We start from the raw sequence: 57671 nt of genomic DNA on the forward strand, positions 1-57671 counted from the left end.
ATAAGAGTTGGCGCGGCCGAACCCGAGGATCTCCAGTTTCCCGAATTCGTTCTTGCGTCCGGCTATGGCCGCGATCTTTGTAGTGCCGATATCGAGGCCTACGATGATGGGTGCTTCTTTGCTCATGGTATGTTTGTTTAGTTGTGTCATTGGTGTTTAATTCCGTTCCGGTCCTTTATAGACGGCCTTGGGTCTTCTTGTCTGCGTTTTTTCCGAAGAGCGCTTTACGCTGCGGCTTTCCCGTTTTTCAGAAACCGTATTTTTCAGCACCGGGGCTTTTTCAGCCGGCTTTATCCTTCGCTGCGGCGCTTCCTCCGCGCTGTCTCTTTCCCCTTTGGGCAGGCTGTTGCGGAGATCGGCATCTGCCGGCACGGGCACCGGCGATGTGGAGCCTTTGAGGGAGCCTACTACCTCGTCCTCATACCGGATGTCCAGCGTATCGTAAGACCTCCACCCCAATGTTCCCAGTCCTTTTTTGTAAAAGAGCATCAGCTTGGTGAATTTTTCGGGAATACGGTCACCGGAGCCGAAGAGGATAAGCTGGTTCCCTATTTTGGGGATAAGCTCAAATTCACCGGAGGCGTTTACGTTGATCTGCTCTACCTGCGCCATCCAGAAAGAGTCGCTGCTGAGGAAGCGGCTCAGGGCGGTGGCCCGGGCAAAGAGCAGGCTGTCTGCACGGGTCTTTATACTGTCGGAAGGGTAGTTGGTAAATACCGGTACCCTTGCGGTAAACCTGGATACCACGGGTACGGAGCCGCCCTCCCGGTCGATATAAAAACTGCTGCCGCTCCGGGTAAATACCCGGGCCAGGGGTTGTTTCTGGGTAATACGGATATGCAGCTGGCCGTCATTGTCCGTATAGAGCTCAGCGGCATTGACCCAGGGATTGGCGGTTACCGTACGCTCCAGCCGGCGCATGTCCACATCATCCAGGTCCTTTCCGACGGGGTTCAGGTTCTTATCCTGAAGAATGAGGTTGCGGATACCGGATTTCTCGACGAATACGGGCACGCCGTCGTTATTGACGATATCGATCAGCAGGCCCCTGCATTGCTGCTGGTGCCGGATACGCATGGCGGCTACTACACCCACTCCCAGGCCTGCGGCCAGCAGCACCCAGAGCAGGCGGGAGAAGAAGGTTCCGATATGTTTCTTTTTCAAGGCAGCCATGTCACTCAGTTATCTAAAAAGTCTTTTATCGGTTGTACCAGCTGGTCGATGTCGCCGGCGCCGGCCGTGATCAGCAGCTCCGGCCGCTGTTCCTGCAGCAGGTTCAGACAGCCGGCCTTGTCCATGACCTTTGCACGGTCTCCTTTTATCTTTTCTGCGATCAGCTCGCTTTGTATGCCGGGTATGGGAAGCTCACGCGCCGGATAGATGGGCAGCAAGATCACCTCGTCGGCCAGCGAGAGGCTTTCTGCAAATCCGTCTGCCAGATCGCGGGTGCGTGTATACAGATGCGGCTGGAAGACAACGGTGCATTGTTTATCCGGGAACAGGCTGCGCGCGCTTTGTATCAGCGCCCGCAGCTCTTCCGGGTGATGGGCATAGTCGTCGATATAAACGGTATGGACGTTCCGTACAATGTATTCGAAACGTCTTTTTACGCCTTTAAAGGCCGCTACGGCCGCTCGTATCTGCTCATTCCCGATGCCGAGATGGTGAGCCACGGCCACGGCAGCCACGGTATTCTCCACATTGTGCATGCCGCCGATGTTCAGCTGCAGGTTGTCGATCATCCAGTCTTTCCGGCAGATGCTGAAGATATATCCCCCGTTATCCAGGCGTATGTTTTCGGCATAGATATCGGCCGCATTGTTTTCCAGGCTGTAGCTGATGCGCTTTGCCCCCTTCAGCTCCCTGCTCCGGGCCAGACCGTGCTTGTATACCAGCAGACCTTCGGATCCCAGCTGCGCGGTATACTGGATAAAGGCTTCTTCCAGCGCTTCGGGCGTGCCGTAGATATCGAGGTGATCGGGATCCATGGCGGTGAGCACGGCAATATCGGGATGCAGCTTCAGGAAGGAACGGTCGTACTCATCGGCTTCGATAACCGCAGTTTCACGCGCGTTGCTCCAGAAATTAGTGTGGTAATTGACCGTGATGCCGCCCAGGAAGGCATTGCAGCCATAGCCGCTATGACGCAGGATGTGGGCGATAAAGGAAGAGATGGTTGTTTTACCGTGCGTGCCGGCCACCGTGATGCTGAACAGGGTGCGGGTAATGGCTTCCAGCACATCGCTTCTTTTCCATACGGGGAAGCCCTGTTCGCGGTAATAAGCCAGCTCGCGATGGGAGGAGGGTACTGCGGGCGTATATACCACCAGGCCGGCGGCTTTGTCGGCCAGGGCGGGATCATCTTCATAATGTATGGCCATGCCGGCGGCTTCCAGCTGCCGGGTCAGCGGAGTGGGGGTACGGTCGTACCCGCTGACCTTCACGCCCCGTTCCCCGAAATAACGGGCCAGGGCGCTCATGCCGATGCCGCCGATACCGATGAAATAAACGCTTTTTATGTTATCCAGCTCAATCATAAAATCAATACGTACTTGTTCAGAGCAACCTGAATATCTCCCTGGCAATCCGTTCGTCTGCGTTGGAGATACCCAGCGGAGTAATATTATCGATCAGTTGTTGCCGTTTGTTGTCGTGGCGGATCAGCTCGAGGGCGGTATGCACCAGCTGCTCGCCTGCCGCCTGGTCGGCCACCATCAGGGCGGCCTGCTTCCGTACCAACGCCATGGCGTTGCGCGTCTGGTGATCCTCTGCCGCATAGGGGTAGGGAACAAACACCACCGGCTTGCCCGCCACGCACAGCTCCGATATGGTGAGGGCGCCGGCTCTTGAGATCACCACATCTGCGGCGGCATAGGCATGTTCCATGTGCTCTACGAACTCCATCACCCTGACCTGCTGCTCATAAGGCTTTACGATCTCCCGCGCCCTTTCTATAAAAGGAGCGCCCGTCTGCCAGATCAGCTGCACATCCTGCTGGATGAAATGGATCAGGCCCTGCTCCAGCGCCAGGTTGATCGACCGGGCGCCCTGGCTGCCCCCCACGGCAAAGACCGTTTTTTTGCCGGGCGTCAATCCCCAGTGCCGGAGCGCTTCCTCCCGGGTCACGGTGGCACGGGAGATATTTTCGCGCACGGGATTGCCCGTATAGATGATCCGGTCTGCGGGAAAGAACTTCTGCATGTCCTCATAGGCCACGCAGATGCTGCGGGCTTTTTTGCCCAGTATCTTGTTCGACTTCCCCGCCTCGGAATTTTGCTCCTGGATAACGGTGGGGATGCCTCTGCGCTGCGCCTTGTACAGCACCGGGAAGCTGGCGTATCCGCCCACGCCCACCACGGCATGCGGTTGGTACCGCTTAAGGATGCGTCCGGCCTGCTGTATGCTGTCCATCAGCTTAAAAGGCAGCAGGAGGTTTTTCAGCAGGCTGCCCCGGTTCATCCCGGCAATTTTCAATCCCTCGATGGGATAGCCGGCCTGGGGTATCTTTTCCATCTCCATCTTGCCCAGGGCGCCGACAAAGAGGATATCCGTCTGGGCGTACAGGCGTTGCAGCGCGCGCGCGATGGCGATGGCCGGGAAGATATGTCCTCCCGTTCCTCCCCCGGTCATGATGATCCGCTTTGCCGATGACGCCTGTTGCATGGTATGGATGCTGTTTTTTTATAGCTATCGCGTTGCCGTTTTCTCACTTTTTCAGGCTACTGCTTCCGCAGGCGCCGGGGAAAAGGCATCGCTGGTATTTACTGTTGTTTTATCTGCTGTGATCTGCCGTCCCTCTGTTTCTTCCACATTACGGCTTACGCTCAGGATAATACCGATCGCCAGGCTGGTAAACCATATGGAGGTGCCGCCCATGCTGACCAGGGGCAGGGTTACGCCGGTTACCGGGAAAAGGTTGACGTTTACCGCCATGTTGGCAAAGGCCTGGATCACCAGGGTAAAGCTCAGCCCTACCGCCAGGAAAGCCCCGAAGGCGTAAGGACATCGCCTGAAGATGCGTATGCTGCGGAACAGGAAGATCATATAGAAAGCGATCATCAGAAAGCCGCCGGCCAGACCGTACTCTTCAATGATGATGGCATAGATAAAATCCGAATAGGGGTGGGGCAGAAAGTTGCGCTGCTCGCTGTTGCCCGGTCCCCGGCCGAAGGTGCCGCCGTTGGCAACGGCGATCTTGGCCTGCTGTACCTGGTAGGGCGCGTCTGTCTTTTCAGTCTGTTTGAAATGAGCAATACGGTTTTTCCAGGTTTCGGCCCGCCCGCCGCCCACGCCGGTAGCCAGTACTATGGTCACTACCAGCGCGATGCCGAGTATGCCGATGCCGGCCATGGCCAGCAGGTATTTGATGTTGACCCGCCCGATAAAGCAAAGGAGCATGCAGCTGGCGCCCAGCAGCAGCGCGGTGGACATGTTTGCCGGCATGATCAGGCCGCAGATGATGCAGACGGGTACGATAATAGGGAGGAAGCCCTTTTTGAAATCCTTGATGACGTTCTGCTTCCGGGAAAGCTGCCGGGAGATATACATGAACAGGGCCAGCTTGGCCATGTCGGAAGTCTGGAAGGTGAGGTTGATCACCGGCAGCTTGATCCATCGGTTGGCTTCGTTGATATTGGAACCGAAGAAAAGGGTATAGATCAGCAGGGGAATGGAGATCAGGAACAGCACCACCGCTATGCGGGAATATACCGTATAGTTAACGCGGTGCGAGAAGTAGATGATCAGTATTCCCAGGGCCAGCTCGGCAAACTGTTTAAAAAGATAATATTCCGTATGTCCTTTCTGCATCCGGTAAGCCAGGGTACCGGTGGAGCTGTATACGGCCAGTACGCTTACCAGCGAAAGGATCACCACGATCGCCCAGATCACTTTGTCGCCCTGTGTTTTTCCAAACAGTTTATTCATAACCTCTTGTTGCTGACCTGCAATAGCTGTTGCCGGTTATTATGGTTATAATGCGTGAACCTCCTGCTTGAACTGCCGTCCCCGGTCCTCGTAATTCTTAAACAGGTCGAAGCTCGAGCAGGCGGGTGACAGCAGCACCACATCTCCTTTCTGTGACAGGAAGAAGGAGGCATGCACCGCATCGTGCATGCTTTCGGTATTGACGATCACCGGTACATGTTGGGCTAAGGCATCGTGGATAAGATGATTGTCCTTACCCAGGCATACGATGGCCTTTACCTTCTCCTTCACCAGGCCGGCAATGATGGAATAGTCGTTGCCTTTGTCGATCCCCCCCATGATGAGGACCACCGGCTGGTGCATGCTTTCCAGCGCAAACCATACCGAGTTGATGTTGGTGGCCTTGCTGTCGTTGATAAAGTCTATTCCGCGTACCGAGGCCACATACTCCAGACGGTGCTCCAGGCTCCTGAAGGAGGTGAGGCTTGCGCGGATATGTTCGTTCCGGATGTCCATCGTGCGTGCTGCGATACCTGCTGCCATCGAGTTGTAAAGATTATGTCGTCCTTGTAATGCCAGGTCGTATATCGATACAACGAGGTCTTCTTCCTCTCCGACGCGGAGGTTCAGCTCTTTATTGGCGATAAATCCGCCTTCTTTTAGTGGTTCCATGGTCGTAAACGGTAAAATTTTAGATTGAACAGGTAAGTTTTTCAAATATTGGTTGATCCCCGGATCGTCCAGGCAGTAAATAAAATAGTCCTCCGGACCCTGGTTTTCCACGATGCGGAGCTTGGCGGCCGCATACTGCTCCATTTTATGATCATAGCGGTCGAGGTGGTCCGGGGTAATGTTGAGCAGCACTGCTACCTCGGGCCGGAACTGCTGTATGTCGTCCAGCTGGAAGCTGCTGATCTCCACGATATAGTAATCTGCCGGCGCCAGGGCCACCTGCCGGGCAAAGCTGTTCCCGATGTTGCCGACACAGGCGGCGTTCAGACCGGCCTTCTTAAAAATATCATAGGTAAGGGCGGTGGTGGTGGTCTTGCCGTTGCTGCCGGTGATGGCAATGATCTTTTTCCCTTTGGCGAACCGGTAGGCCAGCTCTATCTCCGAGATCACCGGTATGCCGGCCTCGCGGATCTTTTTCATGATGGACGCCTTCTCGGGGATACCCGGGCTTTTGACCACCTCATCCGCTTTCAGCACCAGGGCCTCGGTATGCCCGCCCTGTTCGTAGCGGATATTGTTCTCTTCCAGCTCCCGGACAAAGGCAGCGGCGATCGGGCCGCCGTCGGACACAAAAACGTCATACTCCTGCTGCTGTGCCAGCAGGGCCGCCCCGGCGCCGCTTTCTCCGGCGCCCAGGATGACGATATGTTTTTTGTGTTTGTCCATGACGTATTACCGCATTTTCAGCGTGGCTATGGCGAATACCGAGCAGATGATGGCAACGATCCAGAAGCGCACCGCTATTTTACTTTCGTGATAGCCCAGTTTCTGATAATGATGATGGAGGGGCGACATTCTGAATATCCGCCGGCCTTCTCCGTATTTTCTTTTTGTGTATTTGAAATAAGAGACCTGCATCATCACCGACAGGCTTTCTATCAGGAACACACCGCAGAAGATAGGGATCAGCAGCTCTTTCCGGACGATGATGGCCAGGGAGGCGATAATGCCGCCGAGGGCGAGGCTTCCCGTATCCCCCATGAACACCTGCGCAGGGTAAGCATTGTACCAGAGGAAGCCGATGCAGGCGCCTACGAATGCGCCGATGAATATGGTGACTTCCCCGAGGTTGGGGATGTGCATGATGTTGAGGTATTCGGCAAACTTGATGTTGCCGGATACATAGGCAAAGATGCCGAGGCACACGCCTATTACGGCCGACACACCGGTGGCCAGCCCGTCCAGTCCGTCAGTGATGTTGGCGCCGTTGGATACGGCGGTAATGATAAAGATGACGACGGCAATATACAGCAGCCAGGTGTACCGCTTGGCATGGTCGCCCATCCAGGAGATCAGCCGGGCATAGTTGAACTCATGGCTTTTTACAAAGGGAATGGTGGTGATGGGGGTTTTTACATTTACAAAACGATGCTGGATGCCCTCTATATCGCTGGTGGCGTTTGTGGCATTGCCGGAATTTACCATGGTTTCATAGGCCGGCAGCTTCTCGCTGCCTACCAGCTCCCGCTGGACCACCACTTCCGGACTGAAATACAGCGTACAGCCGACGATCAGTCCCAGTCCGACCTGGCCCATGATCTTGAACTTACCGGCCAGCCCCGCCTTGTTTTTCCGGAAGACCTTAATATAGTCGTCCAGGAAACCGATCAGGCCGAGCCATACCGTACAGATGATCATGAGGATGATATAGATGTTCAGCACCCGGGTAAACAGCAGGGTAGGGATCAGTATGGCGGCCAGGATGATCAATCCTCCCATGGTGGGCGTACCTTTTTTGGCCTGCTCTCCTTCCAGACCCAGGTCCCGTATGGTTTCCCCGATCTGCTTCCGTTCCAGGAACCTCACGATCCGCTTGCCCAGCAGCATGGAGATCACCAGCGACAGGATAACGGACATGGACACACGAAAGGTGATGTACTGGAAGATGCCCGTACCGCTGAGGTTGAACTCCGTTTTCAGATAATTAAACAAATAATACAACATGCTGCTATGGCGGCATTTATTTTTCCAACAAATCAAACATTTCTTTCAGCACGGCCTTATCATCAAAGGGGTGCTTTTCGCCTTTTATCTCCTGGTATTTCTCGTGGCCTTTTCCGGCAACCAGCACGATATCCTCTTTTCCCGCCAGGCTGCAGGCGGTTTTTATGGCTTCCCGCCGGTCGGCGATGGACAGTGTTTTCCGCCGCCGGTGCACCGGCACCCCGGCTTCGATTTCATGAATGATGGCTGCAGGATCTTCACTGCGGGGATTGTCAGAGGTGAAGATGGCCTTGTCGCTGTGCTCCGCGGCAATCAGTCCCATCTCCGGGCGCTTGGTCTTGTCCCGGTCGCCTCCGCAGCCGATCACGGTGATGATCTGCTCATGACCCTGGCGCAGCTTTTTGAGCGTAGCCAGCACGTTCAGCAACGCATCCGGCGTATGGGCATAGTCGACGATGCCCAGTATCCTTTCCTTTGCCGACACCTGATAGTCGAACCGGCCTTCGGCGCCGGTGAGGTTGCTCAGATGTCGCAGCACATCCTGCCTGTCCTGGTCAAGCAGCAGGGCAGCGCCGTAGACGGCCAGCAGGTTGTAGGCATTGAAGATGCCGATGAGGCGGAAATGCACTTCCTGCCCGTCTATGTCCATGACCAGGCCGCTCAGGTTGTTTTCCTGTATCTTCCCCTTGAATCCTGCGGCGCGATACAGGCCGTAGGTGGCTTTCCGGGCGGCGGTATTCTGCAGCATCACGGCGCCTCTTTTATCGTCTGCATTGCTCAGGGCGAACGCGGTTGCGGGCAGATGATCGAAGAACGACTTCTTTACCCGGATGTATTCGTCAAATGTTTTGTGATAGTCGAGATGATCATGGGTGATGTTGCTGAAGATTCCTCCCGTAAATTTTATCCCGCTGATACGCTGCTGGTGGATAGCATGCGAGCTTACTTCCATAAAAGCGTATTCGCAGCCGCTTTTTACCATCCGCGCCAGCAGCTCCTGCAGCCGGACGGCATCCGGCGTAGTATGGGTGGCGGGAAGTATTTCGGTGCCCACCTGGTTTTGTATGGTGGACAGCAGTCCGCAACGGTGCCCCAGGCTGCTGAACAGCTTGAACAGGAGGGTGGCGATGGTGGTCTTACCGTTGGTACCGGTGATGCCTACCACCTTCAGCTGTTCCGACGGGTTGCCGAAAAAGTTGGCGGCAAAGATGCCGCAGGCGGCGGCGCTGTCCTGTACGGTGAGGTAGGTAATCCCCTCCGTTAACTGTTCGGGGACGGCTTCGGCGACTATGGCGACAGCCCCGCGGCTGATGGCATCGCTGATAAAACGGTGGCCGTCGGCCTGAACGCCCCTGACGGCTATAAAAAGATTTCCCGGCTTCACGGCACGCGAGTCCATGCTCAGGCCGGTGATCTCCAGCTCCGTACTACCCCGCAGCGCCAGCGTTTTTACCTTATATAATATGTCCTGTAATGTGGCCATTAACCCAATGCTATGGTGATCCGGCTGCCGGTATTGATCCGGGCGCCGGGTTCTATGGACTGATGCAATACTTTTCCCATTCCTTCTATCTGTACCTGCAGCCCTGCGCTTTCCAGCAGGTACAGGGCATCTTTCAGACCCATGCCCGTAACGTCGGGCACGGTTCCCTGGCGGATGACGAGCGGTTGCAGCTGCACATTTTTGGCCGCTGTGGCGGCGCGGGACCATACGGGGTTTTTACCCGCAACGGCAAAGGGCAGGTTCAGCTTTTCCAGTATGTTTTCCAGGTCACGCGTATAGCCGTATTTTACCGGCATCAGGCTGTCGAAATGCGGCTGCAGCGGCATCGGCTGGTGGTGCTCGATGTCCATGGCATACAGCTTATCGGCCACCTCCTTGAAGACGGGGGCCGCCACGGATGCGCCGTAGTATCTTGCCGCATGCGGTTTGTTCTTGATCACCACGATGCAGGAATATACCGGGTGTTCCGCAGGGAAGTAGCCTACAAAGGTGGACTGGTAGATATGATCGGCATAACCGCGCCTGCCGTTGGCGACGAGGGCGGTGCCGGTTTTGCCGGCCAGCGTATAGGGAGCATCCTTGAAGGTGCTGTGTGCGGTACCTTCGGTGACCACGCTGCGGACCACGTCCTGTACCTGGTGCAGGATGGTATCGGAGCATATCTTTTCCACTACGGTAGGATGAAATTCCTTGATCACTTTCCCGTATTCGCTGATGGTATTGACGAGATAAGGCTTCATCAGCTTGCCGTCGTTGGCTACGGCATTGTAGAGGGTAAGCACGCGCAGGGGACTCACCAGCACTTCATAGCCGAAGCCCATCCAGGGCAGGGAGGTGGCGCTCCAGGTGGAGGAGGCCGGCGTTTTGATGACGGGTCGCCCTTCTCCGTGCAGATCGATGCCCGTGCGTTTGTCCAGCTGCAGGCGGCGCAGGTGGGTGACAAACTTCATGGGGTCGCTTTTGTAGAGATAGGCCAGCTGGGCAAAGCCGACATTCGAGCTGAGGGCAAACGCCTTCTTGACGCTTACCCATGTTTTGCCGTGATGTTCGGAATCATAGACCGTTCTTTTTCCAAAGCGCAGGGCGCCGAGGTGAAGGTTGATCTGCGTTTCCGGCGTTACGAGGTGATCTTCCAGCACGGAGATGAGCGTGGCCAGCTTGAAGGTGGAGCCGGGCTCTGTGGTCATGAGGGCGTAGTTATAATCCTCCCAGTAGCTGCCGTCGCGCTGGCGGCCGAGATTGGCGATGGCCTTTATCTTACCGGTCTTTACTTCCATGACAATGCAGGTGCCGTGTTCGGCTTCGTTGCCGCTGACCATATTATAGAGCGCGTTTTCTGCAATGTCCTGTATGTTTACATCGAGTGTGGTATAGATGTCTTTGCCGTCTTCGGGTTCTATCTCATAGCCCTCGATGGGGATATAGGTGCCTCCGGCAATGCGGCGCATCAGCCGTTTCCCGCTTCTTCCCTTGAGGTATGCGTTATAGGTAGCTTCCAGTCCCACGTTCTGGGCATTTTCGCGCCAGAGGCCTACGGTACGGTTGGCCAGGAGCCGGAAGGGGTTGATGCGTTTGTTTTTTGTTTCTGCGATCATGCCGCTTTTGTTGCGTCCGAGCCTGAAGAGCGGAAACTCGCGAAGCTGCGCATATTCCCCGAAGGTGATTTCTTTTTTCAGCAGAAAATAACGGTCTTTTTTCCGGTAGGCCTGCTGCAGTATCTTTTTATAGGCGGCAGAGCTTTTGTCTTTGAACAACCCCGAGAGGGAGATGCTGAGCGAGTCGATGTTGTCTTTAAAGCGCTGGCCGTTCTTTTCGACCAGCCCGTCTGCCTGCATGTCAAGCCGTATGTCGAAATAGGGGATAGAGGTAGAGAGCATACGCCCGTCGTCCGAGAAGATGGTACCCCGATCAGCTTCGGTGTTGACATAGCGGTCGTGCAGGCTGTCTGCCATGCTCCTCCAGTAATCGCCTTCCACGTGCTGGATGGTAAATATCTTCACCAGGATCAGGGCAGCAAACACCAGCATGCCGATATAGCACAGGTACACACGCCATAATATGTCTTTTTTTACATCCATCCGACGATAGTCGTTTCTGATTTCTGGTTTCTGGTTTCTGGTTTGAGGTTTCTGATTTCTGGTTTCCCGTTTGAAGTTTCTGGTTTCTGTTCACAAAGTTTTTTAGCGGTCTCCGTGAAGGCTGCGCCTTTCTGGTTTCCGGGTCTAAGGTCCAAGGTTTAACGTCTAAAGTTGATCTGCCTGGAATGGGACCTTAAACGTTAGACTTTAGACCTTAAACTTCAATATGATTTTTTCATTATCAAATCATCAAATCAGCGCATCATCAAATCATCCTTTATTGTTCATTCTTGATTATTTTCTGCGGCGGCGCGTTGAGCTCTTTCAGCCCCAGCGGCGTCACCACCCGGGATACTTCGCTGCGTTTGCTGCGGAACATGAGGTCGCTTTTTGCATCCAGGTAGCGCCAGTGCAGCTCCTTTACCTCGGTGCTGGTTTTGTTGATGGTCCGGATGTTCTTTACCGCGTAGTGTCCGTTGGCGATGTACAGCAGGGCCAGCAGCGCCAGAAAAAGCCAGAAGCCCAGGTTCTGCACGATCCACTGGTAGCGGATGCGGAAGCGCCTGCTTTTTTTCAGCGGGGCTTCCGGTTGCTCAGCCGGGGGTATGGCCGTTTCTTTTTTCATCTGTTCCTATTCCTTTTTAATGATCATCCCGCTTAGGGCGGGGATTATCGTACTCAGTTTCGCCGGATTTTTCATTTTGAGTCCTGCGTACCGGTCCGCTCAGCTATCCTCAGCTTGGCGCTCCGGGCCCGGTTATTGGTTTTCAGCTCTGCCGGTCCCGCCGTGACCGGTTTTTTGGTGACGGGACGGAAAGGCTTTTCCACCGGACGGTCATCGGCGGTGGCAGAGGAGCCGAAGCTGCCGGTTTTGATAAATTGCTTTACCAGCCGGTCCTCAAGCGAATGAAAGGTGATCACGGCCAGTCGTCCGCCCGGCCGGATCACCTTTGCCGCTTGCACAAGAAGTTGACGGAGTGCTTCCAGCTCGTCATTGACGCCGATACGCAACGCCTGGAACACCTGGGCGAGATAACGTTGGGGATTGCCGCGGATAACGGGCTTAAGCACCGCTTTCAGGGCTCCGATGGTATCCAGCTCGTGCGTCCGGCGGGCCTGTACCAGCAGCCGGGCCAATGTCCTGGCATTGCTTACTTCCCCGTACTGTTCGAACAGCTGCAGCAGCTCGGGCTCCGACCAGGTTCGCAGCAGGTTGGCGGCTGTGAACTCGCTCCGCCGGTCCATACGCATGTCCAGCGGGGCGTCGTAGCGGGTGGAAAAGCCGCGCTGCGCCGTATCGAACTGGTGGGAGGATACTCCCAGGTCGGCGAGAAGGCCGTCCAGGGGAAGGGCGCTGTGCAATTTCAGGAAGCGTTCGAGATGCCGAAAATTTTCCGGCACCAGGGTGAAACGCTTGTCGCCGGGCTGTTGTTCCCAGGCGTCCTCGTCCTGGTCGAAGCCGACCAGGCGTCCCCGGGGACCCAGCTTTTCCAGTATGGCGCGGGCATGTCCGCCGCCGCCGAGGGTGGCGTCGGCATAAATACCTTCCGGCCGTATTGCCAGTCCGTCGATTACCTCCGTTAACAATACGGGCTGATGATACATGGGACGGCGTTTAGGAAACCGGCGGCTGGTCCTGGCCGGTCATCACCTGTCGGGCCAGCTCACTGAAAGACTCCGGTAAATATGATTCAAAGAACTGCTGATAATCGGCTTTATTCCAGATCTCTATTTTGTTAACTGCCGCAGCGAGTATGATCTCCTTTTCGAGGATGGCGTAGGAAATGAGGTTCCGGGGGAGGAGCAGGCGTCCTGCGCTGTCCGGTTCCAGGATGGTGGCCCCGTTCAGAAAGTAGCGCCGGAATTGTCTTACTTTGGGATCAAAATCATTCAGGCTGCTGATTTTCTCAAATATGGGTTGCCATTCCTGCATGGGGTATAAAGTGAGACACTTCTCGAAGCCACGGTTGACCACAAACTGGTCACCCGCGGTTCCGGGCAGCTGTTTCCGGAAACCCGCAGGCAACAGGAAACGCCCTTTCGCGTCCAGCGTAACTTCATATTCTCCCAGAAAACCGGTCATGCTACAGTATATCAGGCAAAATTGCTAATTTTTACACAAAATAACACTTTTTCCCACTTTCTGACAGAAAAAAATAACTTAAAATTTTTCCACAGGTGTAAGCAGCCACTGGTAAGCGTTTTATACGTACAGGATGATCGTTCCGTGCATAAGCGTGATATTTATGTGGATAACAGGAGGATAATCATACTTTAAATGTGAATAACCCTTTCTCTGCGCTGCCGGAGCCTCACAGAGGGGAACTTTAACTTACCCCTAACGTTTTCTGCTTTACTTTTAACCTTTATTCGTAACTTTGCCCTCTTTTATGCGTATAAGAAGATCGATATACCTGTGTCTGTTGCTCCCCCTGCTGGCGTTGGGCGCCTGTTCCAAGCTGGCGAAGATCGAAAAGAGCAACGATGTGGGGAAAAAGCTGGCTTACGCCAACGAGCTTTACGCCAAAAAGAAATACAACCAGGCCCAGCAGCTGTATCAGGAGCTGCTGCAGATATATAAAGGCACCAAGCAGGCAGAAGGCTTGCTGTATAATTACGCCTACAGCTCTTATTACCTGAAAGACTATGAACAGGCCGCCTTTCATTTTAAAAACTTTGTAGAGGTATTCCCGAACAGTCCCAAGGCAATAGAGATGGATTATATGCAGGCTTACTGCTATTATATGCTGTCGCCCCGTGTGGAGCTGGATCAGGCCAATACCATGAAGGCCATCAGCGCCATGCAGACCTTTATCAACACCCACCCGGATGCGGAGAAGGTGCAGGAGGCGACGCATATTATCGACCTCTGCCGTAAAAAGCTGGAGAAGAAGGAAGAAAATGCGGCAACGCTTTACTACGATCTGGGATATTACCGCGCTGCAGGCATCACCTTCAAGAACCTGATGCGCGATTATCCGGATTCCGAGAGCGGGGACCGGTACAAGCTGATGGCCATCAAGTCCTATTACAAATATGCCGAGAACAGCATTCTTGAGAAGCAGAAGGAGCGGTACGACCAGGTGATCACGGAATACCTGGATTTTACAGATCATTATGCCAACAGCAGCTATGCCCAGGAAGCGGAGAAATACTATACCAGTGCCCAGCATAATTTAAAAACCGTAGCAGCGCAGACTGCAAAAATGCTAAAATATCAACAAAATGAACAAGCTAAGGAGAAACCTGAGCAGTAGCATCAACCCGATTGCCAAAACCCGGAATGTGATAGAGATCAAGAACAAAACCGGCAATCTCTATGAGTCTATCGCCATTATCGCAAGACGGGCAAACCAGATCAACATTGCTGTGAAGGAAGAGCTGCACAGCAAGCTGGAAGAGTTTGCCACGCATACGGATAATCTGGAAGAGGTGCATGAGAACAAGGAGCAAATCGAGATATCCCGTTTTTACGAACGTATGCCCAATCCCGCCATTCAGGCCACCGAGGAGTTTCTGGACGACAAGATTTATTACCGTAAGGCCGAGGACGACCTGTTCAGCTAAGGCATTATGCGTTCCGTTACCGGCATATGGCTCCGGCTGCGGCGGTAAGCGGAAAAATAGTAATTTACAAGCGGCAGCCCGGCTGTCGCTTGTATTTTTTTCGGCAGTATGATACAGGGAAAAAAGATTTTACTGGGAATCACCGGCAGCATTGCCGCCTATAAAGCAGCGGTGCTGCTGCGCCAGCTGATAAAAGCGGGGGCGGAGGTACAGGTGGTGATGACGCCCGCTGCCGCAGACTTTGTCGCACCCCTTACCTTCGGGACCCTTTCCAAACGGCCGGTACTGACGGGGCTGGTGACGGCCGACCAGTGGAACAACCATGTGGCGCTGGGTCGCTGGGCCGACCTGATGCTGATCGCCCCCGCCTCGGTGAATACGATCGCCAAGATGGCCCGGGGACTTTGCGACAATCTGCTGACGGCCGTATACCTTTCCGCCACCTGCCCGGTCATGCTGGCCCCTGCCATGGATGAGGACATGTGGAAGCATCCGGCTACCCGCCGGAACCTGGATATCTTATCCGGTTACGGACATATCCTGCTTCCGGTGGAAGAAGGAGAGCTGGCCAGCGGTCTCCGTGGGCCCGGCCGCATGGCCGAGCCGGAAGCCATACTGGCCCGTATTGACGAAGCGCTGCAGCCGCCTTCCCTGCCCCTGCAGGGTAAAACGGCCCTGGTCACCGCCGGACCTACCCGCGAAGCCATCGACCCCGTGCGTTTTATCGGCAACCATTCCAGCGGTAAGATGGGCATAGCGATAGCCGGAGAGCTGGCCCGTCAGGGCGCTGCGGTAGAGCTGGTCCTCGGTCCCGTAAGCCAGCCGGTGCCTGCCCACCCGGGTATCCGCGTTACCGCCGTGACGACCGCAGAAGAGATGTATAACGCCTGTCTGAACCTGTTTAAAAAAGTGCAGCTGGCCGTGCTGGCCGCGGCAGTGGCCGACTACCGGCCGGCCCGGACCGCAGACCGGAAGATAAAAAAACAGACGGCCTCCCTGCAGCTGCAGCTGGAGCCTACGCCGGATATCCTGCTGGAGCTGGGAAAACGAAAAAAGAAAACCCAGCTGCTGGCCGGCTTTTCGCTGGAAACCGACCATGAGCAGGATCATGCCCTTGCCAAGATAAAGGAAAAGCATCTCGACATGATCGTTCTCAACTCCCTCCGCGACGAAGGCGCCGGGTTTTTATACGATACCAATAAGATAACGATCTATACGCCGGACGGGATCGCCCGCCCTTTTCCGCTCAAACCCAAAACGGAAGTAGCCCGCGATATCGTAGCGACCCTGCTGACCCTGAAGCCCCGTTAACTTTGCATGATGTCTGTCCTGATTTCCATATGTTCCCGGCTGTCCTCCCGCTTCCAGCGGGAGCAGACCTGCTCCGGGAAGCATCTTCTCCGCCTGCTGCTGGCCGCCCTTCTTTTGTGCGGCACGATTCCGGACCTGGCCGCCCAGGAATTGCAGGCTACCGTTACCGTGATGGCCGACAAGGTGCGGGGAACGGATCCGAAAGTCTTTAAGACCCTGCAAAATGCCATCCGCGATTTTTTGAATACCCGCAAATGGACCAACCGCTCCTACGCCCCCAATGAAAAGATTGTCTGCAACTTCCTGCTCAACATCCAGAAGGCGGCAGGCGACAATGTCTATGCGGCCAGCCTTACCGTACAGTCCATCCGTCCGGTATACAATGCTTCCTACCAGACCAACCTGCTGAATTACGAAGATCCGAATGTGACGTTCCGGTATGTAGAGTTTCAGCCGCTGAACTTCAATGACAACCAGCCGGGCGGCAGCGATCCGCTCCAGGCCAACCTTACCGCGGTGCTGGCCTATTATGCCTATATGATCGTCGGGTTCGACGAAGACTCTTTTGTGCCGCGGGGCGGGGATGCATTTTTCAAGAAGGCCCAGCAGATCGTCAGCAATGCGCCGGAGGGCCGGGATATCAACGGATGGAAGGCATTTGAAGGTAACCGTAACCGTTACTGGCTTGTCGATAACCTGCTGAACAGCCGGCTGAACCGGTTTCACGAGGTTTTTTATCAATACCACCGCAAAGGGCTGGACGTGATGTATGATCATATGAGCGAGGGGCGGGAGGCCGTGTTAAAAACCTTATCCGTGCTGAATGCCATCCGGGCGGACAACCCGAACGTCATGCTCATGCCGTTGTTTTTTACTGCCAAGTCGGCCGAGCTGGCCGGCATTTTTTCAAAAGCTCCCCCGCAGGAGCGGCTGGAGGCGGCCAACCTCCTGAAGCAGCTGGATCCCTCCAACAGCGGCAGGTATGAGAACATGACAGCAGGAAAATGAGCGGGCATGCAGACAACGGGAATATGATTCATCAGATGACCATGCGGAAACAAAACGTTAAGCGACGGTTGATCCGGGAGATGACAGCCATCCTCGCCGGAGCCGTGCTCTTGCTGAATGGTTGTTCCGGCGACGACGATATTCCCAAGAACGTCTTTCCACCCGACAAAATGGGAGAGATACTTATTGAGCTGCAGATGGCCGAAGGATTCAATGAGTCCAGCCCGGATACCGGCTGGGAGCGCACCAACAAGGAGCATCGGCTGAAAGAATATTACCTGCAGGTGCTGCAGCTTCACCATACGGACAAGGAAGGGTTCCTGAATAGCTATAAGTTTTACGCCTCGCGGCCCGATCTGATGGAGCAGCTGTACAAGCTTATGCAGGATTCCATCCAGGTACGCCTGGCCGCGCTGGACAGCCAGCAGCGCAGGCAGTCTGCAGCTTCGGCGGTATTGTCCGGCGGAACAGGGCTTTCTACGCGGCTGAAGACCTCGGCCCTGCTGGACTCCTCGGGATTTCTGAAGATCCGGGTGGATAACCTGCCCAAGGCTTGGCTCCAGCTCCGGGATTCCATGGCCCTCCGGTTGTCCCCGGCAGGAGCGGAGCCTCCGGTCGTGCACAGCAACCGGTGACATGAGGGGTGTTTTTGCAGAAGCCGTCCGTTATTTCCCTGCTTCAAATTTGGTTCAAATTCAAGACCTATTTTTGTTAGGTATGAAAGTATTGGTGATTGAAGACAATAGGGAGCTGGCCAGCAGTATTCACGATTTTCTTGCTGCGGAATCCTATATCTGCGAACTGAGCCATAGCTTCGGAGAGGCCTATGACAAGCTCCTGTTTTTTTCATACGACTGCATTCTGCTGGATATTATGCTGCCCGACGGCAATGGTCTGGAACTGCTACGGCTTATAAAAAAGGAGAAAATACAGAGCAGCATACTGATTATTTCCGCCCGGGATGCGCTGGACGACAAGGTGAACGGGCTTGAAGGCGGGGCTGATGACTATATTACCAAGCCTTTTCACCTTCCGGAGCTGCACGCGCGGCTGCGGGCGATTTACCGGAGAAAACGCTTGGAAGGGAGCCATATTATTTCGTTTAAAGAGATAACGCTTGATACGGATATGCTGGAAGCCAGGGTGAACGGCGTCCTGTTGGATACGACCAAAAAGGAATTTGATTTGCTGCTGTATTTTCTGGTAAACAAGAACAGGGTACTGTCGAGGCAGGCGATTGCCACACATCTCTGGGGCGACTATACGGATAATCTGGCCAACTTTGATTTTGTCTACCAGCATGTAAAGAACCTGCGTAAAAAGATCAGCATGGTAAACGGCACTGACTATATCGAAACCATATACGGCCTGGGCTATAAATTCAATTCGTCCCGTTCATGAAACTGTCCAATAAATTTACGTTATGGTTTATCGGTATTGTGTTGCTGGTGACGCCCATCAGCATGGGTATCTCCTATTATAACATTAAAAGAAATATTGACCGCGCCCAGAGCCGGCAGCTGAGGCATGTAAATGACAGGATTGCCGGTCAGCTCAGGAAAGGCGTGGAGCCTGACCGTTTTGTTCAGGGTCGTCCGGTGGAGGTCACGCCTATTGAGGCGGATCAATGGGAAGACGGGCCCCGGATAACGCGGATCCCCGTCTATGACGATAGCCTTCAACGGAACGAATGCCTGCTGAATGTCAGTTCCTTTTACCATATCAACCAGGCTGATTACCGGATATCCTCCTACGACTACGTCATCCGGTCGGAGGAGATATTGAGCGGCATGCTGCACGCGCTGTTCTGGAAGGTGCTGCTGATCATAGCGGGTGTCATCATAACCACAAAGCTGGTGTCGCGGTACGTATTGTCGCCTTTCAGGGAGACGATGAAGATCATGTATGGCTTTAACCTGAGAAAAAGACAGAAAATCAGGCTCCCGCATACCTCTACGCATGAATTCCGGGAGCTGAACGGCTTCCTTCAGAAAATGACGGATAAGGCCACCGAGGACTATACGGTATTAAAGGAGTTTAGCGAAAATGCTTCGCATGAGCTGCAGACCCCCCTCGCGGTCATAAGAAGCAAGTTGGATCTGCTTACTGAAACGGATATACGGGAAAATCAGGCCGTGTTTATTGCCGATATTCAGGACGCTGTTGAGAAGCTATCGAGGATCAACAGATCGCTGGTATTGCTGACCAAGCTGGAGAATCAGGAATATACCGCATTTGAGGATCTGAGCTTTGGCAAGGTTGTCGAAGACGTACTGTCGGTATATGAAGACCGGATAGAAATTAAATCATTGTCTGTTCACAAAAAGATCGACGAAAATATTCTTGTCCGGCTGCATCCCGCCCTGGGAGACATGCTTATGAATAACCTTATCGGCAATGCCATAAGGCATAATATTCAAAACGGGAAGATCGAGGTTATCCTGACCGGGAAACGTCTCGTCGTTAAGAATACGGGCCGGCCGCCGGAGATACCCACCGAAGAATTATTCCTTCGTTTTAAGAAAGGCAACCAATGTAACGACAGCCTCGGGCTCGGACTGGCGATCGTAAAGCAGATCTGTGATATGAACGGTTTTACGGTCTCCTACCGCTATCTTGAAGGTCAGCATGTCGTGGCCATTGCATTTCCCCGGTCGGGATAGCCTGCCGGGCAATTGCCGGGGATGGCCGCCGCTTCAAATTTCCTTCAAAAAGATCAGGTTGATTTGTGCCGGTAAATATCAACATGCGCGGTTTCATGACATTCAAGAAAAGGCCTGTTTTTTTTCTGATGCTGCTGCTGACGGGCGGTATTTCCTGTGCTGCCCAGCAGGTGCTCTCCCTCCCGGAGGCGGTGGCGATAGGCGTGAAAAGTTATGGTGCAGTCAGGGCCAAGGAGAGCTATGCCAAGGCCTCACGCGAGGCGGTATCCCTGGCCAGGACCTCTTACCTGCCTAATTTCAACATAGCGGCCCAGCAGGATTATGGTACGGTTAACGGACAATATGGTCCGCTGTATGGTTTCAACGGGCTGAGCGCAGGGTCTGCCGGCCCAGCGCTGCCCAGCCAGCGCTGGACCGCCTCTTTCGGCTCTCTTTATCTGGCCAATATCAACTGGGACTTTTTTGCTTTCGGAAGGTCAAAGGAAAAGATAGCTTCGGCCAAAGCGGCTGCCCTCAGGGACCGTAATGATTGGCAGCAGGAGATATTCCAGCAGAAAGTCAGGGTGGCCGCCGCTTATCTGAATCTCCTTGCCGCTCAGCGTCTTACTGAATCCTACAGAAAGAACCTTATCCGGGCGGATACCTTCCGTCATGTGGTGGTTACCCGGGCGCTGAACGGTCTGATTGCCGGGGTCGACTCTTCTCAGGCAAATGCCGAAGTATCGAATGCCAGGATAGCCCTGCTCAAAGCGCTGGATGTGGAACAGGAGCAGCGTGCGCTGCTGGTGCAGCTTATGGGAACGGAGCTCCGTTCTTTCCTGCTCGACACCCTGTTCATTTCCCACATTCCATCCATTCCCGGGGACACGGCACAGCTACAGGACCATCCCCTTCTGCGGTGGTACGGCTCCCGTATCGCTGCCAGCAAAGTGCAATCCAGGTATTACAAGACATTGCGATATCCGGTATTGTCGCTCGTGGGCGTTATACAGACGCGGGGCTCGGGTTTCGGAGAAGGATACGGGCAGGATTTATCGGATTATACCCATCATTATTGGGACGCCATATCCCCATCCCGAACCAACTATCTGTTCGGTGTCGGCCTGACCTGGAACCTGACCCAGCCTTTCCGGGTTTCCCGTCAGATAAGGTACCAGGACTTCATCGGCGAAGGTCTGCAGGATGAATATGAGCAGGCCAGACAGGAACTGGAGACACGGCTCCGGCTGGCTGACGAAAAGATCCGGAATGCAATGGACAAGTACCGGGAGGTACCGGTTGAGGTTAAGGCGGCTTCGGATGCATTCATTCAAAAATCGGTATTGTATAAGAACGGTCTGACTACGCTGGTGGATGTGACACAGGCGCTGTATGTGCTCACCCGGGCAGAGACAGACCGGGATATCGCCTATAGTAATGTATGGCAGGCGCTGCTTCTAAAGGCTGCGGCTATGGGGGATTTCAACATTTTTATACAGGCATTGTGACACAGGCGCGAGCTGTCTTGTTGTAGGAGCCCGGTAAAATGGTCCGGTAGATGCGCTCATTAATATCATGACATGAATTTAATCCGATTTGCCCTCCGTAAGCCGATTACCGTGCTGGTGATCGTAGCCGGCCTTTTCTTTTTCGGTATTAAAGCGGTGACTTCCGTCAAGGTGGATATTTTCCCCAAACTGGACCTGCCGGTAATCTACCTCTCTCATCCGTTCGGTGGATACAGCGCGACCCAGATGGAGTCGTTTTTTGGAAAGCAGTATATCAACATCCTGTTGTTCGTCAATGGCGTAAAGAGCATAGAGACGAAGAATATACAGGGGCTTTCCCTGCTCAAGATAAATTTCTATCCCGGTACCAATATGGCGCAGGCCGCCGCCGAGGTAAGCGCTTTCTCAAATCGTATACAGGCGATTTTTCCTCCGGGTTCCAATCCGCCGTTTATTATACGTTTCGACGCCTCCACGCTTCCTGTAGGTCAGCTTGTGCTCAGCAGCGACAAGCGTTCCAACAATGAGCTGCTGGATATGGCCAATATGTATGTCCGTTCCGCATTCACCGCCATTCCGGGATTGGTGGGGTCGACGCCTTTCGGAGGGAATGTCCGTACGGTCGTTATCAAAGCGAATCCGGAGCTGCTGCGTGCGCACAATATGACGCCTGACCAGCTGGTGCAGGCGCTTCGCTTTAATAATCTGACCTCTCCTTCCGGAAATGTGCGCATCGGGGACAAGAACTATATTACCCCTACCAATACCACCATCCGGAACCTGAAGGATTTTGAAAACATTCCCCTCTACCGGGACGGCGTACAGAACCTCTATCTCAGGGATGTCGCCACTGTCGAGGACGGTGCAGATGTCACAACAAGCTATGCGCTGATCAACGGCCGCCGTTCGGTATATATTGACGTCGCCAAGAGTGCCGATGCCTCGACCTGGGAAGTGGTGCAAAATCTTAAAAAGGCGCTTCCCAAAATACAAGAACAGCTTCCGGCGGACGTCAGGCTGAGCTATGAGTTCGATCAGTCTACCTATGTGATCAACTCGGTGAAAAGCCTGATGAGCGAAGGCCTGATAGGAGCTGTCCTCACGGGGCTTATGGTGCTGCTTTTTCTGGGCGATATGCGCAGCGCGCTGATCGTCATCCTGACGATACCCACCTCCATCATCTCGGGTGTACTGTTTCTGAGCCTTTTCGGGCAGACCATTAACATCATGACCCTCAGCGGGCTGGCCCTGGCGATCGGCATACTGGTTGACGAAAGTACGGTAACGATAGAAAATATACATCAGCACCTGGATATGGGCAAGCCCAAAGCGCTCGCCGTATGGGATGCCTGCCGGGAGATCGCCTTTCCAAACCTGCTTATTCTTTTCTGCATCCTGGCCGTTTTTGCCCCGGCATTTACCATGGGCGGCATACCCGGCTCGCTTTTCCTGCCCCTGGCGCTGGCGATCGGGTTCAGTATGATCGTTTCCTATCTGCTGTCCCAGACCTTTGTGCCGGTAATGGCCAACTGGATCATGAAGGTGAAGCACGGGAAAGACCGGCGGGGGAGAGAGCTGTCGGATGCGGAAACCTTTGCCGCTGCGGGACTGGATGCATCCGGGGAAGCGGATACCTGGGATCAGAAGACGGTATTGCTGGAGCAGGAAGACAGCAACCGTGACGGCAGGATAAGTTATTTTGAACGGTTGCGCCGACGTTACCTCCGCTTTGTGGAACGGATGATGCCTTATCGCAAGCCCATCGTCGCCGCTTATCTGGTACTGGTCTCTTTGCTGGCCATATGTTGTTTTTCCTTTATCGGCCGGGATGTGCTTCCGAAGGTCAACGGCAGCCAGTTTCAGGTACGCCTGCGGCTGCCGGAGGGTACGCGTATAGAGCGTACAGAGCAGAAGACGCTTGCACTTATCCATACGGTAAAAGATATCGTCGGGCCGGAGCATGTATCTATCACATCTGCTTTCGTGGGCATGCATCCGCAGCTCTTCTCCACTGCGCCGATCTTTCTCTGGATGGCAGGGCCCCACGAGGCCGTACTTCAGGTGGCGCTGAAGGAAGGATATAAGGCGGACCTGGACGCGCTGAAAGACACGATAAGGGCCCGCATAGCAAAAATGGATCCCCAGATGAAGCTTTCCTTTGAGCCCATTGAGCTGACCGAAAAGATATTGAGCCAGGGATCTCCTACTCCCATTGAGGTCCGCTTGTCGGGCAGGAACAAGCAGCTGAATGAGAAATATGCGCATCTCCTGGCCGCCCGGCTCAGGCAGATACCTTATCTGCGGGACGTGCAGCTGGGTCAGTCCACCCGGTATCCTGCCCTCAATATTGATATCGACCGGACCCGTGCCGCGCAGCTTGGGGTGAACGTAGGGGATATTTCCCGGTCCCTGATCGCCTCCACCTCCTCTTCCCGCCTGACGGAAAAGAATATATGGGTAGATCCGTCGAACGGATATAGTTACAGTGTCCAGGTGGAAGTGCCGGAAAACAAGATGGCCTCGGTCCATGATATCGGTGAAGTCCCCTTGCAGGCCAATGCTTCCCGCCCTGTCCTCGGCGACGTCGCTACGATCACGCCCGGTACCACCTATGGTGAGAATGACAACCTGGGCGCCATGCCGGTGCTCACGGTCACCGCTAACCTGAGCGATAAGGACCTGGGGGCGGCGGCGGCAGATGTAAGAAAGGCGATCGCTTCGCTGGGGAAACTCCCCCGCGGGCTGGATGTAGAACTGATCGGCCTGAGCCAGACCCTGACGGAAACCCTGAGCAGTCTTCAGGAAGGCCTGCTCGTGGCCGTGGTGGTCATCTTCCTGATGCTGGCCGCCAATTTCCAATCCTTCAAGGTCTCGGCTATCGTGCTGGCTACAGTACCAGCCGTATTGCTGGGTTCCCTGTCGTTGCTGCTTGCCTGCGGCTCAACCCTGAATCTGCAGTCTTATATGGGAATGATCATGTCAGTAGGCGTTTCCATCTCCAATGCCGTACTGCTCATTACCAATGCGGAGAAGATACGGAAGCACAACGGGAATGCCGCTCTTGCAGCAAAAGAAGCGGCAGCCCTGCGCCTCCGGCCTATCCTCATGACGGCGCTGGCCATGATCGTAGGCATGATCCCCATGGCCAGCGGGTTGGGGGAAGCCGGGGATCAGTCCTCTCCCCTCGGGCGGGCCGTGATCGGAGGCCTTATCGCTTCGACGCTGGCAGCCTTGTTCATCCTGCCGCTGGTATTTGCTTGGGGGCAGGGGAGGACTGGCACCGAAAGCGTTTCGCTGGACCCTGAGGATAAGGATAGCCGACACTATATTCCCGCGGCACATGGCGGATAAGCGGAGGCAATGAACAGAAAAACATGTAATGCGATGCATAAATTATCGACTCGAGGCCTGGCCGTGCTCCTCACGGCGGCTATTCCCCTGATACAAGGCTGCGGGGCTTCCGGGACGGGAGCGCCTGCTGCGGATACGGCGGCGGTACGGAACCAGGGGCCGGAGCCGGAAGTTTTTGTCCTGCGCAAAGGGCAGCTGTCCTCTTCGCTGAAAATTCCCGGAGAGCTGATCGCTTTTCAGCAGGTAGACCTGTATGCAAAAGTGAGCAGCTTCGTCAGGAAGTTGTATGTGGATGTAGGCAGCGAGGTCCATCGGGGACAGCGGCTGGCTGAGATGGAAGCGCCGGAGCTGAGCTCCCAGCTTGCCGGCGCGGCCTCGCGGCTGAAGTCGCAGGAAGCCGTCTATTTAGCCAGCAAAGCCACTTATGAGCGGCTGCTGCAGACCAGCAAAACGCCGGGTACCGTATCCCAGAACGACCTTGATCTTGCCGACGCCAAGCAGAAATCGGATCTGGCGCAACTGGAAGCCGCGCGGGCGGCCTACCGGGAGATCAGCGATACGCGGGGCTACCTGGAGATGAACGCTCCTTTTTCGGGTGTGATCAGCGCCAGGAATGTCAGTCCGGGCGCCTATGTAGGGCCTGCGGGAAAGGGATCGGAGCAGCCGGTCTTCACCCTTCAGGAACAGCGTCACCTGCGTCTTGTGGTCAGCGTGCCGGAAGCTTATACGGATTATCTGAAGCGGCAAAGGGAAGTACGTTTTACAGTAGGGGCGCTTGCCGGCCGGACCTTTGGCGCCCGCATTACCCGGCTTGCCGGTGCGCTGGATACCCGGCTGCGCTCCCAGCGGATAGAGATGGATGTAGATAATGCAGATCGCAAGCTGCTGCCGGGTATGGTAGCCGAAGTTACGCTTCCTGTCAAAGGAGATACCGGTACTTTTGTGATACCTTCTTCTGCCGTGCTGAATTCCACAGAAGGTGTCTTTGTGATAAAGATAGCAGGAGGCAAGGCCAGCTGGGTGCCTGTGGAAACGGGGCACCGCGCCGGGGACAGCACCGAAATATACGGCGCCCTGTCGGAAGGCGACGTGCTGCTTACAACAGCCAATGAAGAGACGAGGAACGGATCGGAGATGGTCGGGGTAAGAACCGATTAAGGGTTACAGCCCGCTGCCGCGGAGCGGCAGCGGGGATGGCTATACAAACAGATTGGCTTCCTGCAGCCTGCGGGCGGCCTGGCCTGGCAAGTGAGCGTTCATGGCATATATGGCCCGGCGTCCTTTCTCGCCCAGGTCGAGCGTATAGTCGTTCACGTACAGGTCGATATGCTGCCGCATCACATCTTCTTCCATCTCCTGCGCATTTTCCCGTACAAAAGGCGCCAGCTCGGGATAACGGCGGAAAGCATATTCCACGCTCTGCCGGATCAGCCGGTCCACCTGCTGCTGCAGGGTATGGGGGAGATCCCGCCGGATGGCGATCCCCCCCAGCGGGATAGGGCAGCCGGTTTGCTTTTCCCAGTATTCGCCGAGATCCATGATTTTTACCAGCCCCTTCTGCCGGTAGGTAAAGCGGCTCTCGTGAATGATCAGCCCCAGGTCGGCCTTCCTCTCCAGCACGGCCTGCTCGATCTCCGAGAACAGCATGGGAACGCGGTTCCCGGCTTCGGGGAAAGCAAAGCTGAGCAACATGTTGGCCGTGGTATTGATGCCGGGAATGGCGATGACGGCGGAAGCGATCTGCGCGGGATCCGAGGGGCTGTCCGGCCGGCCGATCAGCAGGGGGCCGCAGCCGTTGCCCAGCGCGCTGCCGGCATTCAGCACGCGGTAACCCGGGAGCACGTCCAGCAGGGCGCGGAAGCTCAGCTTGGTGATATCCAGCTTATCCCGGAAGGCCCATTCGTTCAGGGTCTCTACATCCTCGAGCACGGCCTCAAAACGCAGGCCTTCGGTATCTATCTTACCATGGATAAGGGCGTCAAAGATAAAGGTGTCGTTGGGGCAGGGCGAGAAGCCCAGCGTGAGGGTCTTTTCCATAGGCTCGTTCATTACAGTTCTTCTAACAAACCGTTCAGGTAACGGTTCAGTTCGGTTATGGCAAGGGGGATGTTCCAGCGGCTGCTGTCGCGCACCGTTACCGCATTGGATATGCTGCGCAGTTGCAGGAAGGGGATCTTTTCCCGCAGGCATACATAATGAAAGGCGGCGCCTTCCATGCTTTCGATATCCGGGCTGTACCGCTCACGCAGGGCGGCGATGGCGGGAGCGCTGCCGCTCACCGTATTGACCGTGACGGCGCTGATCCGGGGCAACGCCGTGGAAAAGGGCAGCTGCTCCAGCGGACAGGGCAGCCAGCAGCGGTCGAAGATGTCCTGTTCTTCAAAAAACGGCATTGCTGTAAGATGGAGGAAGCCGCTCCCCGTGTCTGCCCCCAGATCGGCCGGCGTGTCCCGGCTTACCGCGGCTACGGCGCCCACCGGCAGTTCCGGAACAAAGCTGCCCGCAATGCCGGCCTGTATGGCCAGGCTGAAACGCTCTTCCCGGATGACGCGGGTAAGATGATAAGCTGTTGACAGCATACCGGCGCCTGTAATGCAGAGCCGGATATGTTTCCCGGCCTTTTTATAGCCATGGCTTTCCCTGTCCCAGTGTTGCTGCAGATAGGCAGACAGGGGCTGGATTTCGGCCGGCGTGGCCGCGACGATCAGGAGATTCATACTGCAAAATAAAGCAATTTCTCTGCGGACTTTTACGGGTAATTGCTAAATTTGCCCTCTTACACGCATGCCCATGCAGCCAGCAGTTAAAATCTTCTCCGGTACCGGTTCTCTTTACCTCGCGGATAAAATCGCCAGCCGTTATGGCACCGCTCTCGGAAAAAGCCATATTCAGAAATTCAGTGACGGGGAGTTCCAGCCGGTATTCCTGGAGAGCATCCGGGGGGACTATGTGTTCCTGGTACAGGGCACCTTCGCCCCTACGGACAACCTGATGGAGCTGCTGCTGATGATCGATGCCGCCAAGCGGGCTTCTGCCGGATACATCACTGCGGTAATTCCTTATTTCGGGTACGCCCGCCAGGATCGCAAAGACAAGCCCCGCGTGGCGATCGGATCCAAGCTGGTCGCCAATATGCTGGCCGCCGCCGGTGCGGACCGGGTGATCACCATGGACCTCCACGCGCCCCAGATACAGGGATTTTTTGATATTCCCGTGGACCATCTGGACAGTTCGGCAGTATTTATTCCCTATATGCAGCGACTTAACCTGGAAAATCTTACCTTTGCGTCCCCCGACGTGGGCAGCACCAACCGGGTAAGGGAGGTTGCGGCCTATTTCAACGCCGAAATGGTGATCTGCGACAAGCACCGCAAACGGGCCAACGAGATCGCTTCCATGACGGTGATCGGGGATGTGAACGACAGGGACGTAGTGCTGATCGACGATATCGTGGATACCGCGGGAACGCTGACCAAGTCCGCCGCCTTGCTGAAAGAGCGGGGGGCGCGTTCGGTACGCGCCTTTTGCACCCATCCGGTACTGAGCGGCAACGCTTATGAAAATATCCGGAATTCGGTCCTCGAAGAGCTGGTGGTTTGCGATACGATCCCGATGAAGCAGGAATGCAGCAAAATAAAGGTGGTGAGCACAGCAGATCTTTTTGCTATCGCCATCCGCAATGCGCACGAAAACCGTTCCATTACCAGCCTGTTTATTCACAGCCAGCGCAGAGAGCGGTAAAAAGCTTCTTCTGCCGGAGCGGTCGCGGGTAGCTGAAAGGGACTAAAGCGGCGGGCGTTGGAACGCAGGGAACAGCCGGCGGCGATAAAGTAACTATGGCGTAATTTTAAACCATTATATAAAAATGAAGACAATAACCATTGAAGGACAACTCAGGAGCGAAGTAGGCAAAAAAGCGACCCGCCGTCTCCGTTCTGAGCAACAAGTGCCTTGCGTTATTTACGGGGGTCCCGAAATTGTAAATTTTTCCGCACCCGCTACGGAGTTCCAGCACCTGGTATATACGCCCGAATTCCAGCTGGTGGAAATAAAAGCAGGGGACAAGGCTTACCGCTGTGTCATGAAGGACCTGCAGTTTGACCCGGTAACGGATCAGCTGATCCATGTGGATTTTCTGGAGCTGGTAGAAGGCAAGAAAGTCACCGTTACCCTCCCCATCAAGTTTGTCGGTCAGCCCGCCGGTGTAAAAGCCGGGGGTAAGCTGGTTACCAAGATGAAGTCGCTGAAGGTGAAGGCGCTGCCCAAAGACCTGCGTGAGCATGTCGAGCTGGATATCGAAAACCTGGAGCTGAACAAGAACATCCGGGTAGAAGATGTAAAGGCTGAAGGCTTTGACATTCTGAACTCCCCGCGTATCCCTATCGCTTCCGTGGTAATGACCCGCGCGCTGAAGCAGGAAGAAGCGGCAGAAAAGAAATAAATCCGGGAAAATAACCAGGAGACCCCGTCCCGCCTGAGGTGGAGTGGGGTCTTTTTATTTTTACAGCTGCGGATATTATTGCCGTTTTGTTGTCATTCGTTATTTTTGGAATATTAAAATGGCCATGCCTAACCTGCTTTATGCCTCTTCCCCGGGCGACCGGAACGGCGGAGGCGGGGCAAACAGCAAATACCTGATCGTCGGACTGGGGAATCCCGGTCCCGAATACCGTCATACCCGCCACAATATCGGCTTTGATGTGGCGGATGCCTTCGCTGCGCGACATGAAGCCGCGTTTGCCCCCGGCCGGCTGGCGGAAGTAGCCGAATTCCGGTGGAAGGGAAGGTCTTTTGTGCTGATAAAGCCCTCCACCTATATGAATCTCAGCGGAAAGGCCGTCCGCTACTGGATGGATAAATATAAGATAGCCCCGGCGCATGTGCTGGTGATCGTCGACGACCTGGCCCTGCCGCTGGAGGTGCTGCGGCTTCGTGCCGGGGGCAGCGATGCCGGTCACAACGGACTGAAAAGCATTGATGCGCTGCTGGGCACGGATCGTTACCCCCGGCTGCGCTTCGGCATCGGCAACAACTATCCGAAAGGGAGGCAGGTGGATTTTGTGCTCAGCGTCTGGGAGGAGCCGGAGCAGGCGATAGTGCAACAAAAGATAGAAAGATGTGTTGAAGTAATTGAATGCTTTGCCACCGCGGGTCTGCCTGCCGCCATGAACCAGTTCAACCAGCTGCGCTTCGGCTGAACTCCTCCCGGAGCAGCCTGCCGGCGTCTATTCTGTATTCCTTGAGTTTATATGACCATTAACCCTTGGCATTCACCTATAAAACCTTATATTCTTTAACCCTTAACCTTAAATTCGTTGTTATGAAGATCTTTTGTATTGGCCGGAATTACGCGGAGCATGCCAAAGAGCTGAAAAACGAAGTTCCCCGTAAGCCGGTCATCTTTATGAAACCCAAGTCTGCCCTGCTTTTAAACAACCATCCGTTTTTTTATCCGGACTTTACCGTAGACCTGCAATACGAATGTGAGGTAGTGCTGCGCGTTTCCAAGAACGGCCGGCGTATCCAGGAGCGGTTTGCCAGCCGCTATTACGACCAGCTCAGCCTGGGTATAGATTTTACCGCCCGCGATCTGCAGGCGCAGCTGAAAGAGAAAGGGCTTCCCTGGGAGATCTCCAAGGCCTTTGATCATTCGGCCCCGGTAGGAAAGATGCTGCCCATCGACGGGCTGAGCCTGCAAAACCTGGACTTTTCCCTCCTTAAGAACGGGGCGAGCGTGCAGCAGGGCAATACGGGGAATATGCTGTTCTCCTTTGACCGGATCATCGCGGAAATCACCAATTACTTTTCGATCCATATCGGGGACCTGATCTTCACCGGCACACCGGCAGGGGTAGGGCGGGTGCAGATCGGAGACCATTTTCAGGCCTTCCTGGGCAGCGAGTGCCTCCTCGATTTTGAGGTGTCGTAACGGGAAGCGGTATCGTTATGCGGCAGTCTTCCCCATGCGGCAGGAATTATCCGTTACGCGCCGGAGCAGCATAAAAAAATCCCGGATCTTTGCGGATCCGGGATAATATGGTATAAAGACGGGTGGCTCAGGCCTGCTTGGCGGCAGACAGCCCCGTTACCTGCTTGGCAAGCTTGCTTTTCAGGTTGGCGGCCTTATTTTTATGAATAATGTTCCGCTTGGCCAGCTTATCGATCATGGAAAATACTTTCGGAAGCTGTTCGCCGGCTGCCTGGGCTTCAGTAAGCTGCTTGAGGTCGCGGATGGCGTTACGGGTGGTTTTCCCGTAATAGCGGTTACGCTCATTGCGGCGTGCGCTCTGACGGACATCCTTTAAAGTTGCTTTATGGTTTGCCATAAAAGATTTTTAATTGGAGGGCAAAGGTAGGGAAAAATTATAAGATTTAAAACAAAAAAGAAAAGACCGGAACCCGGATGAGGGACAGGTGGAAAATGGGCAGGATGCCCGGAAACTCCCTCTGTTCCTTTCGAAATAACGAAATTTGTCTTGCGTGTTTCCCCTAAAACAAACGATATTTGCATTGTAATTTTCACAGGTACAATTTTTGTCTTTTTGAGGACGTAAAAAGCTGCCTGGCCTCCGGGCCGGGTTCATTTTGTCAGCATGTTTTCAGGTACCCGCATAGCCAAAGACCGGTGATCAGGACGCAAAACTAATTGGAAATGAAGGATTTTTCATTTGTCACCCATTCGCATCCCGCTTATATAGAAACACTCTACCAGGACTTTCGCAAGGACCCCGCATCAGTAGACCCGGAATGGGTGAAATTTTTCGAAGGATTTGATTTTGCGCTGGCCACCCAGAACGGGAAGCCCGCACCTGCCGCTCCGCAGGAAGGAGCGGCTCCTGCAGAACGCGAAGTTTCGCCTGTCGGCGAAGCCCTGGCCAGGGAGCTTGCGGTATACCAGCTCATCCGGGCCTACCGCAAAAAGGGGCACCTGATTGCCATCACCAACCCCATCCGGGAGCGAAAAGACCGGCGCGCCAACCTGGAGCTGAAATGTTTCGGGCTCAAGGAAAGCGACCTGGACCGGGAATTTCTCGCGGGTCACCTTGTTGGACTGGGCAAGACCACCCTCCGGAATATCCTGGATTTCCTGAAAAAGTGCTATGCCGGCTCGGTGGGTGCGGAGTACATGTACATCAACGATTCGGAAAAGATCAAATGGCTGCAGCATGAGATCGAGGAGAAATTTTTAGCGCCCCTGCCCATCGAGAAAAAGAAACAGATCCTGCTGAAGCTGAATGAAGGGGTGATGTTCGAAAAGTTTCTGAACACAAAATTTATCGGTCAGAAACGTTTTGGTCTGGAAGGAGGGGAGAGCATGATCCCCGCGCTGGATGCCATCATCACTACCATCGCCGACCTGGGGGTCGAAGAGGTGGTTTTCGGTATGGCCCATCGCGGCCGCCTCAATGTGCTGGCCAATATTTTGCACAAAACCTACGATCAGATATTTTCCGAATTTGAAGGCAATATGCCTGCGGATATGACCATGGGCAGCGGCGATGTAAAATACCATCTGGGTTTTCGTGCCGATGTCACCACGGCTTCCGGGAAGAAGGTGAACCTGCAGGTAGCTCCGAACCCTTCCCATCTCGAAGTGGTGGACCCCGTGGTGGTGGGCTTTGCACGCAGCAAGGCCGACGTGATCTACGGCAGCGATTATGACAGGATATTGCCCCTGCTGATCCACGGAGATGCGGCCATCGCCGGCCAGGGCGTGGTGTACGAAGTGCTCCAGATGAGCAACCTGAAGGGATACTATACCGGCGGCACCATACATTTTGTGATCAATAACCAGATCGGGTTTACTACCGACTTTGACGATGCACGTTCTGCCGACTACTGCACCAGTCTCGCAGCCATGGTAGAGGCTCCCGTTTTTCATGTCAACGGGGACGATGTGGAAGCCGTGGTAAAGGTCAGCGAGATCGCTGCCCGTTACCGGCAGGAATTTAACAGCGATATCTTTATCGATATGGTCTGTTACCGGAAGCATGGTCACAACGAGGGCGACGAACCCAAGTACACCCAGCCCAAGCTGTATGCCGTCATCGACAAACACCCGGACCCGCGGGAGATCTATTCCCAGAAGCTGATCAGCAGCGGCGCCGTGCATGCCGAGCTGGCCAAGGAAATGGAAAAGCATTTCTGGCAGACGCTGCAGGAACGCCTGGATGAGATAAAGCAACGTCCCCTGCCGTATTCCTACCAGAAACCCGAGCTGTGGTGGCAGGCGCTGCGCAAACCCCGGCCCGAGGATTTCGACCATTCGCCCTCCACCGCCATCAGCCGGGAGCAGCTGGACCATATTGTAAACCGGCTGTACAGCTTCCCCGATAATTTCAAGGCTTTACGTAAGGTGGCCAAGCTGCTGAACGACAAGAAGAAGATATATGCGGAAGAGGGCATGCTGGACTGGGCTACCGCCGAGCTGGCCGCCTATGGCAGCATTCTGCTGGCGGGAAAGGACGTGCGCATGAGCGGAGAAGATGTAAAGCGGGGCACGTTTTCCCATCGTCATGCCGTGCTGCGCGACGAAACCACCGACGAAGAATACAACCGGCTGAGCGACCTTGCAGACAAGCAGGGCCGGTTCCGGATCTATAACTCGCTGCTCAGCGAGTTTGCCGTGCTGGGGTTCGAATACGGATATGCCCTGGCCAACCCCAATACGCTCACCATCTGGGAGGCGCAGTACGGCGATTTTGCCAACGGGGCGCAGACGGTCATCGACCAGTACATCAGCAGTGCCGAACAGAAATGGACCAGCATGAACGGGCTGGTGCTGCTCCTGCCGCATGGGTACGAAGGCGGAGGACCGGATCATTCCAATGCCCGTCCCGAACGCTTTTTGCAGATGTGCGCGGAAGATAATATGGTAGTGACCAATATTACCACCGCGGCCAACTTCTTCCACGGATTGCGCCGACAGCTGGCCTGGCCTTTCCGTAAACCGATGATCAACTTTTCCCCGAAGGCTAACCTGCGGCATCTCCGCAGCTACTCGCCCGCAGATGCCTTTACCGAAGGCGGATTCCGGGAGATCCTTCCGGACGACTATTGCGATGCCGATCCGTCACGGATAAAAAAGGTATTGCTTTGCAGCGGGAAGATCTATTTCGATCTGAGCGAGATGCAGATGAAGCATGAGCGGAAAGATGTGGCCATACTCCGGCTCGAGCAGCTTTATCCCCTGCCGGTGAAACAGCTGGAAGCGTTTTATGAACAATATAAGCAGGCTACCTGGTTCTGGGTGCAGGAAGAGCCTCTCAATATGGGAGCCGCCTGGTACCTGCAGATGAATATGAAACAGTTTAATTTCGGCGTGATCAGCCGTAACCCCGGAGCGGCTACCGCCACCGGCTATGCGAAGCTGCACCAGGATGAGCAGCAGCAGATCATTGACATCGCCTTTTCGATCTGAAGCCCCCCTGAAGGGGGTAAAGGTGAAAGGCGAAAGCCGGGATCTCATCAAGGAATGGAAAAGGGTGAAAGGTATTTAAAGGATTTGGTGATGTGCTGATTAGTTCATTATCAAATCATCAAATTTCCAAAAGCAAAGCTTTCACTGAGACCACTGAGAAATCATAATGCGCGAAGTAAATCATCAAATCAACTGACAATTGACCAATAACTGATAACATGCTCGACATCAAAGTTCCTACAATCGGCGAATCGATCAGCGAAGCCACGCTGGCAAAATGGATAAAGCAGGATGGCGATTACGTGGAGCGGGATGAGGTGATCTGTGAACTGGAATCTGAAAAAGCCACCTTTGAATTGAATGCGGAGGCCGCCGGCGTGCTGAAGATAAAGGTACAGGAGGGTGAAACGGTAAATGTAGGCGATGTGGTAGCAGCGATAGATACCGACGCAAAAGCGTCTTCGGCCGGGGAAAAGAGCAACGCCGCCCCGCCGCCCGCCGCGGCCGGAGCGCCTGGTCCCGAAGCGGAGGAAAAGCCGGCTGCTCCTCAGGAAAATGCCGGGAAGGCGTCTGCGGCGGCCCCCGCGCAGCCGCAGCCCGCAGCAGCACAGGAACCTGCGGCGGCTGCCGGCGGAGAGGTGCTTGAAGTGAAAGTACCGACGGTGGGCGAGTCCATTAGCGAAGTAACCATTGCCCAATGGCTGGTGGCCGATGGCAGCTATGTGGAGCGGGATGCGGTGATCTGCGAACTGGAATCTGAAAAAGCCACCTTTGAATTAAATGCCGAACAGGCCGGCTCCCTGCAGCAGCAGGCAAAGGCCGGCGATACCATAAAGGTAGGAGAGGTGATTGCCCGTATCCATACGGCAGCCGCTCCTCCGGCAGGGAAAACCCCGTCCGGGGAAACGGATGGCGGGCAAGCGTCAGCTGCCCCTTCGGGGCAAACAGCCTCTTCCGGTCAGGCGCAGGCTCCGGCAACCGCACCCGTACAGGCTGAAAAAGGGAAAGAGCCGCAACGCGCCACCCCCCTGGCCGCCGCCATGATGAACGAGCGTCATCTGGACCCCGCCCGGGTAAAAGGCAGCGGACCACAGGGAAAGATATTCAGACAGGATGTGATGGCCGCCCTCGAACACCCCGGCACCAGCCCGGAAAAAGCGCTGTTCAGCCGCGATGAGCAGCGGAAGAAAATGAGCAATCTCCGGAAAACCATCTCCCGCCGCCTGGTGGAAGCCAAGAATGGCACCGCCATGCTGACCACCTTTAACGAAGCGGATATGGGCCGGATCATGGAGATGCGGAAGCAGTTCAAGGAGAAATTCAAGGAAAAGCACGGCGTAGGGCTCGGCTTTATGTCCTTCTTTACAAAAGCCTGCTGCTATGCCCTCCAGGAATGGCCGGCTGTAAATTCTTATATCGACGGAGATGAGCTGGTGTATCATGAATATTGTGATATATCCATTGCCGTTAGTACGCCAAAAGGACTGGTGGTGCCGGTGATCCGCAATGCGGAAAGCCTGGGCATGGCCGATATCGAAAAAAAGGTGGCCGAGCTGGCTGCCAAAGCGCGGGATAATAAGCTGACGCTGGAAGAAATGACCGGCGGCACCTTTACCATCACCAACGGCGGCGTATTCGGCTCCCTCATGAGCACTCCCATCATCAATATCCCCCAGGCGGCCATACTCGGTATGCACAAGATACAGGATCGCCCTATGGCGGTCAACGGGCAGGTGGTGATCCGCCCCATGATGTATCTTGCGCTCAGCTACGATCATCGGGTCATAGACGGCCGTGAGTCGGTAAGCTTCCTGGTCCGCGTAAAGGAGCTGCTGGAAAATCCGGAGCAGCTGCTGTTCGGCCAGGATCCGGTCAAAGCCCTGTTGCAGGTATAACACCGCGTCATGAAACACGACAGCCATCTGGGATCGGCCCTCAGGGTGCTGGACAGTTACGAAGGGCGTCAGCCGCTGGCCGCTTTTCTCAAAGACTTTTTCCGGAAACATCCCCAGATGGGCAGCAGGGACCGCAGAACAGTGTCGGCCTTCGTATACGCCGCTTTCCGGCTGGGCCGTGCCTTACCGCACGCTTCCCCCGAAGATCGTATCCTAACGGGACTGTTCCTTTGTGAAACATCGTCTGTAGAGGGGCTGGCCTATTTTAAGCCGGAATGGGATGCCCGGATCGCGGCGCCGCTCGATGAAAAGCTGGCCTGCCTGGAAAAAGCCGGTCTGCCGGTGTCCCTGTCTGCGGTATTCCCCTGGCCGGAGGCGCTTTCCACCGGCGTGGAACATCTGCCCTTTGCCCGTTCTTTCCTGAAGCAGCCCCGCCTTTATATCCGTGTGCGTCCGCAGCGGATGCCGGCTGTTGTTCGCCGGCTGGAGGAACAAGGTGTGGCTTTTGAGCAGCGGGATGATGCCTGTCTGGCCTTCCCGAACGGTACCCGCATAGAACAGTATCTTCCGGACAAAAGCAGCTATGAAATCCAGGACGAAACCTCCCAGCATGTCAGGGATTTTTTTCCGCTCTTCGCATTGCCCGCCGGATCATGGGTCTGGGACAGCTGTGCGGGCAGCGGGGGGAAGTCGTTGCTGCTGTTCGACCGGCACCCGGAGCTGCGCTTCTGCGTGAGCGACATACGCCCCTCCATTTTAAAAAACCTCCGGCAACGGTTCCGCTCAGCGGGATTGCGGGATTATGAAAGCATACCCGCCGATCTGGAAAAGGAAATCCCCGCCGCGTGCCGTAACAAGGATTTTCAGCTGGTGATGGCGGATGTGCCCTGTACCGGCTCCGGCACCTGGAGCCGTACGCCTGAGCAGCTTTTCTTCTTTGACCCCGGGCGGCTGACCGCTTTTTCCGAACGACAGCAGCGTATAGCCGAAAACGTTGCTGCCGTGCTGAAGCCGGGAACGGGACTGTTGTATATTACCTGCTCGATATTCCGCAGCGAGAACGAATCGGTGGTGGAGCGGCTTTGTGAGCGTCGGGGACTGACCCTGCTGAAGCAGGAGATGCTGAAAGGGTACGAGCGGCAGGCGGACAGCCTGTTTGTGGCGGCGCTGACCGCCTGAAGTTAGCCAGGGGTTTCTGGTTTGAGATTTGAAGTTTGAGGTTTCTGGTTTAATAGTCTAAGGTTTAAAGTTTAACGTCTAAAGTTAATCTGCCTGAAAAGGAAACCTTAGACTTTAGACCTTGAACCTTAGACTTCCTCGTCTAAAGTTAATCTGCCTGAAATGAAACCTTAGGCCTTAAACTTAAAATGCCCTTTACCTTTCGCCTTTAACCTTTCTCCTTATTCCCCCTTCAGGGGGTCAGGGGGTTAATGATCCCTCCGCCGATGACGTCGTCTCCTTCGTAGAATACGGCGGACTGGCCGGGTGCAATGCCTTTTACCGGTTCATAAAATGAGATCTTCAGGCTGCCGTCCGCCTCATGGTAAATATTGCTGAGGGCGCCGGGATCGCGGTACCGGATTTTGGTCATGGCTTCCATACCGTCGCTGATCGCGGGGTATTTAATGAGGTTGAGCTGGATTACCCGCATATGCGTTTTGTGCAGGTCTTCTTCCTCACCCAGTACAACGGTATTGGTTTCGGGGATAATGGCGGTAACGTATACCGGTTTGCCGAAAGCCACTTCCAGCCCCTTGCGCTGACCTACCGTGTAAAAGGGATAGCCGCGGTGCTGTCCGACTACGGTGCCGTCTTTAAGCACAAAATTTCCGCCGTTTACCCGGTCTTCCAGCCCTTCCACCTTGTGCTTTAAGAAGTTGCGGTAATTGTTGTCCGGGACAAAGCATATTTCGTAGCTCTCGGATTTTTTGGCCAGCTCGGGGTAGCCGAAATCCAGGGCCATTTGCCGGATCTCGGGCTTCCGGTAATTGCCGAGGGGGAGCAGGGTACGGCTGAGCACGTCCTGCTGCAATCCCCAGAGCACATAGCTCTGGTCTTTGTTGCCGTCCACACCCTTGCTGACGATATGCCGCCCGTTTTCCTGCCGGATATTCGCATAATGCCCGGTGGCGATATGGCTGCATCCCATCGCATCGGCGCGCTTCAGCAGCGCCCGCCACTTGATATGGGTATTGCAGAGCACACAGGGGTTGGGGGTGCGGCCGGCCAGATATTCTTCCACAAAGTTGTTGATGACGAAATCGCCGAATTCATCGCGGATGTCGAGCACGAAATGGGGGAAACCGTGCTGCACGGCGGCGGCGCGGGCATCGTTGAATGAGTCGAGGTTGCAGCAGCCCGTTTCCTTACGGCTGCTGCCGGAGGTGGCATAGTCCCACGTTTTCATGGTGATGCCCACCACTTCATAACCCTGCTGGTGCAGCAGCAATGCGGTGACGGTACTGTCGATACCGCCGCTCATGGCTACCAGCACCTTGCCCTTCCTGCTCATGATGCGAATATTTGCGGCAAAATTACGGAATTTCTGCCGGGGCAAATGTTGGCGTAATGTCAAATGCTTCCGCCAGCAGCTCGTAGGAGCGAAGCCGGTCTCCAAAATCGTCGGTGATGGTGGCGATAACGAACTCGTCTGCGTCGAAGCTGTCTGCCAGGCACTGTATCTGCTGTTTTACCTGCTCAGGGGTGCCGAAGACCATCCGTTTCCGGTTGAAATAGATACGGGCCAGCTCCGGCTCGGTATATTCGATATGCTTTATCTCTTCATAGGACGGGGTCGCGTCCCGGTTTCCCTTTTCAATATTGAGAAGCCGGTAATCCATGACGGCCTGGAGCTCGGCGGCCTTTTCCTCGGTGTCCGCACAGCCCGCGAAGATGCCGACGCTGACCACCGGTTCCGGGAACTGGCGGGAAGGGCGGAACCGCTCCCGGTACAGCTGCAGCGCCGCAGGTCCCCCGCTGGGGTTGATAAACTGGGCAAAGGAAAGGCCCATACCCATATGGGCGGCAAAGAGTGCGCTTTCCCCGCTGGAGGTCAGCAGCCAGAGCTCCGGCACGGTGGCTGCGCGGGGGATGGCTTTTACTTTTTCATGCAGGGCGCCCGCAGCGCGATCGTCATACAGGAAGCCGGAGAGGTCGGCCAGCTGCTGCAGAAAAGCCTTTTCGTCAAAGTTGTTGGAGGGGTTGAGCAGCAGGGCGGTGAGCCGGTCGCCGCCGGGAGCGCGGCCCATGCCCAGGTCGATACGGCCCGGGAAAAGCGCCTCCAGCAAACGGAAGTTTTCAGCCACTTTCAGGGCGCTGTGGTTGGGAAGCATGATGCCGCCCGACCCTACGCGGATGTGCCGCGTTTGTGAAGCCAGGTAGGGTATCAGAACCTCGGGCGCGGATCCTGCCAGCCCCGGAATATTGTGATGTTCGGATACCCAGTAGCGGGTGTAGCCCAACCTGTCCGCCAGCTTTACCAGCCTGGCCGATTCCCGCAATGCCTCCTCTGCTGTGCTGCCTTTGCGGACAGGAGACTGATCCAGTATGCTCAGCTTTATTTTTTTCATGACCCTCCGGAACGTTGTTGTATAAACAGTTAGAAAAGAGAAATGTTCGGCATCATAACATAATTTTTTTTAAATTGTATAAACGTCTTATCTTGGTAACGATGTCATGAAAGGGTGCCTATGCGGAAATTTATAAGAGTGGCCGTTATAGCGGCAGCAGCCATATTGCTTTTACTGGGCGGTGGAAATTTCTTTTTACATAGCTGGCTAAACCGTCAGCTGCCCCGTATCCTCAACGGGGACCCCGGCCGGGAATACGATATCCGCTATACGGATTTCTCCGTTCATTGGTTTACGCGAACCTTGTCCCTGAAGGATATTACCATACTTCCCTTTCATGCCGGCGCGACGGCAGACAGCGCGGGGATATATGCTAAGATCGACGGTTTTGTAATAAGGGGTTTTGCGCTGGGAAGCCTTATCTGGAAAAAGGAGATCCATACCCGGTTGCTGCAGGCAGCGCACCCCCGCATAACGCTTAGGCTGAAGCCGGGCGAGCTGAACCGGGACTCGCTGTCTTCCAATATTTTTTTAAAGACCCTGCTGGACCGCATCCGGGTGAACAATATCCGGGTTACGGACGGTTTTCTGACCATTACCGATCAGCAAAAAAAGGAACCCGTGCTGAGCGCCGGCCCCTTGGATGTTCGCCTGCGCGATGTGGTGGCGGATTCTGCCACCGTGGCTTCGCCTTTTCCTTTCCGTTATGGTTCCGTTGAGATAAGCGGTGATTCGGTTGTCTTTCATCCGGACACCTTATATATTATGCGCGTTCCCCACCTGCAGCTGAAAAACCATATGCTGGAGCTGGACAGCCTGCAGCTGGCGTCGCGCTATTCGCGCGATGTTTTTCAGCAGAAGATCGGCTATCAGCAGGACTGGTACCGGCTGTCCGCTCCCCGCATCCGGCTCAGGGATATCAGCTGGGGGGTGGCCCGGAAACAGATCTATGTGCATGCCCGCTCGCTGTTTCTGGAAAATACCGTTTTCCTGTCCTACCGCGATAAACGCGTTCCGTTTCGTTCGGTGGAAAAGCCCATGCCGGGAACGGCCCTGAAAAGACTGCCTTTCCTGCTTACCATCGACTCCTTAAGCGTCAGCGGCTCCCGTATTACCTATGAAGAGCATCCCGATGCTCCGCGCAGCAGCGGAGCCGTGGTATTCGACCGGCTATCCTGCCATGCGGCAAACATCAGCAACGATTCGGTATGGCTGCTGAAGCATCCCGTATGCGACGTGCAGGCGCAGAGCCTTCTGCTGGGCGCTACCCCGCTGAAGGCGCATTTCCGGTTCCGGCTGTCGGATCCGGGCGATGCCTTTGAGGTGGGCGCCACGCTGGGGTCGCTGCCCATGGCCACCCTGAACCGGACGCTGAAGCCGCTGGCGGATATAACCGCTTCCGGCCGGGTACAGTCGCTCGACCTGACCATCCGGGGCAACGACATCAGTGCGGGCAGCAACATGCGTTTGTTGTACGACAGTCTTACCCTCGATATTTTTGAGAAGGAGGGACATAAGACCAACCGCCTGCTCAGCGCCGTGGCCAACCTGTTTATCCGTAAGCACAACAAGCCGGAAGACGACCAGCCCCAGACGGCGACCTTCCGCTTTACACGATATCGCGACCGCTCCTTTTTCAATTATCTCTGGAATTCCATCAAAAAAGGCGCGCTCACCACGTTGCTCAATGCGCAGCACAGCCGTTTTAAACGGGAACAGTTGCAGGACTTTATGCAGCGCTCGGAGGAAAAGAAAAAAGCTTCTTAAGATTGTTTTTCCCTGATCGAAGAGTTACGGACGATCAGGCTGCCTTCCATCAGGATGGTTTTCGGATCGGCATTTCCTGTGCCGGTGATCTGCTCCAGCAGCAGCCGGGCGGCGATCTTTCCCATCTCGGTGGTCGGCTGGGCCACGCTGGTGAGCGAGGGTTCCACGATCTCCGTCATCTTGCTGTTGGAAAAGCCCACTATGCCGATGTCGCCCGGAATCTTATAGCCATGCTTTTTTAAGGCTTTCATGGCGCCCAGCGCGCAGGGATCGTTGGTGGCAAAGATAGCTTCGGGAACATTGCCGCTGCTGATCAGCTGCTCCATCACCCGCTCCCCGTCTTCGATCAGGATGCCGGTTTCGATGATTTGCGCTTCGCTGCAGGGGAGGCGGTGTTTTTCAAGGGCTTTTTTAAATCCGTTGATGCGGTTTTTACTCAGGGTCAGGCAGCGGGGGGCAGAGAGATGGAATATCTTTTTGTAACCCTGTTCGATCAGGTGCTCCGTGGCAAAGAGGGCCCATTTGTAATCGTTAAACACCACTTTGGAAACGGGTAACGTTTCGTTAACACGGTTAAAGAGCACGACGGGAAACCGGTCCCGGTTGAGCTGTTCCAGATAGTCCATATTCCGGGTGTCCTTGGACAGGGATATCAGCAAACCTTCCACCATATTGTTTTCCATGGAGATCAGGTTTTCCAGCTCCGTTTCGGCGCTTTCATTGGATTGCATGATAATGACCTGATAGCCTTTTTCCAGGAACACCTGTTGTATGCCGATGATCACCTCGGGGAAGAAGGAATTGATGAATTCGGGAACGATGACCCCGACGTTGTAGGAATGTTTCTGCAACAGCTTTCTTGCGATGGGATTGGGCTTGTAGCCCAGCTCCCTGGCCTTTTCGAGGATCAGCTCCCGGGTCTCCTTCTTGATATCATACTTGTCGTTGAAGGCGCGGGAAACAGTGGCCACCGAAACGTTCAGCGCCCGGGCAATATCTTTTATGGTGACGTACTGCATAGCCATTTGATTAGCCGTGTGTAAGATACTGTTTAAAACGAACTATCCGGATCGTTTTTCCCGGGGATGATAAGAGAGGGCTTTTTGGAGATGTAAACAGCTTTCTTTTTTTGCTGCAAGGTAAAGATATGCATATTTCGAAAACGTTTTCGGAAATTGAAAACGTTTTCGGGAGCGTTTCCGGAAATTTTTTCCGGAAAAAACAAGGAGCCTCCTCCCTCCTTTCTATAGTTTTCCGTTACAAATCCGTTCCTCGCTATGCCATACCTTGATCTGATAGCTGTTGTTGTTTTTTCCCTGCTTGTAGTGATTTGCGGCATGTCTTTTTCCGGTTCGGGGAAGGACATGAAATCCTTTTTTGCAGGGGGAGGGGCTGTACCCTGGTGGATCAGCGGCCTGTCGCTCTTTATGAGCTTCTTCTCGGCCGGCACCTTTGTGGTATGGGGGTCCATTGCCTATCAGTATGGTTGGGTAGCTGTAGCTATTCAATGGACGATGTGCCTGGCGGGATTTATCATCGGTTTTATAGTGGCACCCAGGTGGCAGAAGACCGGGGTGCTTACGGCCGCCGAATTTATTACCCTCAGAATGGGATACCGTACGCAGAAGATATATTCTTACCTCTTTCTGCTGATTTCCCTCTTCACCACGGGGGCTTTCCTTTATCCTGTTGCCAAAATACTTCAGGTATATACCGGCGTGCCCGTGTACCTGACCACGATAGTGTTGGGGTTGCTTATTCTGGCTTATACGGCTACCGGCGGATTGTGGGCGGTAGTAGTAACAGACGTTCTCCAGTTTATTGTGCTGACCGCCGCCGTACTGATTGTAGTGCCGTTGGCATTCGGAAAGATCGGCGGTCTTTCCGAAATGATACAGAAAGCCCCGGACCACTTCTTTGATCTCCATAATAACGAATATTCCTTCGGTTTTCTGGCAGCCTTTGCCTTATATAACCTTTTTTTTCTGAGCGGTAACTGGACTTATGTTCAACGATATACTACCGTAAAGACTGCACGGGATGCCAAGAAGGTGGGTTGGCTGTTTGGAGCGCTGTATCTGGTCAGTCCGGTGATCTGGATGCTGCCCCCGATGATCTACCGGATCGTGAACCCGGATCTGCAGGGGCTGAACAGTGAAGATGCCTATCTGCTGATATGTAAGACCGTCCTGCCGGTCGGGGTCATGGGACTTATGCTGGGTGGAATGGTATTCGCCACCTCAAGCTCCGTGAATACCACGCTGAACATCACATCGGGGGTATTCACCAATGATCTCTACAAAGCGCTCTTTCCGCATAGTACCGAAAAGAAGCTTATGCGCGTGGCCCGGCTCTCCACCGTTGTTTTTGGTGTTTTGACCATCGGAGTGGCCCTGGTCATCCCCTATATCGGTGGTATCGTGGAGGTGGTGCTGAGCCTGGCAGCCTTCACCGGAGGGGCCATGTACCTGCCCCCGCTCTGGGCCTTGTTTTCAAGAAAACAAACCGGGAGATCCGTCCTCTGGGTAACAGCCATCAGCCTTTTGATCAACCTGTTCTTCAAATTTCTCTTTCCCGTTCTGACGGGAACCGGTCTGAGCAGAAGCATGGAGATGATCGTGGGGATGGGGGCTCCCGTAATGCTGCTCCTGGCCTATGAGATATGGGCGCTGCAGTCCGGATTCATCAGCCGGGATTATGAACATTATGTGGCGGAAAAAGCCATACGGCGGACAGCGGCGCCTGCACAGCCTGCGGAAGCGGAAGCAGAAGCAGAAGCAGAAGCGGAAACCGAGGACAACCGGAAAGGCAAAAAGGTGATCGCGCTCGGGACCCTTATTACCGGTGTGCTGATGGGTTTGCTGGGACTGCACGCTATCGGCACTACCTGGGTGGTGGCCGCCATGGGCGGGGTGATCATTATCGCGGGCTGGGCCATCTATCCCCGGAAAACAGGTAAACTAAAAACTGTGGAAATATCTTACAACAAGGAAGAAAAAAAAGCATCAGATTATGTTGAATAGAGCGGAATCCGAAACGATAAGAGAAAACAAACTGATCCGGCTGGATGCTGACCTGGTGATTGCCGGCGGAGGCATGTCCGGGTGCTGCGCCGCCATTACGGCAGCCCGTGCCGGTATAAAAGTAGTGCTTGTTCAGGACCGTCCCGTGCTGGGCGGTAACGCTTCCAGCGAAGTGCGATTGTGGGTGCTGGGGGCTACTTCCCATATGGGGAATAATAACCGCTGGGCCCGGGAAGGCGGCGTGATCGACGAGATACTGATTGAAAATCTTTACCGCAACAAAGAAGGTAACCCCCTTATCCTGGATACGGTGCTGCTGGAAAAGGTAACAGCGGAAAAAAATATCACTTTGCTGCTGAATACGATGATCTATGAGATCGAAAAAACATCGGCTAAAAAGATCAGCAGCGTAAAGGCCTTTTGCAGCCAGAACTCCACGGCATACCAGCTGACGGCGCCCCTGTTTTGCGATGCCTCGGGAGATGGCATCGTCAGCTTTCTGGCAGGAGCCGCCTTCCGGATGGGGGCGGAAGACAGGGCCGAATTCGGCGAGCGGCTGGCCCCGGACAGCGGGTACGGCGAGCTGCTCGGCCACTCCATATACTTTTACAGCAAACGTGCCGACAGACCGGTAAAGTTTGTCCCCCCGGCTTATGCCCTGCAGGACATCAGGAAGATCCCGCGGTATAAAACGCTGAACCCGCAGGACGACGGGTGCCGGCTGTGGTGGATCGAATACGGGGGACGCAACGACACGGTGTACGACACAGAGCTGATCAAATGGGAACTGTGGAAGGTGGTTTACGGCGTATGGCATTATATCAAAAACTCGGGCACCTTCGAAGATGTGGACAACCTTACCCTCGAATGGGTGGGGACGATCCCCGGCAAGCGCGAAAGCAGGCGTTTTGAAGGCGAATACATGCTCACCCAGCAGGATGTGATCGGACAGACCCGTTTTGATGATGCTGTGGCCTTTGGCGGATGGGCGTTGGATCTGCATCCGGCCGACGGAGTATACAGTCCCCTGCCCAGCTGTAATCAGTGGCACAGCAAGGGCGTTTACCAGATACCTTACCGCTGCTATATCAGCAGGGATATCGATAACCTCTTTTTTGCGGGGCGTATTGCCAGCATCTCCCATGTGGCCTTCGGCTCTTCCCGGGTAATGGCCACCTGCGCGCACGGTGCGCAGGCCGTGGGAATGGCGGCGGCATTGTGCCGGCAGGAGAATCTCCTGCCGCATGATATCTGCGCAGCCCCGCAGATGGAAAAGCTGCAAAACGCGCTCAACAGGATCGGTCAGAATATCCCGGGGCTGCCCATCCGGTACCGGGAGGGCGATCTCATGCGGGAGGTATCCCTGACGGCATCGTCCGTATGTAAGCTGGACCGCATCCCCTTCGACGGCCCCTGGCTGAAGCTGGAGGTAGGCACCGGGCAGATGCTGCCCATGAAGCGGGGAGAACAGTATCGCTTCCGGATAAAGGTAAGGGCCGAGCAGAAAACGACATTGCACGCCGATCTCCGCATCAGCTCAAAAAGCTTCAATTATACCCCGGATGTTACCCTCGAAACACTGGAGCTTCCGGTGGAAAAGGGAGAGCAATACCTGGACCTTATCTTTTCGCAGCCCATTCCGGAAGACCAGTACGGTTTTCTGCTGTTTCGCCGGAATGATGACCTGTCTGTGCAAGGTAGCCATTCCCGTTATACAGGCATATTGTCCGTCTTTAACGGAGTGAACAAGGCGGTATCCAATAACGGCTACCAGAATGCGCCGGAAGACTCCGGCGTGGAGGCCTTTGAATTCTGGTGTCCGCGGCGCCGTCCCGGCGGACATAACATCGCGATGGAGATAAGCCCCTCACCGGAACCTTATGCCGCCGCCCATCTGCGGAACGGGTTTACCCGGCCTTACCTGGGCACCAATGCCTGGACCGCCGATCCGCAGGATCCACATCCTGCCGTGACCCTCGCCTGGGATAGTCCCCGCCGGATCACGTCTGTTACCCTGCATTTTGATACCGATTTCGATCATCCGCTGGAATCGGCCCTGATGGGGCACCCGGAAGATGTCATTCCTTTTTGTGTGCGGGCATACCGTCTATACGATGCGGCCGGTACGTTGTTATACGAACAGCGGGAAAACCACCAGGCGCTCAACCGCATCGTGTTTCCCTACCCTGTTGAAACCCCCTCGTTACGTCTTGAGTTGGAACATCCTTTTCAGCATATCCCGGCATCTCTTTTTGAGATCCGGTGTGAATAACGTTAACGGTCATCTTAAAAGCTTTGCTTATGAAGCAAGTAACATTCATCCTGCTACTGCTATTCCTGTTTGCGGCTACCCGGCTGACGGCCCAGCAGAAAACAGTGAGCGGGATTGTAACGGACGAACAAAACCAGCCGCTGGCAGGGGCCAACGTTGTCGGGGCCGGAGAAAGCAACGGGGCGGTCACCGATGCAAGGGGGCGTTTCACGCTTTCCCTGGGTCAGGCAACGGCCACCTTGAAAGTATCCTATATAGGATATGCCCCCCAGGAAGTTTCCCTTGCGGGAAAAAATTACATCAGGATCGTGCTACAGCCCGGAGCCGTTGGTCTCAACGAAGTCGTGGCCGTAGGTTACGGTACCCAGAAAAAGGTGAACCTCACGGGGTCCGTGTCCTCGGTTTCCGGGGTGGACCTGGTCAAACGACCTGTCATGCGCGCCTCGGCCGCGCTGGAAGGGATGATGCCCGACGTCGCTGTTACCCAGAGCTCCGGCCAGCCGGGTGCGGACGGCGGATCCATCCGGGTGAGGGGTGTCGGCACCCTGGGTAATTCAGACCCGCTGGTGCTGATAGACGGCATACAGGGTACGCTGGACGGGGTAGAGTCTAACGACATCGAGAGCATGTCCGTCCTGAAGGATGCCTCCTCCTCCGCCATCTACGGGTCCCGTGCCGCAAACGGGGTGATCCTGGTAACTACAAAACGGGGGGAGGAAGGGAAGCTGAAAGTGAATTACAACGCTTATGCGGGATGGCAGCGGTTCACGGATCTGCAGGATTTTACCGACGGATATACTTATATGACGGCGCTGAACCAGGCTTTTCGTAACGAAGGCAGGGATCCGTTGTATACGGACGAATACCTTGCGGCTTATCAGAAAAACAAGGCAACGGATCCGGACCATTATCCTGATGTGGACTGGCAAAAGGCAGTGTATACGGGATCGGGATTTCTGCAGCATCATTACCTGAGCGTATCCGGCGGCAGCAAAACCGTCCGGGTGATGGGCTCGGTCGCCTATCAGGATCAGAAAGGCGAGATCCCCAACTATGAATCGCAGCGCTATTCCTTCCGGCTGAATACCACTGCAGACATCACCGATAATTTTCAGGTACGCCTTGATCTCTCCGGCCGGCATTCCCCCACGCTCTCTCCGGCCGGGGGCCTGGGCACCTACGGCGTGCTCTCGGAAGTGATCCGGCAACCGCCGATATACCCCGCGCTCCTCTCGGACGGACGCTACGGGATAGGCCTGTCCGGCACCAATCCCCTGGCCCGGGTGCAGGACGGCGGGCAGGTGAATACGGTTTATGAAAGTTTTACCGGGACGATACAGGCCGATTACCAGCCGTTTAAAGGCGCGGAGGTCACGTTGAATTTCACCCCTACATACGGCGATACCTGGACCAAGGACTTTTTCAAATCCGTCTCCACCTATGAACCGGGATCTGAGTCCCCGGCCTTTACCTTCCCGGTCAAGAGCACGCTGAACGAAAACGATTCCAGGAGCCTGCAGACGACCACGCAGCTGCTGCTCAAGTATAATACGAATTTTGACCGGCACGACTTTCATTTCCTCGCGGGATATGAGCAGATCGGTTACCATACCGACGGCTTCGGCGCCTTTCGCGATAATTTCCCGCTGCCCGATTACCAGGAGCTGAATGCGGGCTCCATCGAGAACTGGCAGAATTCGGGGACGGCGGCCGAATGGGCCCTGCGCTCCTGGTTCGGACGGCTGAACTACGACTTCGGCAGCAAGTACCTGCTGGAAGCCAATCTGCGCGTAGACGGCTCCTCCCGTTTTGCATCGGGCAACCAGTACAGCGCCTTTCCTTCTTTCTCGGCAGGATGGCGTATTTCAGAAGAGCCTTTCCTGAAAGATGTGGGTTGGCTTTCCGAGCTGAAGCTGCGGGGATCCTGGGGTAAGCTGGGCAACCAGGAGATCGGCAACTATCCTTTTGCTTCGGTCATCAACCTGGGGGTCAACTATATTTTCGGCGGAGCCCCGGCCAACGGTGCAGCACAGCAAGCCATGTCCAACCGGGATATTTCCTGGGAAGAAACCACTACCTCAGATGTTGGCGTGGACATCGGATTGCTGGATAACAAGCTCAATATCGTCTACGATTATTATGTCCGCAATACCACGGGTATTCTGCTCCAGCTGCCCATACCCGCTATTGTGGGCCTGAGCGTACCTTACCAGAATGCCGGCGGTGTGAAGAACACCGGATGGGGACTGGCCGTGGATTACCGCAACCACGACGGCGCCTTTAAATACCGTATCGGCTTCAACCTCTCCGATGTGAAGAACGAAGTGGTGGATCTTCAGGGAACGGGACCCTATATCAGCGACTATACCGTTATCAAAGAAGGCTACCCCATCAATTCCATCTTCGGCTACAAAGCGATCGGCATCTTCCAGACCCAGGAGCAGGTAGACAAGGCGCCTGTCCAGTTTGGCAACTACGCGCCCGGGGATATCATATATGCCGATCTCAACGGGGATGGCGTCATTGATGCGGACGACCGGACAGTGATCGGCGATCAGCTCCCCCGGTTTACTTTCGGACTGAACTTTTCTGCACAGTACAAAGATTTTGACCTGAGCGTGGCTATACAAGGTGTGGGAAAGAAGGACGTCTTCCTTTACAAGGATGCGGTCTGGGCGTTTTTTAATGCCGGCAAGATACAGACCTGGCAGCTGGATTACTGGACGCCTGAAAATCCGGACGCCAAATATCCGAGGCTTATTGCGGAAACCACCCATAACAATTTTCAGAACTCCAGTTTCTGGAACTTTAATTCCGCCTATGCCCGGCTGAAGAATGTGCAGATCGGCTATCAGCTTCCGGCCAGCATCACCTCACGCACCTTTATCGAAAAGCTGCGTGTGTATGTCACCGGGCAGAACCTGTTTACGCTGGATCATATGCCGAAGGGATGGGATCCTGAAAGACCCAGCGGAAACGCCAGCGTATATCCTATTACCAGTACTTATGTCTTCGGGATTGACCTGACCTTCTAAACTTTAAACCTTTGTCTGATGAAACTGAGCCTGCTATATTTTTCACCGGCCGGATACCGGCATAGCGGCTCTCTTCAAGCAGACAAATTAAATACTAAGCGATGAAACAGCATCTGATATTGCTCATATTGCTGGTTGCCGCCACTTCCTGCCAAAAGGGCTTTCTGGACAAGCTGCCGCTGGACAGCCCTTCCGACGCGACGTTCTTCTCAAGCAAGGACGAGCTGAACCTGGCTATCAACGGTGCCTATACCGGGCTGTGGTGGGAGAGCGGAAGCGTGCCTTATACGTTGTACCTGGAAGCCACCACGGATATTGCCTGGTCGCGCGGGGATTATGCCAACGTTCAGACCGTACAGGCCGGCCAGTTTACCCCGGATGCCGCCATCTTTGGCAACACCTGGAGCTGGATGTACAGCAGCATTTCCAAATGCAACAATATCCTGCAGAACATGGATCGGGCCAAGGATGTGGTGCCGGCCGATTTTTATGCCGGCATACAGGCTCAGGCCACATTCCTTCGCAGCTATTTCTATTTCTGGCTGGTTGAGCTGTACGGCGACGTACCCTATGTGACCACCATGCTTTCCCTCGACAGCGCCGATCTCGCCCAGACACCGAAAAAGGAGATCGTGGCTCACCTCTATGAGGATCTTGACGCCGCTGCTGCCGTGCTGCCGCTGAGCTGGAGCGGCAGTGATGAGGGCAGAGCTACCAAGGGGGCTGCGCTGGCGCTGAAGGCGCGTCTGGCCCTCGATGAAGGCGATTATGAAGTAGCGGCCGCCGCCGCAAAAGCGGTCATGGACCTGGGTGTTTATTCCATCCATCCGGATTACAACGAGTTGTTCCATTACGAAGGAAAGGGAAGTAGTGAGATCATTCTCGTCCTCCCGTACCTCACCGGGGTGAAGACGAACATCATCCCCCAGATCGAAGGCCCCCGCAACGGATCGAGCTACAGCATCCTGGTGCCCACCCAGACCATGGTGGACCAGTATGCCTGTATAGATGGAAAGCCTATAGACGAGTCGCCGTATTATGACCCTGAGCACCCGTTTGAGCATCGGGACCCGCGGCTGGATCAATCCATTATCCGGCCCGGCGTATGGTTCAACAATTATCTTTTCCAGACGCATCCGGACAGCACCCAGACCCTTCAGGCTGTGGGAACCGATACTGTACGGGCGGGGAATCTGGAGGTGACGAATGCTTATGCCACCTTTACCGGATACCTGTGGCGCAAATGGCTGAATGAATCGGATTTTCCGACGAAAGTGACCTCCTCGGAACAGAACGTTATCCTGATCCGCTATGCGGAGGTGCTGCTGACCTATGCTGAGGCCAAGATCGAGCTGGGGCAGATCGACCAGAGCGTGGCCGATGCCATCAACGAAGTGCGGGGCAGGCCCGGAGTGGAGATGCCGCCCGTGGATGCAGGCATGACCCAGGCGGAGCTCAGGAAAACAGTACGGTATGAGCGCACGGTGGAGCTGGCCGACGAAGGGTTCCGGCTTATGGATATCCGCAGATGGAAATATGCCGAGCATGTGATGCCCGGTAAGGTGTATGGCAGAAGGACCAAGGCGCACTGGTATGATGCGGTAAAACCGCAGATTGATGAATATGGCCACCCGGTTTATCCCGATGCTGATCAGCTCTTTAAAACGATCAGCGTGAACACCTTTGATCCCAAGAAGCACTATCTGTGGCCGATACCGCAGAAAGAGATCGATGTGAATCGCAACCTGAAGCAGAACCCGGGATATTAAGATAAAAGGCGAAAGGAGAAAGGTAAAAGGCGAAAGGCATTGAATAGGATTTGATGATTTGATAATGAAATAATCATCTAAAAGTTTAACATCTAAGGCTACGTTCCTGGCAGATCAACTTTAGATCATGAAACTTCAAACCGGAAATCTCAAATCAGGAACCTCAAACCGGAAAGGCGCAGCATTGGCAACGGGATCGAATTATTTTTAAATGGCGTTGCCGAACTTCGTTTCATTGAGACCGCTAAAAATCTTTGTGGACGACGTAAACCGCAGCTTATAAAATAACGTACAGATGGAAAGAAAAGAATTCATTCGAGATCTGGGCAAGGGAATAGTCGCCTATTCCGTACTGCCGCTTGGCGCAAACTTGTCTAACCTCCCAAAGCCAAAGGAGAAAGCGAAAAAAGTCGTTGAAGCGGATGGGATTTACCGTCCGGAAGGCTACCATCTCATCTGGGAGGACAATTTTGACGGAAAGTCCCTGGATGAATCCGAATGGTTTTACCGGATGGATCTGAAGATGAACAGCGCGCAAAGAGCAGAGAACGTCTCTGTAAAGAACGGTAACCTGGTATTGGCCATGAAGAAAGAAGATTTTCTGGGCATGCCGTATACCGGAGCCGGTATTGTCTCCAAAAGGAGATGGCAGCACGGATACTTTGAGGTGAAGGCTAAGCTGACCCATGCCGAAGGCTGGCATCATTCTTTCTGGACCCAGCAGGGTACCGGATTCCTGACGTATGCCTTTGACCGCTTCATGGAAATTGATGTGTTTGAAATGGAATCTACCCGGTCGTCTAATCATAACCTGTGGATCCATCGCGACGGCTGGTCCTCCAAGAAAAAGAACTGGTCGTCTGTTCATGAACAGGATCTGGGCCTCGATGCCTCCGATGGCTATCATATCTATGGATATGAATATACCAGCGAAGGGTTGAAATTTTATGTGGACGGAAAGAACGTGCATACCATCAATGCTACAGAAGACGACTACAAGCACTATTCCATGAATCTGTGGCTGACGGTAATCGCTACCCAGGCGGAGGTGACGGCGGATCTTCCGGCATATGACTATTTTGATTATATCCGCTGCTATTCAAAAGACCCCGATGCCTCGCTGCCCCCCAAAGTGGAGCCGGTTCCGGAAACCGGTACCACGGTATATGTTGATAACTACGACCCCTGGGGTTTTAATATGGGCACCTACTGGGAAATCTCTACTGACGGCGATGCCTACCGCGGCAAGAATTACTACAAGTGGAAGCCCGGGAAAACCTATAATCCCTTTAGGGACTGGGCGCTGTTCAGACCGCTCATTGCTGAGGACGGCAACTATGATATTTATTTAAGATGGCCGGCCGGGGAAGATCGTTCTGAAAAAGTGCCGCTTGAGATATGGTACGACGGCGGTGCAAAGAAGGACACTACGAAATCGATCAACCAGCGCGAACATGACGGGGAATGGGTAAAGATCGGACGCTATTCTTTTAAAAAAGGCTGGAATAACATGATAAAGTTGATCGCTATGGGGCCGGGATACACGGTCGCGGATGCGGCCAAGTTTGTAAAAGCATAATATAATCCGATAAAAACGTTATGATGATAAGATCTCTACGACAGCCTGGACCAGGTATTGCATTGCTGTGCTTGCTCTTGTCCGTATTATGGCCGCATTCGCTTTTTGCAGCAAATACAGCCGCATCTGTGAAGATGCCGGCCGGTGCAGCTCTGGGTGAATACGGATATGCCGGAATCACCGGCCTGCCGGATAAAAAAGTGAATGGTATCGTTACGGACAGCAGCGGGGCTCCGCTGCCGGGTGTGACGGTATATGTGAAAGACAACAAATCCGTCGGCACCACTACCGACCTGAATGGCCGGTATATTATTGAAGTGCCGGAGCAGGCTACCCTGGTCTTCAGCATGGTGGGGTTCGATATCCAGGAAATTCCGGCTGCCGGCCGTAGTGAAATCAATATAAAGTTGCTCCCGGCTTCCAACCAGCTGGGCGAAACGGTGGTCGTCGCCTTCGGTACGCAGAAGAAGCAGGAAGTAGTAGGTTCGGTTACCACCATCAATCCCGGAGAGCTAAAGGTGCCGTCGAGCAACCTCACCACTGCGCTGGCAGGAAGACTCGCCGGCATGATCGCCTACCAGCGGAGCGGTGAGCCGGGGCTGGATAACGCCAACTTCTTTATCCGGGGTGTGACCACCTTTGGTTATAAAAAAGACCCGCTGATCCTGGTGGATGGTATCGAGCTCACTGCGACCGATCTGGCCCGCATGCAGGTAGATGATATCGCCAGCTTTTCGATCCTGAAAGATGCCACGGCTACCGCGCTGTACGGCGCCCGCGGCGCCAACGGCATCATCCTGATCACGACCAAGGAGGGGGCAGAGGGCAAGGCCAAAATTTCCATACGCCTGGAAAACTCTATGTCTGCGCCCACCCGAAATGTGGAGCTCGCCGATCCTATCACTTACATGAAGCTGAATAATGAGGCGGTGCTCACCCGTAATCCGCTGGGGTCACGGCCTTATTCTCCTTCAAAGATTGATAATACCATCGCGGGTACGGATCCCTATGCTTTTCCGGCTACTGACTGGAGAGATGTATTGTTCAAGGACTACACGATGAACCAGCGGGCCAATATGAACGTCAGCGGAGGCGGAAAGGTAGCCCGGTATTATCTCGCAGCTACCTTTAACCAGGACAACGGGATCCTCAAGGTAGACCATCGGAACAACTTTAATAATAACATCAACTTAAAAACCTACGAGCTGCGCTCGAATGTGAATATCAATATCACGAAGACCACCGAGGTAGGCGTAAAGCTGTACGGAACTTTTGACGATTATACCGGCCCGGTAAACGGGGGAACGCAGTATTACCGCGAAGCGGTCCGCAGCGATCCGGTGAGCTTCCCGCCTTATTTTCCGGTAGATGAAGCTCACAGCTATGTGCATCATATCCTTTTTGGCAATACTTCGGATATTCTGCTCAACCCTTACGCCGAAATGGTCAGCGGATATAAGGAGTATAACCAGTCTCTCATGCTGGCCCAGTTCAATCTGAAGCAGGACCTGTCTTTTATTACGGAGGGGCTGAACCTGCAGGGCCTGTTCAATACCACCCGGTATGCCTATTTTGATGTCAACCGCTCCTACAAACCCTACTGGTATCAGGTAGGATTTTATGACAAGGTCAACAAGGCCTATACCCTGAGCTCTATCAATGAAGATGAGGGTACGGAATACCTGGGCTATGACGAAGGACCCAAGAAGGTCAATACCACTACTTATATTCAGCTGACGGCCAATTATAACCGGACTTTTCATGACAAGCACAATCTCAGTGGTCTGCTGGTATTCCTGATGCAAAACAAGCTTTCCGGAAACGCTGGTACGTTGCAAACTTCGCTGGCGCACCGCAATATCGGGGTGTCAGGCCGGTATACCTATGCCTATGACAACCGGTATTTTGCCGAGTTTGATTTTGGCTATAACGGTTCGGAACGTTTCTACAAGACGCACCGTTTCGGATTTTTCCCCTCTGCCGGAATCGGCTGGCAGGTCTCCGGGGAAAAGTTCTGGAAGCCGCTTAGTCATACCATTACCAATCTGAAGCTGCGTGCTACCTATGGCCTCATCGGCAACGATGCCATCGGCAGCGATGACGACCGCTTCTTTTACCTTTCTGAGGTGAATCTGGATGATCCTGCAAAAGCCGCCATCTTCGGACTCGATAATACCTATGCCAGGAATGGGGTAACGGTTAACCGGTACAGTAATCCTTACATTACCTGGGAAAAGGCCTATAAGACCAATGTGGGCATGGACCTGGGTCTGTTCAATACCGTCAACATTATAGCGGATATCTGGAAAGAGCATCGTACCCATATATTGATGACCCGATCTTATATTCCGACACTGGTTGGCTTGAGCGGTGGTTCCGTTCCTCAAGCGAACGTTGGTGAAGCAGAAGGAAAGGGTATAGACCTTTCAATAGATTATTCACAATTTTTCGGTCAGGATATCTGGGTGCAGGCCCGGGCCAACTTTACGTATGCCGCCAGTAAGTTTTTGGTATATGAAGAGCCCACCTATGAAAATGCGCCCTGGAAATCGCATGTGGGTCATTCGCTCTCCCAACAGTGGGGGTATATTGCCGAACGGTTGTTTGTAGACGACAACGAGGTGTCGGGCTCTCCCACCCAGAACTTCGGGGTGCAGGTTATGGGAGGCGATATCAAGTATCGCGACATCAACGGGGACGGACAGATCACTACGCTGGACCAGGTACCCATTGGTTATCCCACCGATCCCGAGATCGTGTATGGATTCGGCGTGTCGGCAGGGTATAAAAACTTTGATCTCTCCTTTTTCTTCCAGGGCCTGGCAAGAGAGTCTTTCTGGATTGATCCTAAGGCGACAGCGCCTTTCGTCAATTACCTCTATGATAATGAGAAACAGAATAATCCGTCATTGACCGGTCAGCCGAAGAACCAGCTTTTAAAAGCTTATGCCGACGATCACTGGTCGGAAGACAATCAGAACCTGTATGCGCTCTGGCCGAGACTCAGTACTTCTGAGAATCCGAACAATAGCCAAAAAAGTACCTGGTTCATGAACAATGGGGCTTTTCTCCGGCTGAAGAATGTAGAGTTGGGTTATACCCTTCCGCAGCGGCTTACCAAAAGAATGTTCCTGGAAAAGGTCAGATTTTATCTCAGCGGAACCAATCTCCTGAGCTTTAGTCAGTTCAAGATATGGGATGTGGAAATGGCCGGGAACGGCCTGGATTATCCGGTGCAGCGCGTATTTAACGCAGGGGTTCAGATTTCATTCTAAAAAGGATATTATCATGAAAAAAATAAAGAGAATAATAATCGCCTTCGTGGCGGCGTGTATGACGATAATGTCTTCCTGTAATTATCTGGATATCGTCCCGGATAACATTGCCACCATTGATTATGCTTTCCGGCTGCGCAGCCAGGCCGAGAAATACCTGTTTACTTGTTATTCCTACCTTCCGGAATTTGCGAGCTGGTCATCCAACCCGGCTTTGCTCAGCGGAGATGAGATATGGTTTTTCTATCCTTATGATGTAGCCTATTATGGGAAGCCTCCTTCTAACTGGGAGGTGGCCCGGGGAAACCAAGGCATTATAAATCCTTACCTCAATTACTGGGATGGCGGTAGCGGTGGCAAATCGATGTTTCAGGCTATCCGGGACTGCAATACCTTCCTGGAGAATATAGAGATCGTTCCCGATATGGATGATACAGAGAAGAGACGCTGGACGGCAGAAGTAAAATTTCTGAAAGCGTATTATCATTGGTATCTGCTACGTATGTATGGTCCGATACCAGTCATGAAAGAAAACATACCGATTTCTGCGGGGGTCGAAGAGGTAAAACGCTATCGTGAGCCGATAGATTCCTGCTTTGACTACATTGTTAAGCTCATCGATACCGCGGCCGCCGGCCTGCCGGATGTTATCCAGGATCCGGTATCCGAGATGGGGCGGGTCACTCGGCCTATAGCGCTGTCCATAAAAGCCCGTATACTGATGACGGCTGCCAGCCCCCTTTTTAACGGGAATCCGGACTATGCGGATTTTACCGATAATCGCGGAATACATCTATTTAACACTGCTGCTGATCCCCAAAAATGGCAGCTCGCAGCTGATGCCTGTAAAGAGGCAATAGATGCCTGTGCAGCCGTCGGGCATCAGCTGTATCATTTTAACCCGCTGGTCAATACCTATAACCTGGGTCCTGAGATGAAAATACAGATGGATATCCGGAATGCCATCTGTGAAAAATGGAACTCCGAAGTCATCTGGGGCGCTACCAACAGCCTGTCCAGCGCAATTCAGAAGTATGCCCAGCCTATTATTGATCCTTCGATAAGTACCGAAAATGGCGCTGTACGACCTTTGGGGGAATACGCACCGACGCTGAAGGTTGCCGAACAATTCTATACAAAAAACGGCCTTCCTATTCAGGAGGACAAAACTTGGGATTATGAGAACCGATACAACCTGGATACCGCTACCGCGGCTGACCGGTTTTATATACAGCCCAATTATGTGACTGCGGCCCTCAACTTCAATCGTGAACCGCGCTTTTATGCTGATCTGGGATTTGACGGCGGCATCTGGTACGGACAAGGCAAGTTCGACGATGAAAATACCTTTCATGTGGAAGGCCGCCTCGGGGGATATTCGGGTAACCGGCGGGGAAGCGAATATTCCATTACGGGCTATTATGCCAAGAAGCTGGTCAATTTTCTGAATGTGCTCCAGACTACAGGTGCCTATCAGATACAGTCCTACCCCTGG

The 57671-nt window shown here is 54.3% G+C and carries 43 protein-coding genes (2 of these 43 only partly in view); 25 read left to right on the forward strand and 18 right to left on the reverse strand.

Features of this window, described 5'->3' with window-relative positions; genetic code table 11:
• The 12 genes from ftsA to mraZ form a co-directional block, all read right to left on the reverse strand.
• Positions 1-126, reverse strand: the 5' portion of a protein-coding gene (gene ftsA, locus ABD851_RS03390) for a cell division protein FtsA (protein WP_344975341.1). 1260 nt of this gene lie to the left of the window's left edge; 126 of the gene's 1386 nt are visible here — the first part of the coding sequence; it begins with the start codon at positions 124-126; its stop codon lies off the left edge, out of view.
• Between the two features lie 30 nt (positions 127-156).
• A complete protein-coding gene (locus tag ABD851_RS03395; RefSeq protein WP_344975345.1) occupies positions 157-1173 on the reverse strand; it encodes a cell division protein FtsQ/DivIB in 1017 nt (338 codons plus the stop codon).
• A 5-nt stretch (positions 1174-1178) separates the two neighbouring features.
• Positions 1179-2537 carry a UDP-N-acetylmuramate--L-alanine ligase gene (gene murC, locus ABD851_RS03400; RefSeq protein ID WP_344975348.1) on the reverse strand — a complete coding sequence of 453 codons (1359 nt, stop codon included), beginning with the start codon at positions 2535-2537 and terminating at the stop codon, positions 1179-1181.
• Between the two features lie 19 nt (positions 2538-2556).
• Complete coding sequence (gene murG, locus ABD851_RS03405) at positions 2557-3663, reverse strand: undecaprenyldiphospho-muramoylpentapeptide beta-N-acetylglucosaminyltransferase (protein WP_344975351.1); 1107 nt, start codon at positions 3661-3663, stop codon at positions 2557-2559.
• 51 nt (positions 3664-3714) lie between these two features.
• Positions 3715-4926, reverse strand: coding sequence for an FtsW/RodA/SpoVE family cell cycle protein (locus ABD851_RS03410; protein ID WP_344975354.1), 1212 nt, complete (start codon positions 4924-4926; stop codon positions 3715-3717).
• A 45-nt stretch (positions 4927-4971) separates the two neighbouring features.
• Positions 4972-6324 carry a UDP-N-acetylmuramoyl-L-alanine--D-glutamate ligase gene (gene murD, locus ABD851_RS03415; protein WP_344975357.1) on the reverse strand — a complete coding sequence of 451 codons (1353 nt, stop codon included), beginning with the start codon at positions 6322-6324 and terminating at the stop codon, positions 4972-4974.
• 6 nt (positions 6325-6330) lie between these two features.
• Positions 6331-7602: a phospho-N-acetylmuramoyl-pentapeptide-transferase gene (gene mraY / locus ABD851_RS03420; protein WP_344975360.1), complete on the reverse strand. Its 1272-nt coding sequence runs from the start codon at positions 7600-7602 to the stop codon at positions 6331-6333.
• A 16-nt stretch (positions 7603-7618) separates the two neighbouring features.
• Positions 7619-9085 (reverse strand): UDP-N-acetylmuramoyl-L-alanyl-D-glutamate--2,6-diaminopimelate ligase, encoded by a 1467-nt coding sequence (locus ABD851_RS03425; RefSeq protein WP_344975363.1) that lies wholly within the window; start codon positions 9083-9085, stop codon positions 7619-7621.
• Positions 9085-11184, reverse strand: a complete 2100-nt coding sequence (locus ABD851_RS03430; RefSeq protein ID WP_344975366.1) for a penicillin-binding protein — start codon at positions 11182-11184, stop codon at positions 9085-9087. Before ABD851_RS03430 ends, ABD851_RS03425 begins: the two co-directional genes overlap by 1 nt.
• A gap of 277 nt (positions 11185-11461) precedes the next feature.
• Positions 11462-11809, reverse strand: coding sequence for an FtsL-like putative cell division protein (locus tag ABD851_RS03435; protein WP_344975369.1), 348 nt, complete (start codon positions 11807-11809; stop codon positions 11462-11464).
• A 71-nt stretch (positions 11810-11880) separates the two neighbouring features.
• Complete coding sequence (rsmH, locus tag ABD851_RS03440; protein WP_344975372.1) at positions 11881-12789, reverse strand: 16S rRNA (cytosine(1402)-N(4))-methyltransferase RsmH; 909 nt, start codon at positions 12787-12789, stop codon at positions 11881-11883.
• Positions 12790-12799: 10 nt separating this feature from the next.
• Positions 12800-13267, reverse strand: coding sequence for a division/cell wall cluster transcriptional repressor MraZ (gene mraZ, locus ABD851_RS03445; RefSeq protein WP_344975375.1), 468 nt, complete (start codon positions 13265-13267; stop codon positions 12800-12802).
• Between the two features lie 307 nt (positions 13268-13574).
• Between mraZ and ABD851_RS03450 the strand changes: the two genes are divergently transcribed.
• From ABD851_RS03450 to ABD851_RS03495, 10 genes are all read left to right on the forward strand, one after another.
• A complete protein-coding gene (locus tag ABD851_RS03450; protein WP_344975378.1) occupies positions 13575-14441 on the forward strand; it encodes an outer membrane protein assembly factor BamD in 867 nt (288 codons plus the stop codon).
• Positions 14410-14751: a DNA-directed RNA polymerase subunit omega gene (locus ABD851_RS03455; RefSeq protein WP_344975381.1), complete on the forward strand. Its 342-nt coding sequence runs from the start codon at positions 14410-14412 to the stop codon at positions 14749-14751. The genes ABD851_RS03450 and ABD851_RS03455 overlap by 32 nt, the downstream gene beginning before the upstream one ends.
• Before the next feature lie 108 nt (positions 14752-14859).
• Complete coding sequence (gene coaBC / locus ABD851_RS03460; protein ID WP_344975384.1) at positions 14860-16062, forward strand: bifunctional phosphopantothenoylcysteine decarboxylase/phosphopantothenate--cysteine ligase CoaBC; 1203 nt, start codon at positions 14860-14862, stop codon at positions 16060-16062.
• Positions 16063-16071: 9 nt separating this feature from the next.
• On the forward strand, positions 16072-17070 hold the full coding sequence (porD, locus tag ABD851_RS03465) for a type IX secretion system protein PorD (protein WP_344975387.1): 999 nt from the start codon (positions 16072-16074) through the stop codon (positions 17068-17070).
• 41 nt (positions 17071-17111) lie between these two features.
• Positions 17112-17705 (forward strand): DUF4296 domain-containing protein, encoded by a 594-nt coding sequence (locus ABD851_RS03470; protein ID WP_344975390.1) that lies wholly within the window; start codon positions 17112-17114, stop codon positions 17703-17705.
• 82 nt (positions 17706-17787) lie between these two features.
• The gene (locus ABD851_RS03475) at positions 17788-18471 is read left to right on the forward strand and encodes a response regulator transcription factor (RefSeq protein WP_344975393.1); all 684 of its coding nucleotides are present in this window, start codon (positions 17788-17790) and stop codon (positions 18469-18471) included.
• On the forward strand, positions 18468-19733 hold the full coding sequence (locus ABD851_RS03480; protein WP_344975396.1) for a sensor histidine kinase: 1266 nt from the start codon (positions 18468-18470) through the stop codon (positions 19731-19733). Before ABD851_RS03475 ends, ABD851_RS03480 begins: the two co-directional genes overlap by 4 nt.
• A 95-nt stretch (positions 19734-19828) precedes the next feature.
• Positions 19829-21220 (forward strand): TolC family protein, encoded by a 1392-nt coding sequence (locus tag ABD851_RS03485; RefSeq protein WP_344975399.1) that lies wholly within the window; start codon positions 19829-19831, stop codon positions 21218-21220.
• Between the two features lie 72 nt (positions 21221-21292).
• A complete protein-coding gene (locus tag ABD851_RS03490) occupies positions 21293-24571 on the forward strand; it encodes an efflux RND transporter permease subunit (RefSeq protein ID WP_344975402.1) in 3279 nt (1092 codons plus the stop codon).
• Between the two features lie 33 nt (positions 24572-24604).
• Positions 24605-25729: an efflux RND transporter periplasmic adaptor subunit gene (locus ABD851_RS03495; RefSeq protein WP_344975405.1), complete on the forward strand. Its 1125-nt coding sequence runs from the start codon at positions 24605-24607 to the stop codon at positions 25727-25729.
• A 39-nt stretch (positions 25730-25768) separates the two neighbouring features.
• Here the strand turns inward: ABD851_RS03495 and ABD851_RS03500 are convergent, their stop codons facing one another.
• Positions 25769-26608: a 1,4-dihydroxy-6-naphtoate synthase gene (locus ABD851_RS03500; protein WP_344975409.1), complete on the reverse strand. Its 840-nt coding sequence runs from the start codon at positions 26606-26608 to the stop codon at positions 25769-25771.
• Positions 26609-26619: 11 nt separating this feature from the next.
• Positions 26620-27288: a futalosine hydrolase gene (gene mqnB / locus ABD851_RS03505; RefSeq protein ID WP_344975414.1), complete on the reverse strand. Its 669-nt coding sequence runs from the start codon at positions 27286-27288 to the stop codon at positions 26620-26622.
• Positions 27289-27361: 73 nt separating this feature from the next.
• On the opposite strand from mqnB, the gene ABD851_RS03510 reads away from it, so the two are divergent.
• From ABD851_RS03510 to ABD851_RS03525, 4 genes are all read left to right on the forward strand, one after another.
• The gene (locus ABD851_RS03510; protein WP_344975418.1) at positions 27362-28312 is read left to right on the forward strand and encodes a ribose-phosphate pyrophosphokinase; all 951 of its coding nucleotides are present in this window, start codon (positions 27362-27364) and stop codon (positions 28310-28312) included.
• 124 nt (positions 28313-28436) lie between these two features.
• Positions 28437-29012, forward strand: a complete 576-nt coding sequence (locus ABD851_RS03515; protein ID WP_344975421.1) for a 50S ribosomal protein L25/general stress protein Ctc — start codon at positions 28437-28439, stop codon at positions 29010-29012.
• Between the two features lie 124 nt (positions 29013-29136).
• Positions 29137-29769: an aminoacyl-tRNA hydrolase gene (gene pth, locus ABD851_RS03520; RefSeq protein ID WP_344975424.1), complete on the forward strand. Its 633-nt coding sequence runs from the start codon at positions 29137-29139 to the stop codon at positions 29767-29769.
• Between the two features lie 122 nt (positions 29770-29891).
• A complete protein-coding gene (locus ABD851_RS03525; RefSeq protein ID WP_344975427.1) occupies positions 29892-30500 on the forward strand; it encodes a fumarylacetoacetate hydrolase family protein in 609 nt (202 codons plus the stop codon).
• A gap of 127 nt (positions 30501-30627) precedes the next feature.
• Here ABD851_RS03525 and rpsT read toward each other — a convergent pair whose 3' ends face one another.
• Entirely contained in the window at positions 30628-30897 is a 270-nt protein-coding gene (gene rpsT, locus ABD851_RS03530) for a 30S ribosomal protein S20 (protein WP_344975430.1), read from the reverse strand.
• A gap of 326 nt (positions 30898-31223) precedes the next feature.
• On the opposite strand from rpsT, the gene ABD851_RS03535 reads away from it, so the two are divergent.
• From ABD851_RS03535 to ABD851_RS03550, 3 genes are all read left to right on the forward strand, one after another.
• Positions 31224-33992 (forward strand): 2-oxoglutarate dehydrogenase E1 component, encoded by a 2769-nt coding sequence (locus tag ABD851_RS03535; RefSeq protein WP_344975434.1) that lies wholly within the window; start codon positions 31224-31226, stop codon positions 33990-33992.
• A 218-nt stretch (positions 33993-34210) separates the two neighbouring features.
• Positions 34211-35887 (forward strand): 2-oxoglutarate dehydrogenase complex dihydrolipoyllysine-residue succinyltransferase, encoded by a 1677-nt coding sequence (odhB, locus tag ABD851_RS03545; protein ID WP_425549944.1) that lies wholly within the window; start codon positions 34211-34213, stop codon positions 35885-35887.
• Positions 35888-35896: 9 nt separating this feature from the next.
• On the forward strand, positions 35897-37066 hold the full coding sequence (locus ABD851_RS03550; RefSeq protein WP_344975437.1) for an RsmB/NOP family class I SAM-dependent RNA methyltransferase: 1170 nt from the start codon (positions 35897-35899) through the stop codon (positions 37064-37066).
• 232 nt (positions 37067-37298) lie between these two features.
• Here the strand turns inward: ABD851_RS03550 and mnmA are convergent, their stop codons facing one another.
• Both mnmA and ABD851_RS03560 read right to left on the reverse strand, forming a co-directional pair.
• Positions 37299-38399: a tRNA 2-thiouridine(34) synthase MnmA gene (gene mnmA, locus ABD851_RS03555; protein ID WP_344975440.1), complete on the reverse strand. Its 1101-nt coding sequence runs from the start codon at positions 38397-38399 to the stop codon at positions 37299-37301.
• 22 nt (positions 38400-38421) lie between these two features.
• On the reverse strand, positions 38422-39456 hold the full coding sequence (locus ABD851_RS03560; protein WP_344975444.1) for an LLM class flavin-dependent oxidoreductase: 1035 nt from the start codon (positions 39454-39456) through the stop codon (positions 38422-38424).
• A 120-nt stretch (positions 39457-39576) separates the two neighbouring features.
• On the opposite strand from ABD851_RS03560, the gene ABD851_RS03565 reads away from it, so the two are divergent.
• The gene (locus ABD851_RS03565; protein ID WP_344975447.1) at positions 39577-41223 is read left to right on the forward strand and encodes an AsmA family protein; all 1647 of its coding nucleotides are present in this window, start codon (positions 39577-39579) and stop codon (positions 41221-41223) included.
• Here the strand turns inward: ABD851_RS03565 and ABD851_RS03570 are convergent.
• Complete coding sequence (locus ABD851_RS03570) at positions 41220-42242, reverse strand: LacI family DNA-binding transcriptional regulator (protein WP_344975451.1); 1023 nt, start codon at positions 42240-42242, stop codon at positions 41220-41222. The two genes, ABD851_RS03565 and ABD851_RS03570, sit on opposite strands and share 4 nt — an antisense overlap.
• A gap of 258 nt (positions 42243-42500) precedes the next feature.
• Here ABD851_RS03570 and ABD851_RS03575 point away from each other — a divergent pair, with 258 nt between their 5' ends.
• The 7 genes from ABD851_RS03575 to ABD851_RS03605 all read left to right on the forward strand — a co-directional run.
• Positions 42501-44246 carry a sodium:solute symporter family protein gene (locus ABD851_RS03575; protein WP_344975454.1) on the forward strand — a complete coding sequence of 582 codons (1746 nt, stop codon included), beginning with the start codon at positions 42501-42503 and terminating at the stop codon, positions 44244-44246.
• Positions 44236-46518, forward strand: coding sequence for an FAD-dependent oxidoreductase (locus ABD851_RS03580; protein WP_344975457.1), 2283 nt, complete (start codon positions 44236-44238; stop codon positions 46516-46518). The genes ABD851_RS03575 and ABD851_RS03580 overlap by 11 nt, the downstream gene beginning before the upstream one ends.
• Positions 46519-46547: 29 nt before the next feature.
• On the forward strand, positions 46548-49553 hold the full coding sequence (locus ABD851_RS03585; protein ID WP_344975460.1) for a SusC/RagA family TonB-linked outer membrane protein: 3006 nt from the start codon (positions 46548-46550) through the stop codon (positions 49551-49553).
• A gap of 101 nt (positions 49554-49654) precedes the next feature.
• Positions 49655-51322: a RagB/SusD family nutrient uptake outer membrane protein gene (locus tag ABD851_RS03590; RefSeq protein ID WP_344975463.1), complete on the forward strand. Its 1668-nt coding sequence runs from the start codon at positions 49655-49657 to the stop codon at positions 51320-51322.
• A 295-nt stretch (positions 51323-51617) separates the two neighbouring features.
• Positions 51618-52901: a golvesin C-terminal-like domain-containing protein gene (locus tag ABD851_RS03595; RefSeq protein ID WP_344975466.1), complete on the forward strand. Its 1284-nt coding sequence runs from the start codon at positions 51618-51620 to the stop codon at positions 52899-52901.
• Positions 52902-53035: 134 nt separating this feature from the next.
• Positions 53036-56176, forward strand: coding sequence for a SusC/RagA family TonB-linked outer membrane protein (locus tag ABD851_RS03600; protein WP_344976399.1), 3141 nt, complete (start codon positions 53036-53038; stop codon positions 56174-56176).
• Between the two features lie 13 nt (positions 56177-56189).
• A protein-coding gene (locus tag ABD851_RS03605) for a RagB/SusD family nutrient uptake outer membrane protein (RefSeq protein WP_344975469.1) crosses the window boundary here: on the forward strand, positions 56190-57671 show its 5' portion. 447 nt of this gene lie beyond the right edge of the window; 1482 of the gene's 1929 nt are visible here — the first part of the coding sequence; its start codon is at positions 56190-56192; the stop codon falls past the right edge of the window.

This window comes from Compostibacter hankyongensis (assembly GCF_039541075.1).
Lineage (GTDB): Bacteria > Bacteroidota > Bacteroidia > Chitinophagales > Chitinophagaceae > Compostibacter > Compostibacter hankyongensis.

What these genes read in the sequence shown, in the direction of transcription:
- ABD851_RS03395 (WP_344975345.1), bottom strand. Translation starts at nt 1,173, where the DNA reads ATGGCTGCCTTGAAAAAGAAACATATCGGAACCTTCTTCTCCCGCCTG.
- murC (WP_344975348.1), bottom strand. Translation starts at nt 2,537, where the DNA reads ATGATTGAGCTGGATAACATAAAAAGCGTTTATTTCATCGGTATCGGC.
- murG (WP_344975351.1), bottom strand. Translation starts at nt 3,663, where the DNA reads ATGCAACAGGCGTCATCGGCAAAGCGGATCATCATGACCGGGGGAGGA.
- ABD851_RS03410 (WP_344975354.1), bottom strand. Translation starts at nt 4,926, where the DNA reads ATGAATAAACTGTTTGGAAAAACACAGGGCGACAAAGTGATCTGGGCG.
- murD (WP_344975357.1), bottom strand. Translation starts at nt 6,324, where the DNA reads ATGGACAAACACAAAAAACATATCGTCATCCTGGGCGCCGGAGAAAGC.
- mraY (WP_344975360.1), bottom strand. Translation starts at nt 7,602, where the DNA reads ATGTTGTATTATTTGTTTAATTATCTGAAAACGGAGTTCAACCTCAGC.
- ABD851_RS03425 (WP_344975363.1), bottom strand. Translation starts at nt 9,085, where the DNA reads ATGGCCACATTACAGGACATATTATATAAGGTAAAAACGCTGGCGCTG.
- ABD851_RS03430 (WP_344975366.1), bottom strand. Translation starts at nt 11,184, where the DNA reads ATGGATGTAAAAAAAGACATATTATGGCGTGTGTACCTGTGCTATATC.
- ABD851_RS03435 (WP_344975369.1), bottom strand. Translation starts at nt 11,809, where the DNA reads ATGAAAAAAGAAACGGCCATACCCCCGGCTGAGCAACCGGAAGCCCCG.
- rsmH (WP_344975372.1), bottom strand. Translation starts at nt 12,789, where the DNA reads ATGTATCATCAGCCCGTATTGTTAACGGAGGTAATCGACGGACTGGCA.
- mraZ (WP_344975375.1), bottom strand. Translation starts at nt 13,267, where the DNA reads ATGACCGGTTTTCTGGGAGAATATGAAGTTACGCTGGACGCGAAAGGG.
- ABD851_RS03450 (WP_344975378.1), top strand. Translation starts at nt 13,575, where the DNA reads ATGCGTATAAGAAGATCGATATACCTGTGTCTGTTGCTCCCCCTGCTG.
- ABD851_RS03455 (WP_344975381.1), top strand. Translation starts at nt 14,410, where the DNA reads ATGAACAAGCTAAGGAGAAACCTGAGCAGTAGCATCAACCCGATTGCC.
- coaBC (WP_344975384.1), top strand. Translation starts at nt 14,860, where the DNA reads ATGATACAGGGAAAAAAGATTTTACTGGGAATCACCGGCAGCATTGCC.
- porD (WP_344975387.1), top strand. Translation starts at nt 16,072, where the DNA reads ATGTCTGTCCTGATTTCCATATGTTCCCGGCTGTCCTCCCGCTTCCAG.
- ABD851_RS03470 (WP_344975390.1), top strand. Translation starts at nt 17,112, where the DNA reads ATGCGGAAACAAAACGTTAAGCGACGGTTGATCCGGGAGATGACAGCC.
- ABD851_RS03475 (WP_344975393.1), top strand. Translation starts at nt 17,788, where the DNA reads ATGAAAGTATTGGTGATTGAAGACAATAGGGAGCTGGCCAGCAGTATT.
- ABD851_RS03480 (WP_344975396.1), top strand. Translation starts at nt 18,468, where the DNA reads ATGAAACTGTCCAATAAATTTACGTTATGGTTTATCGGTATTGTGTTG.
- ABD851_RS03485 (WP_344975399.1), top strand. Translation starts at nt 19,829, where the DNA reads ATGACATTCAAGAAAAGGCCTGTTTTTTTTCTGATGCTGCTGCTGACG.
- ABD851_RS03490 (WP_344975402.1), top strand. Translation starts at nt 21,293, where the DNA reads ATGAATTTAATCCGATTTGCCCTCCGTAAGCCGATTACCGTGCTGGTG.
- ABD851_RS03495 (WP_344975405.1), top strand. Translation starts at nt 24,605, where the DNA reads ATGCATAAATTATCGACTCGAGGCCTGGCCGTGCTCCTCACGGCGGCT.
- ABD851_RS03500 (WP_344975409.1), bottom strand. Translation starts at nt 26,608, where the DNA reads ATGGAAAAGACCCTCACGCTGGGCTTCTCGCCCTGCCCCAACGACACC.
- mqnB (WP_344975414.1), bottom strand. Translation starts at nt 27,288, where the DNA reads ATGAATCTCCTGATCGTCGCGGCCACGCCGGCCGAAATCCAGCCCCTG.
- ABD851_RS03510 (WP_344975418.1), top strand. Translation starts at nt 27,362, where the DNA reads ATGCAGCCAGCAGTTAAAATCTTCTCCGGTACCGGTTCTCTTTACCTC.
- ABD851_RS03515 (WP_344975421.1), top strand. Translation starts at nt 28,437, where the DNA reads ATGAAGACAATAACCATTGAAGGACAACTCAGGAGCGAAGTAGGCAAA.
- pth (WP_344975424.1), top strand. Translation starts at nt 29,137, where the DNA reads ATGCCTAACCTGCTTTATGCCTCTTCCCCGGGCGACCGGAACGGCGGA.
- ABD851_RS03525 (WP_344975427.1), top strand. Translation starts at nt 29,892, where the DNA reads ATGAAGATCTTTTGTATTGGCCGGAATTACGCGGAGCATGCCAAAGAG.
- rpsT (WP_344975430.1), bottom strand. Translation starts at nt 30,897, where the DNA reads ATGGCAAACCATAAAGCAACTTTAAAGGATGTCCGTCAGAGCGCACGC.
- ABD851_RS03535 (WP_344975434.1), top strand. Translation starts at nt 31,224, where the DNA reads ATGAAGGATTTTTCATTTGTCACCCATTCGCATCCCGCTTATATAGAA.
- odhB (WP_425549944.1), top strand. Translation starts at nt 34,211, where the DNA reads ATGCTCGACATCAAAGTTCCTACAATCGGCGAATCGATCAGCGAAGCC.
- ABD851_RS03550 (WP_344975437.1), top strand. Translation starts at nt 35,897, where the DNA reads ATGAAACACGACAGCCATCTGGGATCGGCCCTCAGGGTGCTGGACAGT.
- mnmA (WP_344975440.1), bottom strand. Translation starts at nt 38,399, where the DNA reads ATGAGCAGGAAGGGCAAGGTGCTGGTAGCCATGAGCGGCGGTATCGAC.
- ABD851_RS03560 (WP_344975444.1), bottom strand. Translation starts at nt 39,456, where the DNA reads ATGAAAAAAATAAAGCTGAGCATACTGGATCAGTCTCCTGTCCGCAAA.
- ABD851_RS03565 (WP_344975447.1), top strand. Translation starts at nt 39,577, where the DNA reads ATGCGGAAATTTATAAGAGTGGCCGTTATAGCGGCAGCAGCCATATTG.
- ABD851_RS03570 (WP_344975451.1), bottom strand. Translation starts at nt 42,242, where the DNA reads ATGCAGTACGTCACCATAAAAGATATTGCCCGGGCGCTGAACGTTTCG.
- ABD851_RS03575 (WP_344975454.1), top strand. Translation starts at nt 42,501, where the DNA reads ATGCCATACCTTGATCTGATAGCTGTTGTTGTTTTTTCCCTGCTTGTA.
- ABD851_RS03580 (WP_344975457.1), top strand. Translation starts at nt 44,236, where the DNA reads ATGTTGAATAGAGCGGAATCCGAAACGATAAGAGAAAACAAACTGATC.
- ABD851_RS03585 (WP_344975460.1), top strand. Translation starts at nt 46,548, where the DNA reads ATGAAGCAAGTAACATTCATCCTGCTACTGCTATTCCTGTTTGCGGCT.
- ABD851_RS03590 (WP_344975463.1), top strand. Translation starts at nt 49,655, where the DNA reads ATGAAACAGCATCTGATATTGCTCATATTGCTGGTTGCCGCCACTTCC.
- ABD851_RS03595 (WP_344975466.1), top strand. Translation starts at nt 51,618, where the DNA reads ATGGAAAGAAAAGAATTCATTCGAGATCTGGGCAAGGGAATAGTCGCC.
- ABD851_RS03600 (WP_344976399.1), top strand. Translation starts at nt 53,036, where the DNA reads ATGCCGGCCGGTGCAGCTCTGGGTGAATACGGATATGCCGGAATCACC.